This is a genomic window from Sphingomonas sp. 2SG (genome assembly GCF_005503285.1).
In the GTDB taxonomy this organism is placed as follows: Bacteria; Pseudomonadota; Alphaproteobacteria; order Sphingomonadales; family Sphingomonadaceae; genus Sphingomonas; species Sphingomonas taxi.
This window is the reverse complement of the sequence record NZ_SCMZ01000032.1, coordinates 1-45,156: the sequence shown is the minus strand read 5'-3', so window position 1 is coordinate 45,156 and position 45,156 is coordinate 1. Positions and strand designations below refer to the sequence as shown.

Annotated in this window: 43 protein-coding genes and 1 riboswitch; of the genes, 20 read left to right on the top strand and 23 right to left on the bottom strand. The window is 69.0% G+C overall.

What is annotated here, in order from left to right; translation table 11 throughout:
- The 3 genes from FFS23_RS13545 to FFS23_RS13535 all read right to left on the bottom strand — a co-directional run.
- Positions 1 to 2,088: cobaltochelatase subunit CobN (locus FFS23_RS13545; RefSeq protein ID WP_171009488.1), on the bottom strand; the 2,088-nt coding region annotated here is incomplete at its 3' end.
- Positions 2,089 to 2,097: 9 nt separating this feature from the next.
- Positions 2,098 to 3,141, bottom strand: coding sequence for a cobalamin biosynthesis protein CobW (cobW, locus tag FFS23_RS13540; protein WP_249340679.1), 1,044 nt, complete (start codon positions 3,139 to 3,141; stop codon positions 2,098 to 2,100).
- 180 nt (positions 3,142 to 3,321) lie between these two features.
- A riboswitch (cobalamin riboswitch) is annotated at positions 3,322 to 3,549 on the bottom strand.
- A 239-nt stretch (positions 3,550 to 3,788) separates the two neighbouring features.
- The gene (locus tag FFS23_RS13535) at positions 3,789 to 4,160 is read right to left on the bottom strand and encodes a response regulator (protein WP_137899010.1); all 372 of its coding nucleotides are present in this window, start codon (positions 4,158 to 4,160) and stop codon (positions 3,789 to 3,791) included.
- 180 nt (positions 4,161 to 4,340) lie between these two features.
- Between FFS23_RS13535 and FFS23_RS13530 the strand changes: the two genes are divergently transcribed.
- Positions 4,341 to 4,547: a hypothetical protein gene (locus tag FFS23_RS13530; protein WP_137899009.1), complete on the top strand. Its 207-nt coding sequence runs from the start codon at positions 4,341 to 4,343 to the stop codon at positions 4,545 to 4,547.
- A gap of 50 nt (positions 4,548 to 4,597) precedes the next feature.
- Positions 4,598 to 5,731 (top strand): metallophosphoesterase, encoded by a 1,134-nt coding sequence (locus FFS23_RS13525; protein ID WP_137899008.1) that lies wholly within the window; start codon positions 4,598 to 4,600, stop codon positions 5,729 to 5,731.
- A 1-nt stretch (position 5,732) separates the two neighbouring features.
- Here FFS23_RS13525 and FFS23_RS13520 read toward each other — a convergent pair whose 3' ends face one another.
- From FFS23_RS13520 to FFS23_RS13465, 12 genes are all read right to left on the bottom strand, one after another.
- Positions 5,733 to 6,008 carry a hypothetical protein gene (locus FFS23_RS13520; protein ID WP_137899007.1) on the bottom strand — a complete coding sequence of 92 codons (276 nt, stop codon included), beginning with the start codon at positions 6,006 to 6,008 and terminating at the stop codon, positions 5,733 to 5,735.
- The gene (locus tag FFS23_RS13515) at positions 6,005 to 6,208 is read right to left on the bottom strand and encodes a DUF5818 domain-containing protein (RefSeq protein WP_038665404.1); all 204 of its coding nucleotides are present in this window, start codon (positions 6,206 to 6,208) and stop codon (positions 6,005 to 6,007) included. The genes FFS23_RS13520 and FFS23_RS13515 overlap by 4 nt, the downstream gene beginning before the upstream one ends.
- A gap of 333 nt (positions 6,209 to 6,541) precedes the next feature.
- Positions 6,542 to 6,730 (bottom strand): hypothetical protein, encoded by a 189-nt coding sequence (locus FFS23_RS13510; RefSeq protein WP_038665407.1) that lies wholly within the window; start codon positions 6,728 to 6,730, stop codon positions 6,542 to 6,544.
- A gap of 1 nt (position 6,731) precedes the next feature.
- Positions 6,732 to 7,868 carry a tRNA guanosine(34) transglycosylase Tgt gene (gene tgt, locus FFS23_RS13505; protein ID WP_137899006.1) on the bottom strand — a complete coding sequence of 379 codons (1,137 nt, stop codon included), beginning with the start codon at positions 7,866 to 7,868 and terminating at the stop codon, positions 6,732 to 6,734.
- Positions 7,869 to 8,209: 341 nt separating this feature from the next.
- Positions 8,210 to 8,668 carry an EF-hand domain-containing protein gene (locus tag FFS23_RS13500; RefSeq protein ID WP_137899005.1) on the bottom strand — a complete coding sequence of 153 codons (459 nt, stop codon included), beginning with the start codon at positions 8,666 to 8,668 and terminating at the stop codon, positions 8,210 to 8,212.
- Positions 8,668 to 9,702, bottom strand: coding sequence for a tRNA preQ1(34) S-adenosylmethionine ribosyltransferase-isomerase QueA (gene queA / locus FFS23_RS13495; protein ID WP_137899004.1), 1,035 nt, complete (start codon positions 9,700 to 9,702; stop codon positions 8,668 to 8,670). The genes FFS23_RS13500 and queA overlap by 1 nt, the downstream gene beginning before the upstream one ends.
- On the bottom strand, positions 9,699 to 10,418 hold the full coding sequence (locus FFS23_RS13490) for a peptidylprolyl isomerase (protein ID WP_137899003.1): 720 nt from the start codon (positions 10,416 to 10,418) through the stop codon (positions 9,699 to 9,701). The genes queA and FFS23_RS13490 overlap by 4 nt, the downstream gene beginning before the upstream one ends.
- A 326-nt stretch (positions 10,419 to 10,744) precedes the next feature.
- Entirely contained in the window at positions 10,745 to 11,251 is a 507-nt protein-coding gene (coaD, locus tag FFS23_RS13485) for a pantetheine-phosphate adenylyltransferase (RefSeq protein ID WP_038665421.1), read from the bottom strand.
- An 11-nt stretch (positions 11,252 to 11,262) separates the two neighbouring features.
- The gene (locus FFS23_RS13480; RefSeq protein WP_249340680.1) at positions 11,263 to 12,120 is read right to left on the bottom strand and encodes a polyprenyl synthetase family protein; all 858 of its coding nucleotides are present in this window, start codon (positions 12,118 to 12,120) and stop codon (positions 11,263 to 11,265) included.
- A gap of 37 nt (positions 12,121 to 12,157) precedes the next feature.
- Positions 12,158 to 12,397: an exodeoxyribonuclease VII small subunit gene (locus FFS23_RS13475; RefSeq protein ID WP_038665424.1), complete on the bottom strand. Its 240-nt coding sequence runs from the start codon at positions 12,395 to 12,397 to the stop codon at positions 12,158 to 12,160.
- Positions 12,398 to 12,460: 63 nt separating this feature from the next.
- Complete coding sequence (locus FFS23_RS13470) at positions 12,461 to 12,652, bottom strand: hypothetical protein (protein ID WP_038665427.1); 192 nt, start codon at positions 12,650 to 12,652, stop codon at positions 12,461 to 12,463.
- Between the two features lie 58 nt (positions 12,653 to 12,710).
- The gene (locus FFS23_RS13465) at positions 12,711 to 14,396 is read right to left on the bottom strand and encodes a GGDEF domain-containing protein (protein ID WP_137899001.1); all 1,686 of its coding nucleotides are present in this window, start codon (positions 14,394 to 14,396) and stop codon (positions 12,711 to 12,713) included.
- A 421-nt stretch (positions 14,397 to 14,817) separates the two neighbouring features.
- Here FFS23_RS13465 and FFS23_RS13460 point away from each other — a divergent pair, with 421 nt between their 5' ends.
- Positions 14,818 to 15,231: an NUDIX hydrolase gene (locus tag FFS23_RS13460; RefSeq protein WP_137899000.1), complete on the top strand. Its 414-nt coding sequence runs from the start codon at positions 14,818 to 14,820 to the stop codon at positions 15,229 to 15,231.
- A 308-nt stretch (positions 15,232 to 15,539) separates the two neighbouring features.
- Here FFS23_RS13460 and clpA read toward each other — a convergent pair whose 3' ends face one another.
- Together clpA and FFS23_RS13450 are read right to left on the bottom strand one after the other, a co-directional pair.
- Positions 15,540 to 17,855, bottom strand: a complete 2,316-nt coding sequence (clpA, locus tag FFS23_RS13455) for an ATP-dependent Clp protease ATP-binding subunit ClpA (protein WP_137898999.1) — start codon at positions 17,853 to 17,855, stop codon at positions 15,540 to 15,542.
- A 134-nt stretch (positions 17,856 to 17,989) separates the two neighbouring features.
- Positions 17,990 to 18,184, bottom strand: coding sequence for a DUF1192 domain-containing protein (locus FFS23_RS13450; RefSeq protein WP_137898998.1), 195 nt, complete (start codon positions 18,182 to 18,184; stop codon positions 17,990 to 17,992).
- A 95-nt stretch (positions 18,185 to 18,279) separates the two neighbouring features.
- On the opposite strand from FFS23_RS13450, the gene FFS23_RS13445 reads away from it, so the two are divergent.
- The 4 genes from FFS23_RS13445 to FFS23_RS13430 all read left to right on the top strand — a co-directional run bounded on the left by FFS23_RS13445 (position 18,280) and on the right by FFS23_RS13430 (position 24,574).
- Entirely contained in the window at positions 18,280 to 19,278 is a 999-nt protein-coding gene (locus FFS23_RS13445; protein ID WP_171009487.1) for an NAD(P)H-quinone oxidoreductase, read from the top strand.
- A gap of 244 nt (positions 19,279 to 19,522) precedes the next feature.
- A complete protein-coding gene (locus FFS23_RS13440) occupies positions 19,523 to 20,602 on the top strand; it encodes a LacI family DNA-binding transcriptional regulator (protein WP_081974566.1) in 1,080 nt (359 codons plus the stop codon).
- A 284-nt stretch (positions 20,603 to 20,886) separates the two neighbouring features.
- Complete coding sequence (locus FFS23_RS13435) at positions 20,887 to 23,361, top strand: circularly permuted type 2 ATP-grasp protein (protein WP_137898997.1); 2,475 nt, start codon at positions 20,887 to 20,889, stop codon at positions 23,359 to 23,361.
- Positions 23,362 to 23,686: 325 nt separating this feature from the next.
- Positions 23,687 to 24,574, top strand: coding sequence for a transglutaminase family protein (locus FFS23_RS13430; RefSeq protein ID WP_137899013.1), 888 nt, complete (start codon positions 23,687 to 23,689; stop codon positions 24,572 to 24,574).
- 106 nt (positions 24,575 to 24,680) lie between these two features.
- On the opposite strand, the gene ligD is transcribed toward FFS23_RS13430, so the two are convergent.
- The gene (gene ligD, locus FFS23_RS13425; protein ID WP_137898996.1) at positions 24,681 to 27,146 is read right to left on the bottom strand and encodes a DNA ligase D; all 2,466 of its coding nucleotides are present in this window, start codon (positions 27,144 to 27,146) and stop codon (positions 24,681 to 24,683) included.
- On the bottom strand, positions 27,139 to 28,014 hold the full coding sequence (gene ku / locus FFS23_RS13420) for a non-homologous end joining protein Ku (RefSeq protein ID WP_038665448.1): 876 nt from the start codon (positions 28,012 to 28,014) through the stop codon (positions 27,139 to 27,141). Before ku ends, ligD begins: the two co-directional genes overlap by 8 nt.
- Positions 28,015 to 28,378: 364 nt before the next feature.
- Here ku and pdxH point away from each other — a divergent pair, with 364 nt between their 5' ends.
- From pdxH to FFS23_RS13405, 3 genes are read left to right on the top strand one after another with little or no spacing between them, the layout of a single operon-like run.
- Positions 28,379 to 28,957 carry a pyridoxamine 5'-phosphate oxidase gene (gene pdxH / locus FFS23_RS13415; RefSeq protein ID WP_137898995.1) on the top strand — a complete coding sequence of 193 codons (579 nt, stop codon included), beginning with the start codon at positions 28,379 to 28,381 and terminating at the stop codon, positions 28,955 to 28,957.
- Entirely contained in the window at positions 28,954 to 29,901 is a 948-nt protein-coding gene (locus FFS23_RS13410; protein ID WP_038665451.1) for a cation diffusion facilitator family transporter, read from the top strand. The genes pdxH and FFS23_RS13410 overlap by 4 nt, the downstream gene beginning before the upstream one ends.
- A complete protein-coding gene (locus FFS23_RS13405; RefSeq protein WP_137898994.1) occupies positions 29,898 to 30,695 on the top strand; it encodes a PhzF family phenazine biosynthesis protein in 798 nt (265 codons plus the stop codon). Before FFS23_RS13410 ends, FFS23_RS13405 begins: the two co-directional genes overlap by 4 nt.
- Before the next feature lie 370 nt (positions 30,696 to 31,065).
- Here FFS23_RS13405 and FFS23_RS13400 read toward each other — a convergent pair whose 3' ends face one another.
- Positions 31,066 to 31,320 carry a UvrB/UvrC motif-containing protein gene (locus FFS23_RS13400; protein WP_081974480.1) on the bottom strand — a complete coding sequence of 85 codons (255 nt, stop codon included), beginning with the start codon at positions 31,318 to 31,320 and terminating at the stop codon, positions 31,066 to 31,068.
- Positions 31,317 to 32,432, bottom strand: a complete 1,116-nt coding sequence (mnmA, locus tag FFS23_RS13395) for a tRNA 2-thiouridine(34) synthase MnmA (RefSeq protein ID WP_137898993.1) — start codon at positions 32,430 to 32,432, stop codon at positions 31,317 to 31,319. The genes FFS23_RS13400 and mnmA overlap by 4 nt, the downstream gene beginning before the upstream one ends.
- A gap of 154 nt (positions 32,433 to 32,586) precedes the next feature.
- Here mnmA and FFS23_RS13390 point away from each other — a divergent pair, with 154 nt between their 5' ends.
- The 3 genes from FFS23_RS13390 to FFS23_RS13380 all read left to right on the top strand — a co-directional run bounded on the left by FFS23_RS13390 (position 32,587) and on the right by FFS23_RS13380 (position 33,599).
- Positions 32,587 to 32,832, top strand: a complete 246-nt coding sequence (locus FFS23_RS13390) for a hypothetical protein (RefSeq protein WP_038665457.1) — start codon at positions 32,587 to 32,589, stop codon at positions 32,830 to 32,832.
- Between the two features lie 102 nt (positions 32,833 to 32,934).
- Positions 32,935 to 33,234 carry a CtrA inhibitor SciP gene (gene sciP / locus FFS23_RS13385; protein ID WP_037531838.1) on the top strand — a complete coding sequence of 100 codons (300 nt, stop codon included), beginning with the start codon at positions 32,935 to 32,937 and terminating at the stop codon, positions 33,232 to 33,234.
- A gap of 107 nt (positions 33,235 to 33,341) precedes the next feature.
- The gene (locus FFS23_RS13380) at positions 33,342 to 33,599 is read left to right on the top strand and encodes a GlsB/YeaQ/YmgE family stress response membrane protein (protein ID WP_038665458.1); all 258 of its coding nucleotides are present in this window, start codon (positions 33,342 to 33,344) and stop codon (positions 33,597 to 33,599) included.
- A 62-nt stretch (positions 33,600 to 33,661) separates the two neighbouring features.
- Here the strand turns inward: FFS23_RS13380 and FFS23_RS13375 are convergent, their stop codons facing one another.
- Entirely contained in the window at positions 33,662 to 34,360 is a 699-nt protein-coding gene (locus tag FFS23_RS13375; RefSeq protein ID WP_495181275.1) for an SIMPL domain-containing protein, read from the bottom strand.
- Between the two features lie 239 nt (positions 34,361 to 34,599).
- Between FFS23_RS13375 and FFS23_RS13370 the strand changes: the two genes are divergently transcribed.
- From FFS23_RS13370 to FFS23_RS13340, 7 genes are all read left to right on the top strand, one after another.
- A complete protein-coding gene (locus tag FFS23_RS13370) occupies positions 34,600 to 35,787 on the top strand; it encodes an efflux RND transporter periplasmic adaptor subunit (protein WP_038665461.1) in 1,188 nt (395 codons plus the stop codon).
- A 1-nt stretch (position 35,788) separates the two neighbouring features.
- A complete protein-coding gene (locus FFS23_RS13365) occupies positions 35,789 to 39,019 on the top strand; it encodes an efflux RND transporter permease subunit (RefSeq protein ID WP_137898991.1) in 3,231 nt (1,076 codons plus the stop codon).
- A gap of 431 nt (positions 39,020 to 39,450) precedes the next feature.
- A complete protein-coding gene (locus tag FFS23_RS13360) occupies positions 39,451 to 40,716 on the top strand; it encodes a DUF445 domain-containing protein (RefSeq protein WP_249340678.1) in 1,266 nt (421 codons plus the stop codon).
- An 82-nt stretch (positions 40,717 to 40,798) separates the two neighbouring features.
- The gene (locus FFS23_RS13355; protein WP_038665466.1) at positions 40,799 to 41,899 is read left to right on the top strand and encodes an ABC transporter permease; all 1,101 of its coding nucleotides are present in this window, start codon (positions 40,799 to 40,801) and stop codon (positions 41,897 to 41,899) included.
- Positions 41,899 to 42,804, top strand: coding sequence for an ABC transporter ATP-binding protein (locus tag FFS23_RS13350; RefSeq protein ID WP_038665469.1), 906 nt, complete (start codon positions 41,899 to 41,901; stop codon positions 42,802 to 42,804). The genes FFS23_RS13355 and FFS23_RS13350 overlap by 1 nt, the downstream gene beginning before the upstream one ends.
- Positions 42,804 to 43,766: an MlaD family protein gene (locus FFS23_RS13345; protein WP_038665471.1), complete on the top strand. Its 963-nt coding sequence runs from the start codon at positions 42,804 to 42,806 to the stop codon at positions 43,764 to 43,766. The genes FFS23_RS13350 and FFS23_RS13345 overlap by 1 nt, the downstream gene beginning before the upstream one ends.
- A 4-nt stretch (positions 43,767 to 43,770) precedes the next feature.
- Entirely contained in the window at positions 43,771 to 44,358 is a 588-nt protein-coding gene (locus FFS23_RS13340; RefSeq protein ID WP_038665473.1) for an ABC-type transport auxiliary lipoprotein family protein, read from the top strand.
- Between the two features lie 4 nt (positions 44,359 to 44,362).
- Here FFS23_RS13340 and FFS23_RS13335 read toward each other — a convergent pair.
- A partial coding sequence (locus tag FFS23_RS13335) for a peptidylprolyl isomerase (protein WP_137898990.1) occupies positions 44,363 to 45,156 on the bottom strand: 794 nt, incomplete at its 5' end.

Sequence of the window (45,156 nt, the reverse complement as noted above, 5' to 3'; positions counted from 1 at the left end):
GGGGAGCGCGGCGAGCAGGCCGTCGCGCTCCCCCGCGCCGCACGCGCCGCGCCCGAAGACGTGCAGGCCGTCGCCGAAGCGGCTGTCCTTCACGTCGCAGACGAAAGCGTCGATGCGGGTGATCGCCTCGGCGGTGGTGGCCGCGCCGGCGAGATCGAGTTCGGCGGCGAGGCCGATCGCCTGCGCCTCCTCGGCGATGTCGCGCTGCAACCGGTCGCGCCGCGCCGGGTCGAGCCCGTCGGCATTGGAGAATTCGTCGAGCAGCGTCTCGAGCCGGCCGAGACCCGCGCCGCCGTCTGCGGCGATCATCGGCGGCGGCAGATGGCCGAGCGTCACCGCGCCGGTGCGGCGCTTGGCCTGCGCCGCCTCGCCGGGATCGTTGACGATGAACGGATAGAGGATCGGCAAGGACCCGGTCAGTGCCTCCGGCCAGCAGGCGTCGGACAGCGCCACCGCCTTGCCGGGCAGCCATTCGAGCGTGCCGTGCGCACCGATCTGGATCGCCGCATGGCACCCGCGGCTGCGCAGCCAGAGGTAGAAAGCAACATAGCCATGGCGGGGGACCCGCGACAGATCGTGATAGTCGTCGGCGCGGGTCGCGGGCGTGCCACGTTCGGGCTGGAGCGCGACCAGCGTCGCGCCACGCAGCGTCGCGGCGAAGCGGAAGGCGCCGTCGGCGACCGCGGGATCCTGTTCGGGTTCGCCCCAGGCTGCGGCGAGATCGTCGCGCAGCCCCGGCGGCAAGGCGGCGAGCGCGGCGCGATAGGCGACGACCGGCCAGCAGAGCCGCTCCGCCGCCAACGCCGCGGCCAGCGGCGCGCCGGCGGCGGCGGCATGTCCGGCCGTGGCGAGATCGGCGAGCATCGCCTCCGCCGAGGCGAGCGCGTCGAGCCCGACCGCATGCGCCATCTGGTGGCTCTTGCCCGGATAGGTGGAGAGGATCAGCGCCAGCCGCCGCGCCGCCGGTGCGGCTTGGCCGAGCGCGACCCAGGCGGCGACGCGATCGGCGATCGCCGCGATGCGGGCGGGGTCGGCGCGATGTGCGCGGCGGGCGTAATCGAGATCGGGGTCGCGCACCGCATCCTGCTTGCAACTGGCGATCCCGGCGAAGATGCGGCCGTCGACCTCGGGCAGCACCACGTGCATCGCGAGATCGGCGGGCGACAGGCCGCGCGTGCTCTCAGCCCAGGCGGCCTGCGTCGAGGTGGCGAGCGCGACCTGGAAGACCGGCACGTCGGCGCCGTCGAGCGGCGACTCGGCCTCGTCGCGCGCCGAGAAGGCGGTGGCGTTGACGATCGCAACGGGAGCCAGCGCCTTGACCCAGCGGGCGATCCAGCCGCGCGCGTGCGCATCCTTGAGCGACGGCGCGAACAGCGGGACGACGTCGAAGCCGCGCGCCGCCAGCGCCTCGGCGAGCGCCGCGACCGGATCGAGATCGGCGGCGAGCAGATAGGAGCGGTAGAAGGTGAGCAGCACCCGCGGCCGCGCCTCCGGTCGCATCGCTAGCGCCGCGGGGCAAGTGACGCCGTCCGCCTGCGTCCAGCCGCCGACCGGCGGAACCGCACGCACGCCGCGTACCGGTCCCGCCGCCAGTCCCGAGGCGAGCGCGAGCTGCGCCAGAGCCGCCTGCGCCGCGACCGCGCCGCCGGTGTCGCACAAGGCGGCGAGCCGGCCGAGCGTCGAGCCCGGCACCGTCGATGTGGCGGCCAGCGCGGCGTCCTCGCGCCCGTCGGCGGCGAGCACCGCCAGCGCGATCCCCTGCGCCCGCGCCAGCGCCTCGACCTGTTGCAGGCCATAGGACCAATAGGACCGCCCGCCGATCAGCCGGATCAGTATGCCCTTCGCACCCGCCAGCGTCCGCTCGACATAGGTGTCGACCGACAGGGGATGCGCGAGATCGGCGAGGTTGGCGAGCCGCAGCGACGGCAACGGCACGCCGCCGCCGCGCGCGGCATGCCAGCCCGCGGCGAATGCGCCGAGGTCGCTGTCGGAGAAGGACAGGACGACGAGATCCGCCGGCCGCTGGCCGAGATCGCGCGGCGTCGCGGTCTCCTCCAGGCCGTGGCTCTCGCGGAAGACGACGTGCATCGTGGCGGCTCAGCCGTTCAGCACGGGTCCGATCGTCGCGGGATCGATGCGGTCGTGCTCGGCGATGACGACCAGCCGGGTGGCGCGTGCCTCGTCCGACCGCCACGGCCGGTCGTATTGCGTCCGCACCCGCGCGCCGACCGCCTGGACGAGCAGCCGCATCGGCTTGCTGCGCACCGCCGCATAGCCCTTGACCCGCAGCACGTCGGACTCGCGCGCGAGCCGTTCGATCCGCGCGACCAGATCGGCGGGATCGTCGATCTCGCCGGTTTCATGGACGAGGCTGTCGAAATCGTCGTGCTCATGCTCGTCCTCGCCGTCATGATGCGAGGGGCGGGCGGCGATGTCGTCCTCGGCGGCGGCATCGAGGCCGAGGATCACCGCGGGATCGATCACGCCGTCGGTCAGCTCGACCACCGGCACCGGCCGCGGCGCCTCGGCGGCGATCACCGCGCGGGCGGCGGCGACGCCCTCCGGCCCGGCGAGGTCGGCCTTGGTCAGCAGCACCATGTCGGCACAGGCGAGCTGGTCCTCGAACACCTCCGCCAGCGGCGTCTCGTGGTCGATCCCCGGATCGGCGGCGCGCTGCGCGTCGAGCGCGGCGACATCGGTCGCGAAGCGACCGGCGGCGACCGCCTCGGCGTCGGCCAGCGCGATGACGCCGTCGACGGTGATGCGCGAGCGGATCGCCGGCCAGTCGAACGCCTTCAGCAGCGGCTTGGGCAGCGCCAGGCCCGAGGTCTCGATGAGGATATGGTCGGGGCGCGGGTCGAGCGCGAGCAAGGTCTCCACCGTCGGGATGAAATCGTCGGCGACGGTGCAGCAAATGCAGCCGTTGGCCAGCTCGACGACATTCTCCGCCGGGCAATCGGGGATCGCGCAGCCTTTCAGGATGTCGCCGTCGACACCCAAGGTGCCGAATTCGTTGACGACCACCGCGAGCCGGCGGCCGTTGGCGTTGCGGATCAGATGGCTGATCAGCGTCGTCTTGCCGGCGCCGAGGAAGCCGGTGACGATGGTGACGGGAATCTTGGCGAGCTGTGGATCGGCCACGGATGTTCCTTCGCGAGCGCCGCGACGACGAGAACACGGTGGGGCCACATATCGCCGATGCGCGAGCGACGGACGGGCGCTTCGCATGTCGCCCGCGCCACGCACCGATGCGGGCCAACCGCATGGGTCTTCGTCGCTCAGACGGAACACCGTGCCCCGGCCATCCCCTGGACCAAAGCAAGAGCGACCCTATCGCCGGCAGGTTTCCTGGCTCGCGGGTCGTCGCTCGGGGCACGGCCTTCCCGGATCGGGCGAACCCTTGCCAGTGGCCGCCTTCCCGCGGGAAGGCATGTGTCCGTCGCTCGCCGCTTACAGTTGCAGGGACAGCCGCGGCATTGGAGCCGAGGCCCCGCACCGCATTCCCATTTACGCCCTCTTGCGAAGGGCACCGACGCGATCATGGCACCGGGAACCGGCGCCGCCGGTCGACTTAGCCGCTACCGCCGGCTTTGCCAATCGCGCAGGCGGGCGGAGACGGCGATCGCTGTGTACGGTTTCGTACATAGCCCGTTTCCGGTCGACTTGCTGCCGTTAACCATTAGAGCCCGTGCGCAGCAGGAAGGGTTCTCCCGATCCTTCGTGTGCAGTTCTCCAGGACTGTCGGAGCCGTCGCCGCATCATGCCGGCGGCGGCTCCACCCCGCTCCGTCAATGCGCCGCGAGGTGCGCGGCCTCATCCTCGATCAGCCGGCTGATCGAGCGTTGCAGCGTATCGTGCGACACCGGCTTTTCGATCACCGTCGATCCCGGCGGGCATTCGCCGCAGCGTTCGGGATAGCCGGTGACGTAGAGGATCGGGATGCGGCGTCCCTTGGCGATCCGCTCGACCGCACGGACCCCGGAGCCGTGGACGAGCTTGACGTCGGCGATGATCATGCCCGGCATGCAGCGCTGCGCCGCCGCTTCCGCCGCTTCCTGCGTCTCCACGATCTCCGTGCTGCCGGCACCGGCGAGCACCGCGGCGTCGGCGACGAACTGGCCGAACAAATAGGAATCCTCGATGATCAGCACATGGGTCATAACCGCTCCCGGCAGTATCCGGGGGCCGGCAGGCCAGAGGTGGCGACGCCGTCTCCCGAACCGGCCCCTAATGCGTCATGCTGATCTAAGTTCCTGATAGAGGTCATTTTCCCCATGTTCGACGGGCGATGCGTCCGGTCCCCGGCACGGTGCGTTGACGCCGCGCACGAGGAGAGAATGATGACCGACACGACCGATCAGAATGGCCCCGCCGAAAGCTACGGCGACCTGCCGATCCAGCCGACCGGATCGGGTGTCGCCGATCTCGAGATCGCCTATGAGCAGATGAAGCTCGCCGAACAGGCCGAGGCGGATGTCGGCGCGGTCGCGGTGACGCCGACCGATGCCAGCGACGCCGCCGCCGAGAGCGCCGCCCACCCGAGCTGAGCGACGGGACGGCGCTTGCGAGGCAGCGGCGGCACGGTGCCGCAAGGAGAATGACGATCTTCCACCTGATCTTTGCGACGCCGTCCCTGTACGTCATCGTCCGTTGGCTGCTGCCGCTGTCCCTGCCGCTCTGGGCCAAGGGCGGCGTCGCGGCGACGCTGCTCGCCGCCTCGCAATACCATTTATGGAGCCGCCTCTCGTCGGGGTCGGTGTTTGCGCCGGAATTCCCGCGCGCGATCGTCATCCTGTTCAACTGGGCCTTCGGCGCCATCCTGTTGCTCGCGCTGCTGCAGATCGTGCTCGATCTCGGCACGCTCGCTACGATGGTGGTGCGGCGCGAGGTGGTGGGGGCGCCCGATGCGGCCCGCTATGGCATCGCCAGCGTCGCGGCGCTGCTCGCCGCGATCGGCGTCGCCGGGGCGATCCGCGTGCCGCCGGTGCGCGACATCACCGTCGCGGTGCGCGACCTGCCGTCGTCGTTCGACGGCTACCGGCTGGTACAGCTCACTGACCTGCATATCAGCCGTCTGTTTCCGCAACGCTGGACCCGTGCCGTCGTCGATCGCACCAATGCCGCGGGGGCCGACCTGATCGTCGTCACCGGCGACTTCATCGACGGATCGGTCGACATGCGCCGCGCCGACGTCGCCCCGCTCGCCGGATTGCGCGCGCCCGATGGCGTCTACGCCATTCCCGGCAACCACGAATATTTCTTCGATTACGGCGGCTGGATGCGGCACCTCGCCGGGCTCGGCTTTCGCATGCTGCCGAATGCGCATCGCGTGCTGGCGCGTGGCGGCGACGGGCTGGTGCTCGCCGGGGTCACCGACGCCTCCGCGCCGTCGCATGGCGAGCCCGGCCCCGATCTCGACGCCGCATTGTCGCGCCGCCCGCCGGGCGCGCCGGTCCTCCTGCTCGACCATCAGCCGCGCAATGCGCGTCGGGCGGCGGCGCGCGGGGTCGCGCTGCAACTGTCCGGCCACACGCATGGCGGGATGATCGTCGGGCTCGACCGATTGTTCAGGCCCGCGAACGGCGGCTTCGTGTCGGGCCGGTATGCGGTGGACGGCATGACGCTCTACGTCAGCAACGGCACCGGCTTGTGGCCGGGCTTCGCGCTGCGCCTCGGCCGCCCGCCGGAGATCACCCGGATCACGCTCCGCGCCGCACCGGGCGGAGGCTGAGCTACAGACCGAGCTTGTCGAGCGCGGCGGCGAGTTCGGCGTCGATCGCCGCCGCTTCGCCCTTGGGCGTGAGACGGTTGAGCGCGGTTTGCACGCGGGTCTGCGCGACCTGGAGCGTCTTGTAGCGCACCTCGCGCGTCGCATTGGTCCGCCACGACGGGCTCTCGCCGAGCAACGCCGCCCATTTCGCTTCTTCGACGGCGAGGATCGCCAGCGCCAGCCGCAATCCGTCGCGCCGGCCGCGGGCATAATCGTCGGAAGGGGGCGGGGTCTTCAAACCGGGGCCACGCCGTCGGCGTTGACCAGATCCGGCCCGACCAACGTGCCGACCAGCCGCACCCGCTTCTCGACCAGATCGACCGGCGTGCGATGGAGTTCCAGCTCGAACCGTCCGCCCGAATCGCGGCGCAGGTAGAAGGCGCCGCCGTCGCGGATCAACGTGCCGGTTTCATCGACCCGGGTTCCGATTGCGATCATAAGGAATTGGGCCTCGTGCTGGGATGCCGGAACAGGCGGCGGGGGAGAGCCGAAGGCTCGATCCCCCGCCCAACCGGTCGGGCCGTTGCCGGTCTTGCCGGCGGCTCCTCTCCTGCCGTTTCTGTTTCGATCCGCCCGGACACGGTAACTGGAACCTGCCGGAGATCGGGACAAAAAGAAAGGCCGATCGAAACGACCGGCCGTAAAAGTTTTTAGGAGAGGATGCCTGAAAGGCACGCTCTTTGTGCAGCGCAGCACCCGATCTCGCAAGTGCAAATGGTAGCGCTCAACATGCAAAGTTTGCAATCGCACGAAGGCGGCGCTCCGGGACGGTCAGTCGCGCTTCTTGCCTGAGTTGGCGAACAGCACCGCTGCCGCCACCGCCGCGGAGCCGATGCCGACACCGATGATCCGCATCGGCCAATGGCTCTTGGTCGACGGATCGCGCGTGTTCGCGGCGGCATCCTGTTGCGCCTTGGCCGCGGCGGCCGCGGCGAGAATCTCATTGGGCTGATCCGACATATTACTCTCCCTTGCCCCGCTTGTAGCGCGCGCGGAACGCGTTCGCGAACGGGGTCAGTTCCTGGGCTGCAATGGCGCGTCGCAGGTCCGCCATCAAGCATTCGTAGAACCAGATGTTATGCTCGGTCATCAGCATTGCGCCGAGAATCTCGCCGGACCGGACGAGATGATGGATATAGGCCCGGCTCCACGTCGTGCAGGCGGGGCAGGCGCATTCGGCGTCGAGCGGCCCCTGGTCCTCGGCGAATCTGGCGTTGCGCAGGTTGATCGGCCCGTCGCGGGTAAAGGCCTGCCCCGTCCGTCCCGACCGCGTCGGCATGACGCAGTCGAACATGTCGATGCCCCGCTCGACCGCGCCGACGATATCGTCGGGCTTGCCGACCCCCATCAGATAGCGCGGCTGATCCGCCGGCAGCTGCGCGGGCGCGAAGTCGAGGCAGCCGAACATCGCCTCCTGCCCCTCGCCGACCGCGAGGCCGCCGACCGCATAGCCGTCGAAGCCGATGTCGACGAGCGCGTCCGCCGACGCCTTGCGCAGCCCCTCGTCGAGCGCGCCCTGCTGGATGCCGAAGATCGCATTGTTGGCGCCATGATCGCCGCCCGCGTCGAAGGCGGCGCGGCTGCGCTTCGCCCAGCGCATCGAGCGCTCCATCGCCGCGGCCTGCACCTCGCGCGTCGAGGTGGTCGGCACCAGTTCGTCGAAGGCCATGACGATGTTGGAGCCGAGCAGCCGCTGGATCTCGATCGACCGTTCCGGACTGAGCAGATGGCGGGTGCCGTCGAGATGCGACTTGAACGACACGCCCTCTTCGGAGCGTTTGGTGAGATCGGCGAGGCTCATCACCTGATAGCCGCCCGAATCGGTGAGGATCGGCCGCTCCCAGCCCATGAAGGCGTGGAGCCCGCCGAGCCGCGCCACCCGCTCCGCGCCGGGACGCAGCATCAGGTGATAGGTGTTGCCGAGGATGATGTCGGCGCCGCTCGCCGCGACGTCCGCCGGCTTCATCGCCTTTACCGTGGCGGCGGTGCCGACCGGCATGAAGGCGGGGGTGCGGATCGTGCCGCGCTGCATCTGGATGGAGCCGGTGCGGGCACGGCCGTCGGTGGCGGCGATGGTGAAGGCGAAACGCGAGGACATGATCGTCCCGCTTTGGCGAAGCCGGCACGCGGTGTCGAGCGCCGGGGTGCGATAGCAAGGCGATGGAACGATGGCTGGAACGACCTGAGAGATTTCGCGCGTTCGCTCCTTCGTCACTCCGGATCAAACCGATACCTCGCGGAACGTCCGCATCACCGGTTGAGCAGTACTGTGCTCCTGCGAAAGCAGGAGCCTAGGATCAAGCAAAGCAACGTCTTATGGCGCTCGGGACTCCTGGGCTCCTGCTTTCGCAGGAGCACGGGGCGTTTATCAGACGTCTCGAGTCCAGTCCGGTTGACGGATCTCGAGCGAGTCGCAGCCTCAGCGGATGTCGACCGGTCTCAGCGCTTGCGCTTGCCGGGCGGCCCCATCGTCCGGCCGGCCATGGCGCGGATCGTCAGCAGCTCCTTGCGGTTGACGAAGCCGTCCTTGTCGACGTCGAGCCGCGCGAAGATGCGCGCGAACGCCGCCTGCAATTCGGCGAGGGTGATCCGATTGTCGCCGTCGCCGTCGACCTCGAACGGGCTCGGCAGCGCGTTGCGATCGCCGAGCCAGCGCTCCGCCCAGTCGGCGAAGGCGATATAGCCGATCGCGCCGGCCTGCGCGCTGTCGACTGCGGCGAAGCTGCGGCGCACGCCCGCGTCGAGCTCGGCGCGGCTGGTCCGCCCGTCGCCGTCGGCATCGAACCCCGCGATCGCCATGCCGACCGGCTCGACGACGAAGGTCGCCGGCGGCTGGCCCGGCGCGGCGGGCGCGGGCGAGGCCGGAACGGCGGCCTGGAGCAGCAGCGCGAGCAGCATCACGATCGCGCCGGCAGCAACAGCGACGCATCGCCATAGCTATAGAAGCGATAGCCCGCGGCGATCGCATGCGCGTAGGCCGCCTGCATCCGCTCCCGCCCCATCAGTGCCGATACCAGCATGAACAGCGTCGATTTGGGCAGATGGAAGTTGGTTACCAGCCCGTCGATACCGCGGAAGGCGTAACCGGGGGTGATGAAGATCGCGGTGTCGCCCTCGAACGGGGCGATGACGCCATCGGCGCGCGCGGCGCTTTCGATCAGGCGCAGCGATGTGGTGCCGACCGCGATCACCCGGCCGCCGTTCGTACGCACCGCGTTGAGCCGGTCGGCGGTCGCGGCGTCGATCCGGCCCCATTCGGCGTGCATGCGGTGATCGGCGGTGTCCTCCGCCTTGACCGGCAGGAAGGTGCCGGCGCCAACGTGCAGCGTCAGCGTCTCGTGCGCGATCCCCGCCGCGGCGAGCGCGTCGATCAGCGCCGGGGTGAAGTGCAGCGCCGCGGTGGGCGCGGCGACCGCACCGGGTTCGGCGGCGAACATCGTCTGGTAATCGGTCGCATCCTGCGCGTCGGTCGGGCGCTTGGCGGCGATATAGGGGGGCAACGGCATGCGGCCGGCGCGCTCGAGCAGCAGCTCGACCGGCTCGTCGCCGGCGAAGTCGAGCGCGAAGCTGCCGTCCTCGCCGCGATCGGAGGCGCGCGCGCCGACCCCCGCGCCGAAGTCGATCGTATCGCCGTCGCGCAGCCGCTTGGCGTTGCGGATGAAGGCGCGCCAGCGGCGCGGCCCGTCGCGCTTGTGCAGCGTCGCGCCGATCGTCGCATCGCCACGCCGCCCTTCGAGCTGCGCCGGGATGACGCGCGTGTCGTTGAACACTAGGCAATCGCCGGCGCGCAGCTGGCCGGGCAGGGCGCCGACGGTCAGGTCACGCGTCGCCTCGCCGTCGAGGACGAGCAGCCGCGCCGCATCGCGCGGCACCGCCGGACGCAGCGCGATCCGCTCGGCCGGCAGGTCGAAGTCGAAAAGGTCGACCCTCACTTGCGCGCGGGCGTAGCCCCGGCGGGCGCGCGCTTGGGCGCGGCGGTGCCGGCCGGGCCTGCACCGGGCAGCGTCACCGGCGCGCCGAGCGTCACCGGCGCCGGCGCGGCCGCGGCGGTATAGGGCGGAGGATTGTCGGCGGCGATATAGGCGCGGACGATCCGGGTCGGATTGGCGGGCGGCTCGCCGCGTTCGATCGCGTCGACATATTGCATCCCGTCGATCACCCGCCCGAACACGGTATATTTCTTGTCGAGGCTGAGCCGCGGCTGGAAGACGATGAAGAACTGGCTGTTGGCGCTGTTCTCGGCATCGGCACGCGCCGCCGACACCGCGCCGCGGACGTGCGGCAGATAGTTGAACTCGGCCGCGACGTTGGGCAGCGTCGAGCCGCCGGTGCCGTCGCCCTTGGGATCGCCGCCCTGCGCCATGAAGCCGTCGATCACGCGGTGGAACAGCAGGCCGTTGTAGAAGCCCTGCCGGGTCAGTGTCTTGACCCGCTCGACCATCTTCGGCGCGACATCGGGGCGCAGCCAGATCGTCACCCGGCCGCCGTCCGACAGATCGATCAGCCAGAGGTTTTCCTTGTCGGTGGTCGCCGGCGGCGTCGCCCGTTCGGCGACCCCGGGCACCGCCTGCGCCGCGGCGGCGGTCGCCGCGAAGGGCAGCGCGAACAGGCAGAGAAGAAACGCGAACAGACGGGCGAACGGGCGCATGGAATATCCAACCTTGGGTGGTGCCGGCGGCTTAGAACAAAATGCGGATTGCACCAAACTGAACGTGGTCAGACGTTCCTGATACTTGGTCTGCGTCTCGCGCCGCTGCCCCGCTGGTCGATCCGCTATCATACTCACGTCGTCACCCCGGACTCGTTCCGGGGTCCACCCTGCGGCGAGGAGAGAGGCTTGAGGAGCAAGCGCGCAATTGCGGCCCGGTGGACCCCGGAACCAGTCCGGGGTGACGGGCCGTTGGGGAGATCGATCGAGCCTCGTCACGCCACCTTGTCCGATGGCCTTGCCGTGGGGTAACGCGCGGAGCGGCCTCAGCTGCCCTTGCGGCCGATCACCTCGACGCGGGCGACCACTTCGGCGCAGACCGCGGGGGTGACGAACTTGCCGATCGGGCCGCCGAACAAAGCGATTTCCTTGACCAGCCGGCTGGCGATCGGTTGCAGCGCGACGTCGGCCATCAGGAAGACGGTCTCGACCCGCGGATTGATCTGCTGGTTCATCCCCGCCATCTGATATTCATATTCGAAGTCCGCCACCGCGCGCAGCCCGCGGATGATGACCCTGGCGCCCTGACGTTCGGCGAAGTCCATCAGCAGCGAATCGAAGGCGACGACCTCGACCGTGCCGCCGATCCCCGCCACCTCGCGGCGGACGATCGCCATCCGCTCCTCGATCGTGAACATCGGCGACTTGGACGGGTTGGTGGTGACGCCGATCATCAGCCGGTCGACCAGCTTCGCGCCGCGCCGGATGATGTCCATATGCCCCAAAGTGATGGGGTCGAAGGTGCCGGGATAGACGCCGATCCGCTCTGCCATGTCGTTCCCCTTCAGCGATCGCGTTCGACGACGTAGCGCGCGACCTCGCGCAGCACGTCGGCTTCGGCGCCGTACCCGTGGAGGTGCCGTACCGCCTGGTCGACGAGCATGCGGCATTGCTCGCGCGCCCGGTCGACGCCGAGCAGCGACAGGAACGTCTCCTTGCCCGCCTCGCCGTCCTTGCGCAGCGCCTTGCCGACCACCGCCTCGTCGCCCTCGGCATCGAGCAGGTCGTCGGCGATCTGGAAGGCGAGGCCGAGGTCGTGGGCATAGCCGTGCAGGCTGCGCCGCCCCTCCGGCGGCACGCGGCCGAGGATCGCACCCAGCTCGACCGAGACGGAGATCAGCGCGCCGGTCTTCATCTGCTGCAACCGGGTGACGGTGGCGAGATCGAAGCGCGAGCGTTCGGCGACGAGGTCCATCATCTGCCCGCCGGCCATGCCGCCCGGCCCGGAGGCGCGCGCGAGTTCCATCACCAGCTCGGCGCGGACGAAGGGATCGGCGTGCGTCCTGGGGTCGGCGAGGATCTCGAACGCCAGCGCGTGCAGGCAGTCGCCGGCGAGGATCGCGGTCGCCTCGTCAAATGCCTTGTGGACGGTCGGCTTGCCGCGGCGCAGGTCGTCGTCGTCCATCGCCGGCAGATCGTCGTGGATCAGCGAATAGACGTGGATCGCCTCCACCGCGAGCGCGACGTCGCCCGAACAGTCGCGGTCGACGCCGAACAGATCGGCGGTCGCGCCGACCAGCAGCGGCCGCAGCCGCTTGCCGCCGCCGATCGCCGCATGCCGCATCGCGCGATACAGATCGGCGCGGGGATCGTCGGGGATCGCCAGCAGCCGGTCGAACCGCGCGTCGATGTCCGCGGACATGCGCGCCAGTGCCGCATCGAGCGTCGTCGTCACGCGATCAGCCTGCGGCAAAGGGGCGCGTCGCCGTCGCCTTGCCCTCGGCATCGAGGCGGATCGCCTCGATCCGCGCCTGCGCGGCGTCGAGCCGCTCGGCGCAGCGCTGGCGCAGACGGTCGCCGCGCTCGTAGAGCTGGATCGATTCGTCCAGCGTCGCCTCGCCGCTTTCGAGCCGGCCGACGATCCGTTCCAGCTCCTTGAGCGCGTCTTCGAACGACAGGCTTTCGATAGGATTATCCATGACCTCGCTATGCGGCAGCGTCGCAGCAGGCGCAAGCACGGGCGGCGGCATCGCCGCGTCGGCTCAGCGGCGGGCGGTCCAGGTGTAGAGCACCGACACACCGACCAGCCCGAGGTCGATCGCCGCCTGGACGCGATGCGGGCGCGGATCGCCGATGTCGTGGGTGAGCAACCGGATGTCCGGCGTCGGGTGGCGCAGCGCGAGCAGCGAGGCGAGCGCGATGCCTGCCACGGCCAGTTTCCGACGGTCCCTCATCGCGCAATCCTCCCGATGGGTGAATTCGTACCAGAAAGCCGGCCCCGCTGCCAGCGGGTCATGCCACCTGGGCGAGGGGGGCGCCGTGGCGGACGCGGTCGCGTCCGGCCGCCTTGGCGGCGAACAGGGCACGGTCGGCGCAGCGGTACAGCGCCTTCCAGTCGGTTTCGCGGCGCAGCGTGCCGGTGCAGGTGCCGATGCTGGCGGTGACGACCAAGTCGAACGGCATCCGCTCCATGCGCAGCCGGTCGAGCACCGCACGCGCGTCGAGCGGCGTATCGGCGCGCACCAGCAGCGCGAATTCCTCGCCGCCGATGCGCGCGACCAGCGCTTCGGGCGTGGCGGCGGCGCGCAGCGAGCGGGCGATGAGGCGCAGCACCTCGTCGCCGCCGTCATGGCCGATCGTCTCGTTGATCCGCTTGAAATGGTCGATGTCGACGAGGATCAGCTGATGCGCGTCCTCGCGGCCGATCGCGCCGTCGAGGAAGGCGCGGCGGTTGAGCAGGCCGGTGAGCGGGTCGGTCGCGGCGAGCAGGCGGGCGGCGATCTCCTGCTCGCGCGCCGCGTCCCGCTCCAGGCTGAGCAGGCGGATGCGATAGGCGACGCCGAGCGACGACAGCGCCGCCTCCAGCGCCATTGCCAGCAGCGTCGAATTGTCGATCCACAATTGCCAGGCGAAGACGTTGAACGCCGCCAGGATGCGGACGCTGCCCAGCACCACCGGCGCGCCCCAGGCGAGGCCGAAGACCCACAGATAGTTGCTGCGCCGGCGATAGGCGCGGATCAGGATCGGGGCGAGCAGGGTGATGACGAACAGATAGCTCGAGGTGCTGATCAGATCGGTGATCGCGGCGAAGCGCGGGGTCAGCCCCGCATAAGCGGCGGCGGCGAGCAGGACGAAGGCGATGACCGCGCTGCTGTACGGCCGCAGCCAGCCGTCGAACACGCGGCGTTCGAAGAAGGCGCGCGCGAAGACCAGTGCCGCGGCGGCGGAGCCGGCGAGCAGCACGTAATTGATCCGCTGGCGATCGTTGTTGTCGATGCCGGTAATCTGGCCGAGCAGCCCCGACGAGGTGAAGGCATAACCGAGCAAACACAGCACCATCAGGCAATAGGCCGGCTGGAACGCCTGGCGCAGCGCCGCCCAGAGCGCGAGATTGTAGACGAGCAGCGCGAGGCACATGCCGGCGAACGCCGCATAGAGCGCGGCCATCGTCATGTCGGCGGCGGCGGCGGCGTCGCGGTCGATCAGCGTCGGCCCGATCACCACGCCGCGGCGGTTGAGCGCCCCCTCGACGTGCCACAGCAACCGCACCGGCGGCGCGGCGTGACGCGGCAGCGCGAGTTCGATGATCGCGCCGAGGCGCAGGTGCCGGCCGGCATTGGCGCTGGTGAAGCCGGTCCGGCGGATCGCGCCATCGGCATAGAGCACGAAGAGCGTCGCGCGTGTCTGCCACAGGCTCGCCTGGCGCACGCGCAGCGGCGCGTCGCCGGTGGCGGGCAGCGGCTGCGACAGCACCCAATAGTCGCCCGCGCCATAGGCGGTCTGCTTGCCCGCGCAGTCGAAGCGCTGCGGCTGCGTGAACAGCATCGCGGCGGTGCGGCCGTCCGCCTGACCGGTGGCGGGGAGGATGCAGGCGCGCAGCGGGACGTGGACGGCGGCGTGGGCCGGATCGGCGGCGAACGCGGTCAGGACCAGCAACAGGACGGTGAGGATCCATCGTATTGCGGGCGCGCTCGACATGAGCCGCGGGCTAGCAGTCGAGTGCAAACCATTGGTTAACAACAGGGTAAGCCGATTTGCCCGGTGGCGGCGATCGGGCACACCGGTGCCCGGGGAAAGATCGACGCTCAGCTCGTGGACTATCGCAATGCCGCCCCCCCCTTGCGGGCAGGGCAATCGCATATGGACGCGCGTTCGAGCCTGTCGTCTTCCAAGCTTACCCCGTCACCCCGGACTTGTTCCGGGGTCCACCCTGCGGCGAGGAGAAAGGTTGATTCGATTCCATTCCCTCACGGCCCGGTGGACCCCGGAACGAGTCCGGGGTGACGATCCTGCTAAGGAAACCGATCGAACCTCATCGCCGCAGCCATATGCGATAGCTCTGCCTTGGCGGGCGAGGAATTTGTGACCAAGATCATCGATTCCACCCAGGGAGGGACGCATGCAATCCATGACCGAACCGCGCGTCGGCTGCGGCGCGGCGATCGTCGTCGATGGCCAGATCCTGCTGCTGCGCCGGCTCAAGCCGCCCGAGGCGGGCTGCTGGGGCCTGTCCGGCGGCAAGATCGACCTGTTCGAAACCGCCGAAGCGGCGATGCGCCGCGAGGTTTCGGAGGAGCTCGGCATCACCGTCGGTGCTGCGGAGTGGCTGTGCTGGGTCGACCAGATCGATGCCGACGCCGGCACGCATTGGGTCGCGCCGGTCTATCGCGTCCGCGACTTCACCGGCACGCCGCGCAATTGCGAGCCGACCAAGCATGAGGGACCGCGATGGTTCGCGCTCGACGCGCTGCCCGAGCAACTGACCACGCCGACGCGGGTCGCCGTGGCGGCGCTGCGGGTGATCGGGGAATAGGGTAGCCTGCGCGCGTCCGGGGGCTGTCCCTGCAAAGCGCCGTGATATCGACGGATCAGCATTGTGTTCCTGCGAAAGCAGGAACCCAGGGCCAAGCAGACAATACCTTACGGTGCTCGGGACCCCTGGGCTCCTGCGTTCGCAGGAGCACTGGTCGGGTATCGCCCTTGCCGGGGTAAATCGAGCAAACCACCACCCGCGCGAGGACGTCCGCGTGACGCACAGTCTGTCGACCGTACGCCGCACTCCCCAACCAAAACGGACCGGACTGTCGCCAGTCCGGCCCGCTCGGCATCATCATCCAAACCCTATTTGGCGTCGACCGCTTCGGCCTTGCCCTTCTTCTTGGGCTTCTTCGGTGCCGCGGGCTCGATGCCGAACGACAGCGCCCCGTCCTTCATCCGCACCGTGACCTCGCCGCCATGGACGAGCTTGCCGAACAGCAGTTCCTCGGCGAGCGGCTGCTTGATCTTCTCCTGGATCAGGCGACCCATCGGACGCGCGCCGTACAGCTTGTCATAGCCCTTCTCGGTCAGCCAGCTCTTGGCGGCATCGTCCAGATTGATGTGGACGTTGCGGTCGGCGAGCTGGAGTTCGAGCTGGAGGATGAACTTGTCCACCACCCGCGCGACCACCTCGGTCGGCAGGTAACCGAACGGCACGATCGCATCGAGCCGGTTGCGGAATTCCGGCGTGAACATCTTCTGCACCGCCTGCTCGTCCTCGCCCTCGCGGGTGAGATTGCCGAAGCCGACCGTCTCGCGCGCCATGTCCGACGCACCGGCATTGGTGGTCATGATCAGGATGACGTTCCTGAAATCGACCGACTTGCCGTGCTGGTCGGTGAGGCGGCCGTTGTCCATCACCTGCAACAGGATGTTGAACAGATCGGGATGCGCCTTCTCGATCTCGTCGAGCAGCAGCACGCAATGCGGATTCTGGTCAACCGCATCGGTGAGCAGCCCGCCCTGGTCGAAGCCGACATAGCCCGGCGGCGCACCGATCAGCCGGCTGACCGAATGCCGCTCCATATATTCGCTCATGTCGAAGCGCTGGAGCGGAATGCCCAGGATCGACGACAATTGCTTGGCGACCTCGGTCTTGCCGACGCCGGTCGGGCCGGTGAACAGATAGTTGCCGATCGGCTTCTCGGGTTCGCGCAGGCCGGCGCGGGCGAGCTTGATCGCCGAGGCGAGCTTCTCGATCGCGCTGTTCTGGCCGAAGACGACGCGCTTGAGATCGGTTTCGAGGCTTTCCAGCGCCGCCTTGTCGTCGGTGCTGACCGACTTCTGCGGGATGCGCGCCATCGTCGCGATCACCTGTTCGATCTCCTTGGCGGTGATCGTCTTCTTGCGCTTGTTGAGCGGCACCAGCATCTGCATCGCGCCGACCTCGTCGATCACGTCGATCGCCTTGTCGGGCAATTTGCGATCGTTGATGTAGCGCGCAGACAGTTCGACCGCCGATTTGATCGCATCGGGGGTGTATTTGACGTTGTGATGGTCCTCGAACGCCGAGCGCAGGCCGGCGAGGATCTTGATCGTATCCTCGATCGTCGGCTCGTTGACGTCGATCTTCTGGAAGCGCCGCAGCAGCGCGCGGTCCTTCTCGAAGTGGTTGCGGAACTCCTTGTAGGTGGTCGAACCGATGCAGCGGATCGTGCCGCCCGACAGTGCGGGTTTCAGCAGGTTGGACGCGTCCATCGCGCCGCCGCTGGTCGCGCCGGCACCGATCACGGTGTGGATCTCGTCGATGAACAGCACCGCGTGCGGCAGCTTCTCCAGCTCGTTGACGACCGCCTTCAGCCGCTCCTCGAAATCACCGCGATAGCGGGTGCCGGCGAGCAAGGCGCCCATGTCGAGGCTGTAGATCACCGCTTCGAGCAGCACGTCGGGCACCTCGCCCTCGACGATCTTGCGCGCGAGCCCTTCCGCGATCGCGGTCTTGCCGACGCCGGGATCGCCGACATAGAGCGGGTTGTTCTTCGACCGGCGGCACAGGATCTGGATCGTGCGATCCACCTCCGGCCCGCGCCCGATCAGCGGATCGACCTTGCCGATCTTCGCCTTCTCGTTGAGGTCGACGGTGAATTGCTTAAGTGCGCTTTCCGTCTTGCCCTTCTCCTGTCCCTTGGCGGGCTTGTCGTCCTCGGCGCCCTTCGGCGTCGTGGCTTCGGTCGCGGCGCCGCCCTTGCCGACGCCGTGGCTGATGAAGCTCACGGCATCGAGGCGGCTCATGTCCTGCTGCTGCAGGAAATAGACGGCATAGCTCTCGCGCTCGCTGAACAAGGCGACGAGCACGTTGGCGCCGGTCACCTCGTCGCGACCCGACGATTGCACGTGCAGGATCGCGCGCTGGACGACGCGCTGGAAGCCGCTGGTCGGCGACGGATCGGTCGCGGCATCGACCTTGAGCGCGTCGAGCTCGGTATCGAGATAATGGGCGACGGTGGTCTTGAGATCGCCGAGCTCGACGTGGCACGCCTCCATCACCTTGGAGGCATGTTCGTCGCCGATCAGCGCGAGCAGCAGATGTTCGAGCGTCGCATATTCGTGCCGACGCGAGGACGCGGCTTCGAGCGCCTTGTGCAGCGTGGTCTCGAGCGCGGGGGCGAAGGATGGCATTCAGATTACTCCAGTCGGGCCGCGGTGGGTCGCCGCGCCCTTTCCAACCATGTCGGTATCGCGGGCGTCCGCATCAAGCACTTGACGTCGCACCGTCGGCATCCTGCACGCGGCCGGTCGAGTGCCCTGCCGGTTCATCGCCGGAATAACGCGTCGGCGGTTGCGCGGTGGTTAACGGATCGCTCGCGCGCCAGCCGGGTCCGGACGATCTCGCCCTCCAGCGCGACGAGCCGCGCGTCGAGCTCGGCGACCGACAGCGGATCGAGATCCTGCCGCAGCAGCTCGGTCAATGCGTCATTGGGACGCGACGGGGCGTCGTCCGATTCCATCGTCGCATAACGTTGACCCCCGCCCGCACGATGTCAATAAGGCCGTCATGCCCGTATCTCCGCGGTCGGGCGAGCTACGGACAGGATGCGACCGGATGAGCGAAGTGCCCGAGACGATGCAGGCGATCGATCCGGAGGCGCCCGGCGGCCCCGAAGTGCTGACGCTGGTCGAACGGCCGGTGCCGCGCCCCGGCGCGGGCGAGGTGCTGATCCGCGTCGCCGCCGCTGGGGTCAACCGCCCCGACGTGCTCCAGCGCAAGGGCGGCTATCCGCCGCCGCCGGGCGCGCCGTCGATCCCCGGGCTGGAGATCGCCGGTACCGTCGTCGCGCTCGGTGCCGATGTCGATGACGCGCTGCTCGGCCAGCGCGTCTGCGCGCTGCTCGCCGGCGGCGGCTATGCCCAATATGCGGTCGCGCCCGCCGGCCAGTGCCTGCCGGTGCCCGCCGGGCTCGACATGATCGAGGCGGCGGCGATCCCCGAGACGCTGTTCACCGTGTGGACCAATCTGTTCGAGCGCGCCTTCGCCACCGAGGGCGACAGCGTGCTGCTGCACGGCGGCACCAGCGGCATCGGCACGATGGCGATCGCGCTCGCCAACATCTTCGGCCTGACGATCATCGTCACCGCCGGCTCGGACGCGAAATGCGCACGCGCCCGCGAACTCGGCGCGACGCATGCGATCAACTACAAGACCGAGGATTTCGTCGAGCGGGTCAAGGCGATCACCGACGGCAAGGGCGTCACCGCGGTCATCGACATGGTCGGCGGCGACTACGTGCCGCGCAACCTGCAATGCCTCGCCGACGACGGCCGCCACGTCTCGATCGCGGTGCAGGGCGGCGCGCAGGCGACGATCCCGCTGTTCGAGATCATGCGCCGCCGCTTGACGCTGACCGGATCGACGCTGCGCCCGCGCGACACCGCGTTCAAGTCGCTGGTCGCCGACGAGATCGGCCGCACCGTCTGGCCGCATGTCGAGGCCGGCCGGCTGCGCCCGATCATCGATCGCGTCTTCCCGCTCGCCGAGGCGGCCGCGGCGCACGCCCGGATGGAAGAGGGCGATCACGTCGGCAAGATCGTGCTCACCGTCTGATCCGCGCCGGGCATAGATATTAGGTTGTTAACTCCCTTGTCTTTAAACGGTAACTTATTGAAATCTATCCGACGGACATGCGCCGCGGTTTGTGTTCGGAGGTCCTTTCCGATGCAAGTGGAATCTTGACCCGCGGCAGGTGCGGTTCCGTACCGCGCGCGTCCTTACTGGCGAAACTCTTGCTCCCCTCGCCGCTTGCGTCCATGCCTGCGGTTCATCCCCAATGGATTGTCCCGCGCGCGTCATGACTCTTCCTCCCGCTTCTCCGCCCCGCTCCTCCCGCCGGGCGGGTTCCGCGCCGACGATCAGCGACGTCGCCAAGCGCGCCGGCGTCTCGCCGATGACCGTCTCGCGCGTCATCAACGGCGAAAGCAACGTCCGCCCCGCCACCCGCGACCGGGTCAACGACGCGATCTCCGCGCTCAATTACGCCCCCAATCCCGCCGCACGCAGCCTGGCGGGGGCGGGGCCGTCGCGCGTCGGGCTGCTCTACAGCAATCCCAGCGCCGGCTTCCTCAGCGAATTCCTGCTCGGCAGCCTCGACCAGGCGAGCCGCAGCGACGTCCAGATCATCGTCGAGAAATGCGACCTCGGCGATCACGAGCTGGAGGTCGCACAGCATCTGATCGACGGCGGCATCGACGGCATCATCCTGCCGCCGCCGCTGTGCGAGGCGCCGGCGCTGCTCGCGCTGCTCGACGCGGCGAATATCCCGAGCGTCGCGGTCGCCACCGCGCTGCCCGCGGCGAGCCAGATGGCGATCCGCATCGACGACCGCGCCGCCGCGGCGACGATGACCCGGCATATCATGGACCTCGGCCATCGCCGCATCGGTTTCATCGCCGGCAATCCCAATCTCTCCGCCAGCGACCAGCGGCTGGAAGGCTATCGCGAGGCGCTGGCCGAGGCCGGGATCGCGATCGACCCGGACCTGATCGTCGACGGCCTGTTCACCTATCTGTCCGGCCTCGACGCCGCCGAGCAACTGCTCGGCCTGACAGACCCGCCGACCGCGATCTTCTCGTCCAACGACGATATGGCGGCGGCGACGGTGGCGGTGGCGCATCGCCGCGGGCTCGACGTGCCCGGCGACCTCACCGTCTGCGGCTTCGACGACACGACGCTGTCGACCGCGATCTGGCCCGAGCTCACCACCATCCACCAGCCGATCGCCGACATGGCGCGCGCCGCGGTCGCGCTGCTCGTCGGCACCATCCGCCGCCAGCGCGGCGGCGACGCCCCGCGTCATCAGGTGCTCGACTATACGCTGATCCGCCGCCAGTCCGACGCCCCGCCGCGGCGGCGGCCGCGCGCCAGCCTTTAGGTTGGATCGACGGTCCCGAAGGGCCTAGAAGAAGAGGAATGTTCGCGCGGAGGCGCGGAGATGGACCGGGGAGGCGATGTGGTCCTGTCATCGCCGTCGTTCGATAGGAAGGAACGCGGATCGGGCGAGCGCAACACCTCCGCGCCTCCGCGTGAACGTCACCTCGGCTCGTGCGAACCGGGGGCGCAACCCTCGATTGGTCGCGGCGGCCGGTTATGGGTTGCGTCGCGGCGCGCAAGCGTAGACGGTGCCGGGCAGGGCGGATGAAGGTGACACGCTAGGCTATGGCGACGCAGGCAGCGCCTCTCTCGGACGCCGCGACGCATGCGCGGCGCTGGATCACGGATTATTGCGCGCGCACCATCGCGGGCGACGTGCTGTGCGGCAGCGACGACGCCGCCTGGGCGGCGATGTTCGAGGAACTCGCCACCGTCGCCTCCGACGACCTCGACCACGTCCGCGAACGCGTCCGCCGTCACGCCGCCGACATCGGCATGGGCTTCCGCATCATCGGCGAGGCGGACGAGCGGCCGTGGCCCGTCTCCCCCGTGCCGCTGCTGATCGCGGCGGACGAATGGGCGCAGATCGTCCGCGGCGTCACCCAGCGCGCCGCGTTGATGGAAACGGTGATCGCCGATCTCTACGGCCCCGGGCGGCTGGTCGAGCGCGGGCTGATCCCCGCCGCTCTGGTCACCGGCAGCCCCTATTTCCTGCGGCCGATGGTCGGGCTGGAGCCGCCCGGCGGCCGCCACCTGCATTTCATCGCGATCGACCTCGGCCGTGGCCCGACCGGCGAATGGCGCGTGCTCGCCGATCACCTGCGCGCCCCCGCCGGCGCCGGCTATGCGCTGGAGAACCGGCTCGCGGTCAGCCGCACGCTGGGGGGCCTGCAGGCGCGGATCAACGTCCAGCGCCACGCGCCCTTCTTCGCCGCCTTCCGCGCCGGCATCGCCGCGATGTGCCGCCGCACCGACCCGCGTATCGGCCTGCTGACGCCGGGCCGGTTCAACCCGAGCTATCCCGAACAGGCGCATCTCGCGCGCTATCTCGGGCTGCTGCTGGTCGAGGGCGCCGATCTCGCCGCGCTGGAAAACCAGCTCTACGTCCGCACCATCGCTGGCCTCAAGCGCGTCGACGCTCTGTGGCGGCGCGTCGATCCGCGCATGCTCGATCCGCTGGCGTTCGATTCGCATTCGCAGATCGGCGTACCGGGGCTGATCGATGCCTATGCCGCGGGCAATGTCGTACTCTCCAACGCCCCCGGCGCGGGTGTGCTCGAGGCGCCGGCGTTCGGCGCCTTCCTGCCGCAGCTCGCGACGCGACTGTGCGGCGAGAGCCTGCACCTGCCCAATATCGCGACCTGGTGGTGCGGCCAGCCGTCCGAGCGTGCGCGCGTCGAGGAAGACCTCGACCGGATGCTGATCGGGTCCGCGTTCGGCCCCGTGCCGCTCGGCCTGCCCGGCGGCCGCAAGATGCCGGGCGCCGAACTCGACGCCGGCCAGCGCGCCGCGCTGCTCGCCGATATGGAACGCCGGCCACAGGATTATGTCGGGCAGGAGATCGTCCGCCTGTCGACCATGCCGGTGGTGATCGACGACCGATTGGTGCCGCGGCCGTTCACGCTGCGCGTCTTCGCCGCGCGCGACGGCAACGGCGAATGGACGGTGCTGCCCGGCGGCTTCGCGCGGATCGGCGAGGCGACCGACCCGCGCGCCAGCGTGCTGGGGGAGGGCACCTGGTCCGCCGACGTCTGCATCCACGGCGCCGACACGGTCGAGCCGGTGTCGCTGCTCCCCGCGCCCGATTCGCATCAGGTCCGCCGCAATCCCGGCACGCTGCCGAGCCGCGTCGCCGATAATTTCTACTGGCTCGGCCGCTATCTGGAGCGCGGCGAGGCGCTGCTCGCGGCGATCCGCGTCATGCTCGGCAATTCGATCGATGCCGATGGCGGCGCGGCCTTGTCCTCGGCGACGGTCGGCAAGCTCGTCGGGCTGATCGCCGGCGGCGGCGCGGCGCCGCATCCCGCCTCGCTGCGCCGCGCCGACCTCACCGGCTTCGCCAGGACCGCGATGGAGGACGAGGGCTGGCATTCGGTCGCGACGATCAACCGGCTCGCGCGCGGCATCGGCGAAGGCTCGCGCGACCGGCTGTCGGCGGACATGGTGCGGCTGCTCGAAGCACCGTTCCCGACGCATCGCGGCATGCTCGATCGCGCCGGCTCGCTCCAGCGCCGCTATGTCGCGATCGCCGGCCTTTCGGCGGAGCATATGGGGCGGACCGCGGCGTGGCGGTTCCACGATCTCGGCCGCCGCGTCGAGCGGGCGATGGCGATGACGCGCGCGCTGCGGCTGTTCGGCATGCCGGGGGCGACCGCCGACGATCTGTCGACGCTGCTCGACCTCGCCGACAGCCAGATCAGCTATCGCCAGCGCTATCTGACGGGAATCGCGCGCGTCCCCGTCGTCGATCTCGTCGCGCTCGATCCGGGCAATCCGCGCAGCCTCGCCTATCAGGCGGAGCGGATCGGCGAGCGGCTGCGCGACCTGCCGGTGCTCAGCGACGACGGCATGCCCGAACCGCAACAGGCGCACGGCCGCAGCCTCGCCGCCGCGCTGGCGATGACGACCGCGGCGACGCTCGATGCCGACGTGCTCGGTGACCTCGAACGGCGGCTGGCGCAACTGTCGGAAAGCGTCGCCCGCCGCTATTTCCTGCAGGGCGCCGAGCCGCTGCGCGAAGGCGGGCTGACGCTGGCATGACGGCGATGCAGTACGGCGGATGGGGTTCACGGCCCTCCCACCTCCACACCGTCCCCCCGGACTTCTTCGAGATCTCCGCGGGAGTCCGCATCACCAGTGAAGCAACACAGTGCTCCTGCGAACGCAGGAGCCTAGGGCCAAGCAGAGCAACGTCTCCTTACGCTCGGAACTCCTGGGCTCCTGCTTTCGCAGGAGCACTGGGACAGTTTTACAGAGGTTTCGAACAACTCCGCGGTGACGAGGGGTTTGGGGCGAAGGATCGCCCCAAGCGAGCCGCCACAAGCCCGTATTCCGCGCACCGGACAGAAACGGCATGATTGGTGAAATGCTCTACGATATCCGCCACATCACGCGCTTCGACTATGGCGGCAACGTCAAGTTCGCGCGCTGCAACCTGCGGCTGAAACCGATCGACTGGCCGGGGCAGAGTCTCGAGGATTATGCGCTTACCGTCGAACCGGTCGGCCGGCTCAGCCCGGCGCGTGCCGAGGCGGGACTCGCCAACGTCACCCGGCTGGTGATCGATACGCCGGTGCGCAGCCTGACGATCGAGAGCCGCTCGCGGATGCGCGTCGACCGGCTGGTGCCGGTGGCCTCGCCCGACGACCCGACGCTGGGCGAGGTCGCCGCGCTGGCGCGTGCCAGCCGTGACCTGTCCGCGGCAAGCCCGGCCAACTACCTGTTCCCGTCGCCGCTGATCCCGCTCGACCATGCCATCGCCGCTTATTGCGCCCCCGATCTCGACCCGGCGCGCGGCGCGCTGGAGGCGGGGATCGCGCTGGCGCGGCGCATCCAGGACGATTTCACCTTCGATGCGACCGCGACTCTGGTCGACACGCCGCCGCACGAGGCGTTCCTCAAGCGCAAGGGCGTCTGCCAGGATTTCGCGCAGATCATGATCACCGGCCTGCGCGCCGCCGGCCTGCCCGCCGCTTATGCCAGCGGCTATATCCGCACCATCCCGCCCGCGGGCCAGCCGCGGCTGGTCGGTGCGGATGCGACGCACGCCTGGGTGCTGTTATGGTGCGGGCCGGTGCACGGCTGGGTCGGGCTCGACCCCACCAACGGCATCTGGATGGCGGGCGATCACATCGTCATGGCGGTCGGCCGCGACTATGCCGAGATCGCGCCGGTCGACGGCGTGGTGCTCGGGTCGCAGGCGCAGAACATGGCGGTGAGCGTCGACGTCGCGCCGCTGGCCTCCGACGTCTGATACACTTCCCTCCCGTTCGCCCTGAGCCTGTCGAAGGGCAGGTGGGTCTCACCGTGCTTCGACAAGCTCAGCACCAACGGGGGGGTATCGTGCAAGGCAGTGTTGCTCACAAATCCGGCAACACCTGCTCCGCCACGCCCCAGCCCGCCAGCGCCCGCGACGTCGCGCGCTGCAACAGTTCCTCGGCATCGCGTACGCCCCAGCGCGCCGCGGTGTCGATATCGCGCAGCTCGGTCCACGACACCGGCGCCGCGACCGGCGCGCCGGCCCGCGCACGCGCCGAATAGGGCATGATCGCGGTGCTGCCGCGCTGGTTGCGCAGGTAGTCGATGAAGATCTTCCCCTTGCGCTTCGCCTTGGTCATCACCGCGACGTAACGGTCGGGCTCGGCCGCCGCCAACGCCCGCGCGAAGCGATCCGCAAAGTCCTTCACCGCCGGCCATGCCGCCTGCGGCGTCAGCGGCACGACGACGTGCACGCCCTTGCCGCCCGACAATAATGGAAAGCTGACCAGCCCCAGTTCGGCGAGCTGCGCGCTGACATGCTCCGCCGCGCGCTTGGTGTCGGCGAAGTCGAGCCCCTCGTCGGGGTCGAGATCGATCACCAGCCGGTCGGGCTTTTCCAGATCGTCGATCCGCGATCCCCAGCCGTGGAATTCGATCGTCCCCATCTGCACGCAGGCGACTAGCCCGTCGGCATCGTCGACATAGAGATAGGGCTGCACCGAGCCGTCCTTCTCCTTGACGTCGACATGATGCACCGTGTCGCCGAAACTGCCCGCGTCATGCTTCTGGAAGAAGCATTGCTTGGCCCGCCCCTGCGGACAGCGCACCAGGCTGACCGGCCGCCGCCCCGCCCAGGGCAGCATGATCGGCGAAAGTTGCGCATAATAATCGGCGAGCTCGCCCTTGGTGACGTCGCTTTCCGGAAAGATCACGCGGTCGCGGCTGCTGACCTTGATATGCACCTCGGGCGCGGCAGGCGCGGGTTCGGCGACCTCCGCCACCACGTCCGCCGCCGCCTTGTCGCCGCGCAGGCCGAGGAAGCTCGAATGGCGCAGCACTTTGTCCGGCGTCACCTCGGCGAAAGCGATTTCGGCGACGAGTTCGGGCTTCACCCATTTCGCGCCGCGCAGCGCCGCCTTGAACGGCGTGAGGCTCTCCGCATCGACCGGCGGCGTCTTGACCGCGAGCCCCGCCAGCCGTTCGGCGAGGTCATCCATCATCGCCTGATCGAAGCCGGTGCCGACCTTGCCGGCATAGCGGAAGCCGCCATCCTCGTGCAGCCCGAGCAGCAGCGACTTGAAGCCGCGCTTCTTGTCCGACGGCGTCCAGCCGATGATGACGAACTCCTGCCGCCGCGTGCATTTTGCCTTGAGCCACGTCCGGTTGCGCTTGCCGGCATAAGGCGCGTCGGCGCGTTTCGAGACGACGCCCTCCAGCCCCTCCTTGCACATCGCCTCGAACAGCGCCTCGCCCGAGCCGAGCACGTGCTCGGCGAACTGGAGGCGCGGCCCGTCGGTCAGCATCGCACGCAGCCGGTCCTTGCGCTCGACGGTGGTCAGCGCGGCCAGGTCCTCGCCATCCAGTTCGAGCAGGTCGAAGGCGAACAGCGTCATGTCGCCGCCGGCCGAAATGGCGTCCTTGAGCGTCGAGAAATCGGGCCGTCCATCCTTGAACGCGACGATCTCGCCATCGATCAGCGCGCTGTCGACGGGCAGCGCAGCGGCCGCCTCGGCGATCGCAGCGAATTTGTCGGTCCAGTCGAGCCCGCTGCGCGTGAAGACCTTCGCCTTGCCCCCGGCGACCGCGACCAGCGCGCGATAGCCGTCATATTTCACCTCGTGCAGCCAGCCGGTGCCCGCGGGGACGGCGTCGACCAGGGTGCAGAGCTGCGGTTCGCGGAAGGCGGACATCGCCTGCGGCTTGGCGGCGCGGCGCTTCGCCGGTTTGACGGCTTTCGCGGGTTTCGCCGCCTTGGCAGGCGCGGTCTTGCGCGCCGGCTTGCCCTCGGCGATCTCCGCCATCGTCCGGCCCGTATCGACGCTGGTCAGCGCCTCCTCGACCAGCGTATCGGTGCCGCCGGCATAGGCGTCGTCGAGCTTGCGCAGCAGCCAGTTCTCGCGCTTCTCCTTGGCGCGTGGCTTCAGCCGGATCAGCAGCCATTCGCCCTTCATCCGCTCGCCGTCGAGCGTGAAGTGGAGATGCCCCTTGTCGATATCCTTGGCCGATTTGCCCGCCACCGGCGCCCAGGTGCCGCGATCCCACAGCATCACCGTGCCGCCGCCATATTCGCCTTTGGGAATCGTCCCCTCGAACGTCGCATAAGACAGGGGATGGTCCTCGGTGCGCACCGCGAGCCGTTTCTCGTCGGGATCGAGGCTCGGCCCGCGCGTCACCGCCCAGCTCTTGAGCACCCCGTCGACCTCCAGCCGGAAGTCCCAGTGCAGCCGCGTCGCATCATGCTTCTGCACCATGAAGCCGTTGCCGTGGCCCGGCGCCAGCGTACCCGCCGGCTCGGCAGTCTTCGCGAAGTCGCGCTTGGCGTTATAGCGTTCGAGCGGATCAGGCACGTTTCTTCGCCGGCGCCTTCTTGGCCGGTGCCTTCTTCGCGGGCGCCCCCGTCTCCGCCTTGGTCTCCGCCTTGGCCGCGCCCGATTTCTCCATCGACTTCTTGAGCGCCGCCATCAGGTCGACGACGTTGCTCGACGTCTTGCCGCCGTCGTCTTTCTCCTCGATCACCTTGGCGCCCTTCGCCTTGCGCTTGCGCTCGACGAGGTCCTTCAGCGCATCGACATAGCGGTCGTGGAATTCCTGCGGATCGAACGCCGAGGTCTTCTTGTCGATCAGCGCCTCGGCGAGGTCGAGCAATTCGGCGTCGGGCTTGCCCTCGGGGATCTCGCGGAAATAGCTCTGCGCCTTGTTGACCTCGTCGGCATAGCGCAGCGTCTCGAGCACCAGCCCGCGACCGCAGGGTTTCAGGCTGACGACATATTCGCGCCCGCGCATCGCCAACTGCCCCAGGCCCACTTTCTTGGTCCGCCGCAGCGCCTCGCGCAGCACGATGAACGCTTCCTCGGCGAGATCGTCCGCCGGCACGACGAAATAGGGTTTCTCGTAATAGAGCACGTCGATCTCGCTCGCATCGACGAACTGGGTCAGCTCCAGCGTCTTCTTCGATTCGAGCTTCACCGCGTCGATCTCGTCCTGCTCGAGCAGCACGAACTCGCCCTTCGACACCTCATAGCCCTTCATGATCTCGTCGGTGTCGACCGGGCCGACGCCGGTGACGATCTTCTCGTAATGGATCGGCTGGCCGGTCGGCTCGTGGATCTGCTTGAACGCGACCGACGCGCCGCTCTTGGTGGCGGCATAGATCTCGACCGGGATCGACACCAAAGCGAGCCGGATCTGTCCTTGCCAATAGGCGCGTGCGGGCATGTGTGGGTCTTTCCGTTGCGGAAGCGATTCAATCCGCGGGCGCGGGAGTCGTTCCGCCGAGGTCAATCCCTCCTCCTGCGGGCAGGGCCATCGCATACGGGCGTTCGAGTGGGTCTATCGCTTTCCAAGCCTACCCCCGTCACCCCGGACTTGTTCCGGGGTCCACTCCGCGGCGAGGAGAGCGGCTTGATTCGAGGCCGTTTCCCTGCGGGCCGGTGGACCCCGGAACGAGTCCGGGGTGCCGAATCTGATGAGGAAATCGATCAAACCTCATGACCGCAACCATAGGCGATAGCCCTTCCCGGGCGGGGGAGGAATTGATGGCTGCATTTCCCGTTGCATCAACATGCGCTAAGGGCGGCGCATGGCTGACGACCCCTTTGCGCTGTTCGACTCCTGGTACGCCGAGGCGCGCGACAGCGAGATCAACGATTCCAACGCGATGGCCTTGGCCACCGTCGATGCGACGGGGCAGCCGTCGGTGCGCATGGTGCTGCTCAAGGGCCATGGCCCGGACGGCTTCGTCTTCTACACCAACCGCGAAGGGCGCAAGGCCGCCGATCTCGCCGCGGTGCCCAAGACGGCGCTGCTGTTCCACTGGAAGTCGCTGCGCCGCCAGATCCGCATCGAGGGGCCGGTAAGCCTCGCCAGCGACGCCGAATCGGACGCCTATTTTGCCAGCCGCGGCCGCGATTCGCAGCTCGGCGCCTGGGCCTCCGACCAGTCGCGCCCCCTCGACTCGCGCGAGACGTTCGAGGCGCGGGTCGACGCCGCCAAGGCGCAGTTCGAAGGCCGCGACGTGCCGCGCCCGCTGCATTGGGGCGGCTATCGCGTCACCCCGCATGTCATCGAGTTCTGGCAGGACCGCGCGCATCGCCTGCACGAACGCCGCTTGTTCACCCGCGACGGCGACGGCTGGCGCGAAGGGTTGCTGTTCCCATGACGCGCGACGAACAGCGCCGGCTTCTGCCGCTGGCGACGCGCGCCGCGCTCGCCAGCGTGGCGATGGCGTGCTTCCTGCTCGCGCTCAAGGGCTTCGCCGCCTGGCATACCGGGTCGGTGGCGATGCTCGGCAGCCTCGCCGATACCGCGCTCGACCTGCTCGCCAGTCTAGTCACGCTGTATGGCGTCCGCCTCGCCGCGACGCCGGCGGATCACGACCACCGCTTCGGCCACGGCAAGGCGGAGGCGCTCGCCGCGCTGTTCCAGGTCGCGCTGATCACCGCCTCGGCGGCGGGCATCGCGTGGCGCGCGATCACCGCATTGTCGGAAAACGGCCCGACCGCCGACGCCGAATTCGGCATCGGCGTGTCGATCGTCGCGATCGGCGCGACCATCGTGCTGCTCTGGTACCAGCGCCAGATCATCCGCCAGACCGGCTCGGTCGCGATCATGGCGGACAACGTCCATTACCAGTCCGACGTGCTGCTCAACGGTTCGGTCATCATCGCTTTGGTGCTCGATCAATATTTCGGCTGGCACAAGGCCGATCCGATCCTCGGCATCGTCATCGCCCTGTGGCTGGCCTGGGGCGCGTTCCAGGCGTCGTCCAACGCCATCGACCAGCTGATGGACAAGGAATGGCCCGACGACGAGCGCGCCGCCTTCCTCGACGTCGCCGCGCGCCAGCCGGGGCTGAAGGGCATCCACGACTTCCGCACGCGCCGCTCGGGCAGCCACGATTTCGCGCAATTCCACATGGAGGTCGACCGCGACCTCACCGTCGGCGCGGCGCATGACATCGTCGAATCGGTCGAGCGTAACCTCCGCCGCACCTTCCCCAAGGTCGAGGTGCTGATCCACCTCGATCCCGAGGGCCATGTCGACACCGACAATCCGCTGGTCGAGGCGGACGTCACCCCCCATTGGTTCGGGAAACGCCTGTGAGAATACCGTTCGCGCAGATCGACGCCTTCGCCGACGCGCCGTTCGGCGGCAACCCCGCCGCGGTGATGCCGCTGTCGCAATGGCTCGCCGACGACGTGCTGCAGGCGATCGCGGCGGAGAACAATCTGTCGGAAACCGCCTTCCTGATCCCCGATGCGACCGGCGAGGCGGATTTCGAGCTGCGCTGGTTCACGCCGGGGCATGAGGTGCGGCTGTGCGGTCATGCCACGCTGGCGAGCGGCCATTTCGTGCTGTCGTCGGATACCGACCGCACGCAGGTCCGCTTCCGCACCCGCCGGGCGGGCGTGCTGACCGTCATGCGGGAAGGCGCGGGCTATACGCTGGCGCTGCCGGCGTGGAAGCCCGAACCCCGGCCGCTGCCCGAGGTCGTCGCGGCGCTGGGCGTCACCGATGTGGTCGAGACCTTGTGGCGCGAGGGGGGGTACGGCGTGATCGTGCTGGAGTCGGAAGCCGCCGTCCGTGCCGTCCGCCCCGACCTGCGCGCCCTGGCGGCGACCGGCGACCATCAGGCGATCGTCACCGCGCGCGGCGAGACCGCCGCGGTGGTCAGCCGCATGTTCGCGCCCGGCGCGGGCGTCGACGAGGACCCGGTGACGGGCTCGGCGCATGCGGTGATCGTGCCCTATTGGGCGGAAAAGCTCGGCACCGACCGGTTCGGCGCCTATCAGGCGAGCGCGCGCGGCGGCGCTTTGTCCTGCCGGCTGGAGGGCGACCGCGTGGTGCTCGGCGGCGCCTGCGTGACGGTGATCGAGGGAACGTTCCTGCTGCCGTGACGGTGCTGCCGCGGCATCGCCCCGCTTTGTCATCCCCGCGAAGGCGGGGATCCAGACGCGCAGGTCCCCGACTGAGCCAGAACGTCAGCGTCTATGGATCCCCGCCTCCGCGGGGATGACAGACATGGGGTGGACGCGTAGGCCCGCACCGGTGGGTCTGCTGATCGTGCGGCGAGTTCGTCGCCGCCGGCATCTGTCACCACCCCTCCTGTCGTCATCCCGGCGAACGCCGGGACCCATGGATACGATGACGTAGGCGGTAGTGTTCCCCGCCAGCCGCCCGCAACCATGGGTCCCGGCGTTCGCCGGGATGACGATCGGGCGCGCGCGCGTGAGGTGAGGCGACGGTTGCCCCTCCACCCCTCGCGCGCTACCGCCCCCGCCGCTTGGTCATCGGATCGGGCTTGACCGGCTTCACCCAGCCTTCGGGCGGCACCACCCGCGACTGGCTCGTGCCGAGCCCCATCGCGCCCGGCCGCTGCCGCTCCAGCCCGGCAGGATCGACATCCTCGCCACCGGCGCGCAGCAGGCTGATCCGGTCGCGCAGCCGCCCCGCCGTCTCGAAGTCGAGCGCCGCCGCGGCCGCCTCCATCTCCAGCCGCAGCGCCTCGATCGAGACGGTCACGCCGCCGCCGCCGCCGCCAGCGCCGGCTCGGTCGCCGCGATCCAGCCGCCGCCGAGCACCCGCTCGCCCGCATAGAGCACCGCCGCCTGGCCCGGCGCGACGCCATATTCGGGCGCGGCGAAGCGCAGCCGGTCGCCATCGAGCCGCGCCGGCACCGGCTTGGCCATCGAGCGCACCTTGGCGGTGATCGCGCCGTCATGGTCGCCGCCGATCCAGTTGAGCCCCGTCACCTGCGCCGCCGCCACCGCCAGCGCGGCGCGCGGGCCGACCACCACCTGCCGCGTCGCCGCATCGACCCGCACGACGTAGAGCGGCTCGGGCGTGCCGCCGATCTCGAGCCCGCGGCGCTGGCCGACGGTGAAATGGATGATGCCGCGATGGCTGCCCAGCCGCCGGCCGGCGAGGTCGACGATGTCGCCCGCGGTATCCGCCTCGGGGCGCAGCTTGCGCACCAGCCCGGCGTAATCGCCGTCGGGGACGAAGCAGATGTCCTGGCTGTCGGGCTTGGCGGCGACGCCGAGACCGAGTTCGGCGGCGATCTCGCGCACCCGCGCCTTGGGCAGCGCGCCGAGCGGGAAGCGCAGATAGTCGAGCTGCGCCTGCGTCGTCGCGAACAGGAAATAGCTCTGGTCGCGCGCCGGATCGGCACCGCGATGCAGTTCCGCCCCCGCCGGACCGACGACGCGGCGGACATAATGGCCGGTCGCGAGGCAATCCGCACCGAGGTCGCGCGACAGGCTCAGCAGGTCGGTGAACTTCGGCCCGGTGTTGCACTGGACGCAGGGGATCGGCGTCTGCCCCGCCAGATAGGCGTCGGCGAAGGTGTCGACCACCGTCTCGCGGAACCGCGTCTCGTGGTCGAAGACGTAATGCGCGATGCCGAGCCGGTCGCACACCGCGCGCGCGTCGCGGATGTCGCGCCCGGCGCAGCAGCTGCCGGCACGGCCCGTCGCCTCGCCATGGTCGTACAGCTGCAGCGTGACGCCGATCGTCTCGGCGCCGGTCTGCGCCGCCAGCGCCGCGACCACCGAACTGTCGACCCCGCCCGACATCGCCACGACGATCCTCTTGCCGGTAAGCGTGTCGCCGAGCTGGAAATCCACATCGTCCATCCGGCCATCATACCCGGTCCGGCGGCGAACCGCAAAACAGCTACGGTTAACATCGGCTCACATAGGTTCGCACAAAAGTGACGGCGGCTTTACCCCGCCTTCATTGCTCGCCGCTACAAGGGAGGTTCGAACAGGCAACACGAGTGGATCAGCGTTGGACCTCAGCTTTCCAGGCTTCGACAGAAATACGGAGGTCACCAAGCTTCCGGGCGATCTGGCGGTGCTCATGGTCGGGATCGCCGCACGGCAGACGGCGTCGCCGACCGCCGTCGCGCAGGCGCGCTTCGGCCGGATCGGTCATCCCTCGCGTTTGCTGCAGCCGCTCGACGGCGCCTTCAACGGTCCGACCGCGGCGCTGCTTGCCCAATGGAGGGACGGAATTCCGCGCCCGGAAGAATGAAACTGCCGTTAACCTTGGCGTGCAAGGCGATCTTCAAGACCGTTCGCTAAGGTTCAGTATCGCGTTTGAGAGGGGGCCCCCAGCCCCGATCGAGGTTGAGTGATGATCGAGAACCAGAAAATCCGTCCTGCCAAAGTGATAGGCCCGCTCGGCGAGTCGCTCACGCTGGATTCGCTGCCGCCGCCGTCGACGACGCGCTGGGTGGTGCGGCGCAAGGCGGAAGTGGTCGCGGCGGTCAACGGCGGTCTGCTGACCGTCGACGAGGTCTGCGCGCGCTACGGTCTGACGGTCGAGGAATTCGCCAGCTGGCAGCGCGCGATCGACCGTTCCGGCATGCCCGGACTGCGCGTCACCCGCATCCAGCACTATAAATCGCTATACGAGCGCCAGCAGAAATATTGAGCGATCCGACGCCTCTGGCCCTCGAAAAACGAAACGCGTGCGGAACATTGTTACGGGGTTGAGAGTCTTTCCGAGCGGAGCCCACGGCGGGCACAACGGAGGGACCTATGGGTATCATTCTTTGGCTTATCATCGGCGGTGTCATCGGCTGGCTCGCCAGCATCATCATGCGCACCGACGCCCAGCAGGGCATCTTCCTGAACATCGTCGTCGGCATCGTCGGCGCGTTCATTGGTGGCCTGATCCTGTCGGGCGGTTCGATCAACAATCAGCCGCTCAACATCACTTCGTTCCTGGTATCGCTGCTCGGTGCGGTGATCCTGCTTGCGATCGTGAACCTCGTGCGTCGCGGTAGCGTTCGCTAAGACGTTCGCTTCGTCACGCGAAACGAAAGGGCCGTCCGGGCGACCGGGCGGCCCTTTTCGCGTCATTGCAGCAGGAAGCGCACCGACAAAGTGACGGTGACGTCCTTCTCGCCCGGCGCGATCTCGGTCGATGCGGCATCCGCCTTCATCGCGCGCGCCATGAACATCGGCTGCGGCCCCGGTCCGCCGGCATCCTGCCCCGCCTCGGCGATCGAGATCACCCGCGCCACCTTCATCCCCGCCGCCGCCGCATATAGATCGGCCCGCGCGCGCGCCCGCTTGACCGCATCGGTCCGCGCCTCGTCCAGCGCCGTCTCGGGCGTGTCGATCGACAGGTTGGGGCCGTCGATCTGGTTCGCGCCCTGCGCCACCAGCGCATCGAGCACGCTGCCCGCCTTGGTCACGTCGCGGAAGCGGACGCTGACCGTGTTGGTCGCCTGATAGCCGGTGATCGCCGGCGGCTGGCCGTCGGTATAGCGATATTGCGGGCTCAGTCCGACGTTCGACGTGGCGAGGTCGCGCGGCGCGATGCCGGCGCGCTTCAGCGCCGCGAGCACGCGCTGCATCCGCTGCGCATTGTCGGCGAGCGCGGCGGCGGCGGTCGGTGCCTGCGACACCACGCCGGCACGGATCGTCGCCAGATCGGGCACCCGCGTCGTGCGTCCCTCCGCGCTGACGTCGAGGATCGTCCCCTGCGCCGGCACCAGCGGCTCGACGCTGGTCGCCGCGCTCTGCGCCAGCGCCGCCGTCGGAACCATCATTAGCGCCATTGCTGACAGATATTTCACTTAGTCTCTCCCGTGTTGGTGAACGCCAGGCCGAGCATTTGCCCTGATCGAGGTCAACCCTAGCTGAACGGGCGATCATGTTGCGGACACTGTGCATTTCGGGCATGGCAGCGCCATCGCGCCAGCGGGGGCTTGAGCGCGGTGATTTATTCAGATAACACAGTCGCGACGGACGATGGCCCGGCAGTGGCCGGCACGGGGATGGGACAGGCATGAACGACTATCAGGGTTCGATCGGTCACGAGGAACGGCTGGCTCTGCCGGGTGAATCCGCACCGTCGGGCCGCCGCCGCAAGATCGTCGTCGTCGCCGTCATCGTGCTGCTGCTCGCCATCGTCACCTGGGCGATGTTCGGCCGCAAGAAGGCCGATCCCGCCGCCGGCCAGAAGACCGAGCAGATGCCGACCGTCACCGTCGTCGTCCCCGGCCGCAAGACCGTCGACCGCACGCTCACCGCCACCGGCACGCTCGCCGCGCGCCGCGAGATGCCGGTCGGCGTCGCCGGCGAGGGCGGGATGATCACCCGCGTCCTCGTCGAGCCCGGCCAGTGGGTCAATGCGGGGCAGGTGCTCGCCACCGTCGACCGCTCGGTGCAGACGCAGACCGCCGCCTCGCTCGCCGCGCAGGTCGCGGTCGCGCGCTCCGACCAGACGATCGCGCAGGCCGAGCTCGACCGCGCGCAGCAGCTCGTCGACCGCGGCTTCATCTCCAAGGCCGATCTGCAGCGCAAGGCCGCGACCCGCGACGCCGCCGCCGCGCGCGTGCAGGTCGCCGCCGCCAGCCTGCGCGAGGCCAATGCCCGCAACGGCCGGCTCGACATCCGCGCGCCCGAAGCCGGCCTCGTCCTCACCCGCGGCGTCGAGCCCGGCCAGATCGTCAGCTCGGGCAGCGGCGTGCTGTTCCGCATGGCGCAGGGCGGCCAGATCGAGATGCGCGCGCAGCTCGCCGAGGCCGATCTCGCCAGCCTGCACGCCGGCGCGCGTGCGCAGGTGACGCCGGTCGGCAGCGACCGGACCTTCGCCGGCGAGGTGTGGCAGGTCTCGCCGATCATCGATGCGAACACGCGGCAGGGCATCGCGCGGATCGCGCTGCGCTACGATCCCGCATTGCGCCCGGGCGGCTTCGCCTCGGCGACGATCGTCGGCGGCGCCGCGGTCGCGCCGTTGCTCCCCGATGCGGCGTTGCAGAGCGACGACAAGGGCAGTTTCGTGTATATCGTCGGCAAGGACGACAAGGTCGAGCGCCGCAACATCAAGATCGGCCAGGTCTCCGACGCCGGCGTGACCGTGGTGGCGGGCCTCGACGGCAGCGAACGCGTCGTCCGCTCGGCGGGCGGGTTCCTGGCCCCCGGCCAGAAGGTGAAACCGGTCGTCGCGACCGCCCAGCCAAAGGCGAGCTGACATGAGCTTCCGCAACATCTCCGCCTGGGCGATCCGCAACCCGGTCCCGCCGATCGTGCTGTTCCTCGCACTGACGCTGGCGGGGATCGTCAGCTTCATGCGGATGGACGTCAACAACGACCCCGACATCGACTTCCCCGTCGTCATCGTCGTCATCAGCCAGCCCGGCGCCGCGCCGACCGAGCTGGAAAACCAGGTCACCAACCGCGTCGAATCGGCGGTCCGCTCGCTCCAGGGCATCGACGAGATCACCTCGACCGTCACCGAGGGCCAGTCGACCACCGTCGTCCAGCTCGCGATCGGCACGCCGATCGACCGCGCGGTCAACGACACCCGCGACAAGATCGCGCAGATCCGCAGCAATCTGCCCGAGGGCATCCTCGAACCGCAGATCTTCCGCGCCGACACCACCGACAACGACCTCGCCAGTTATTCGGCGATCGCCAGCGACATGACCGTCGAGCAATTGAGCTGGTACATCGACAATACGGTGACCAAGGAACTGCTGTCGGTGCCCGGCATGGCCGCGGTCAACCGCAACGGCGGCGTCAGCCGCGAGATCCGCGTCATCCTCGATCCGCTGCGTCTGCAGAGCCAGGGCCTCACCGCCAGCCAGGTCAACGCGCAGCTGCGCCAGATCAACCTCAACGCCGCCGGCGGCCGTGCCGAGATCGCGGGGTCCGAACAATCGGTGCGCGTGCTCGGCAACGCCCGCAACGCCAACGACCTCGCGCAGACGCAGATCAACGTCGGCAACGGCCGCACCATCCGCTTGGGCGACATCGCCACCGTCCGCGACCTCTATGCGGAACAGCGCAGCCGCGCCGCGGTCGACGGCCGACAGGCGATCAGCTTCGACTTCCAGCGCGCCAAGGGCGCCTCCGACGTCACCGTCTTCAACGAGGCGGTGAAGAAGCTCGCCGACCTCGAGAAGCGCAACCCCAACGTCCATTTCATCCTGCGCTCGAACAGCGTCAAATACACCGAGGCGCAATACGAATCCGCGATCCATGCGATGATCGAGGGCGCGGTGCTCGCGGTGCTCGTCGTGCTGCTGTTCCTGCGCGACTGGCGCGCGACGATGATCTCGGCGCTGGCGATTCCGCTGTCGGCGATCCCGACCTTCTGGTTCATGGAGCTGCTCGGCTTCAACCTCAACCAGATGACGTTGCTCGGCCTCAGCCTCGTCGCCGGCGTGCTCGTCGATGACGCGATCGTCGAGATCGAGAATATCGTCCGCCACATGCGGATGGGCAAATCCGCCTATCAGGCGTCGATCGACGCCGCCGACGAGATCGGCCTCGCGGTGCTCGCCACCACCATGTCGATTGTCGCGGTGTTCATGCCGGTCAGCCTGATGCCCGGCATCTCGGGCCAGTATTTCCAGAATTTCGGCCTTACCGTCGTCGTCTCGGTGCTGATGAGCCTCGCCGTCGCGCGTCTCATCACGCCGATGATCGCCGCCTATTTCCTCAAGAGCTTCGGTCACGCCAGCCACGGCGAGGGCCGGCTGATGGACGTCTATATGGCGGTGCTGCGCTGGACGCTCGACAGCAGCCGGCAAAAGGCGAGCGCGGCGCGCGGCGGCTTCCACCGCTTCACCAGCCGTTGGCGCGATCACCGCATGTGGGTGATGGGTTTCGGTTTCCTCACCTTCATCGCGACGATCCTGATGTTCGGCGCGGTCCCGATGCAATTCTCGCCCGCTGAGAACAGCGACAATTCGACCGCGACGATCGAGATGGTGCCGGGCGCGACGCTCGCCCAGACCGACGAGGTCGTGACGCGGGTCGGCGAGCTGCTGCGGCGCCAGCCCGAGGTCGCCTCGGTCTATACCCGCACCGGCTCGAACGGCGCGGTCAACACCGGCCGCGTCACCGCGACGCTCAAGGAAGACCGCACCGTCACCAGCACCGAATTCGAGCGTAACCTCGCGCCCGAACTCGCCAAGATCGCCGATGCGCGCGTCGGCTTCCGCTCGCAGTTCGGCTGGGGCTCGTCGGGCCGCGACATGACCGTCGTGCTCGGCGGCGACGATCCCGTGCTGTTGCAGAAGACCGCGAACACGCTGGTCGACCAGATGGCGACGCTGCCGACGCTCACCCAGCCGCGCATTTCGGGCAACCTCCAGCGGCCCGAGATCGTCATCAAGCCGCGCTTCGACCTCGCCGCCAATCTCGGCGTGACGACGCAGGCGCTGTCCAGCGCGATCCGCATCGCGACGCTCGGCGACATCGACCAGAATTCGGCGCGCTTCTCGCTGTCGGACCGGCAGGTGCCGATCCGCGTCGCGCTCGATCAGGGCGCACGCACCGAATTGTCGACGATCCAGAACCTGCCCGTCTCCACCGCGAGCGGCGGGTCGGTGCCGCTGTCGCTGATCGCCGACATCAGCCTGGGCTCCGGCCCGACGCAGATCGACCGCGTCAACCAGCAGCGCCGCATCGCCGTCGGCGCCGATCTCGCCCCCGGCATCGTCTCGGGCACCGCGCAGAAGCAGATCGACAATCTGCCGATCATGAAGAACCTGCCATTGGGCGTGAACAAGCTGACGCTCGGCCAGGCCAAGTGGCAGCAGGAGATGCTCAACAATTTCGTCGTCGCGGTGATCGCGGGCACCTTCCTCGTCTTCGCGGTGCTGGTGCTGCTCTACCGCCGCGCGCTGCCGCCGTTCGTCAACATGGCCTCGCTGCTGCTCGCGCCGCTGGGCGGGCTGATCGCCTTGTGGGCGACGGGCAATCCGCTGTCGCTGCCGGTGTTCATCGGGCTGCTGATGCTGCTCGGCATCGTCGCCAAGAATTCGATCCTGCTGATCGACTTCGCGCTGGAGGAGATGAACAAGGGCGTCGACACGCTCACCGCGATCATCGACGCCGGCCACAAGCGCGCGCAGCCGATCGTGATGACGACGGTCGCGATGGTCGCCGGCATGGTGCCGACCGCCGCGTCGATCGGCAGCGACGGGTCGTGGCGCGCGCCGATGGGCATCGTCGTGATCGGCGGCCTGCTGCTCTCGACGCTGCTGACGCTGGTAATCGTGCCGGCGGCGTTCAGCCTCGCGGTCGGCATCGAACGCTACATCGGCCCCCGCCTCGGCAGCCGCCTGCTCACCTACCGCCCCGGCGACGACGGCAGCACCGTGGTCGGCATCGCCGGTCCCGACCAGCCGAGCATCGCGCCGGTCCCGGGCCGCATCGGCCGCGACGATCCGGGCGCGCAGCCGGCGGAATGACGGGACGGGCGTAGCGTACGTCCCGGATGATCGTCATCCCGGCGCAGGCTTGGGCAATCGCATATGGACGCTCGTGCGAGCCTGTCGCCTTCCCAGCCCACCCCGTCACCCCGGACTTGTTCCGGGGTCCACCCTGCGGCGAGGAGAAAGGCTTGAGTCGACACCCTTCTCTCGCGGCCCGGTGGACCCCGGAACGAGTCCGGGGTGACGAATTTGGTAAGGAAACCGATCGATCCTCATCACGCAGCAATATGCGATAGTCCCGCCGCGCAGGTCGGGCTTGGGCCGCAACCTCAGCGTATATGGATCGCCACCTGCGCGGGGATGACATAGGAATAAGCGGTATCGATCGACACCGCCCGACCGACGCCGCGCCACCCCAATCGCCCGATCCACTTGAACTTCCCCCGCGCTCGGGGATTGTTTCGCATATGATAGCCTTCCCCCGCGCCAGCACCACCGAGGCGGCACCGCCCGCGCTGGTCCGGATGCGGCGTATCGCCGTCGGCCTTCTCGTCGCGATGGCGGCGCTGTTCCTCGTCAGCCGCCAGCTTGCCCCGACGCACCCCGGCTGGGGGTTCGCGCAGGCGTTCGGCGAGGCGGCGATGGTCGGCGGGCTCGCCGACTGGTTCGCGGTCACCGCTTTGTTCCGCCACCCGCTCGGCCTGCCGATCCCGCACACCGCGATCATCCCGCGCAACAAGGACCGGATTGGCGACACGCTCGCCGCATTCCTGCGCACCAATTTCCTCCAGCCCGCGGTGATCGGCCGGCGCATGCGCCGCGTCGATGTCGCCACCGCGATCGCGCGCTGGCTCACCGATCCGCCCGAGGGGGCAGGGGGCCGTTTCCGTCAGGGCGCGTCGAAGCTCGTCGCGCAGGTGCTCGAAGGGCTCGATCCGCAGCGGCTCGGCGGCATGGTCAAGGCCGGCATCGCCGCCCGGCTGCGCGAGACGGAGGTCGCGCCGATCCTCGGCCGGGTGATGCAGGCCGCGCTCGCCGAACAGCGCCATGCGCCGCTTCTCGACGGCGCGATCCGCTGGGGAGCGAAGGCGCTCGCCGCCAACGAGCATCTCATCCGCCAGATGGTCCACGACCGCGCCGGATCGATCCTGCGCTGGACCGGGCTCGACGAGACGGTGGCGGACAAGCTCATCGCCGGGCTCGACAAACTGGTCGCCGACATGGCCGACGATCCGCAGCATCCGCTGCGCCTCAAGGCCGAGGAGGGGCTCGACCGACTCGCCTGGGACCTGCAATTCGATCCCGCCACCCGCGCCCGCGTCGAGGCGATGAAGGTCGAACTGATCGCCAATCCGGCGATGCAGCGCTGGCTCGACGGGCTGTGGGAGTCGGCACGCGCCGGCCTGCTCCGCATCGCGCGCGATCCCGAGGGGGCGATGCAGGGCCAGCTCGGCGACATGCTGCGCCAGCTCGGCCAGACGCTGACGCAGGACCCGCGGCTGTCGCATACGATCAACCGCTTCGTCCGCCGCGCCGTGGTCGGCATCGCCGCGGATTATGGCGACGGCATCGTCCGTTTGGTCTCGGAGACGGTGCGCGGCTGGGATGCCGATACGATCACCAGCCGGCTGGAGAATGCGGTCGGTCGCGACCTGCAATATATCCGCATCAACGGCACGCTGGTCGGCGGGCTGGTCGGCCTCGCCATCCATGCCGTCGACGTGCTGTTGTGAACCCGCGCTGTCTGGTCAACCCAACCGTCCCGTATGATAAACGCCTTGCCGTGGATCGGAACTTGCCGCACAAGCGCAAGCGATGAGCGCCACAGCCGAATTCGAGCAGGACAGCGGCGGAACCCTTCGCTTTTCCGGTGATCTGCTGTTGCGGACGCTCGGCACGCTGCCCGACCGGCTCGACGCGATCAGCGGCCCGGTCGAGCGGATCGATCTCAGCGGCATCGGCCGGATCGACACCGTCGGCGCCTGGGTCGTCCATCGCCTCGCGACCCGCCACGAGGCGGCGATCGAGGGGCTCGACGAGGACGGCCGCTATCTGCTCGATTCGGTGGTCGCCGCCGACCGGCCGGTGGCGCTGGCCCCGCACGCGCGCAACGCCTTCAGCAAGATGCTCGGCGAGATCGGCGATGCGGTCATCATCACGCTGCGCACGCTCTATGGACTGCTCGGCTTCATGGGCGCGACGACGATCGCCTTCGTCAACGTCGTGCGTCATCCCAGCCGTTTCCGCTTCAACGCGACGGTGCACCGGTTCGAGGTGGTCGGCGTCCAGGCGCTCGCCATCGTCGGCCTGATGAGCTTCCTGATCGGCATCGTCATCGCCCAGCAGGGCGCGGTCCAGCTCCGCCAATTTGGGGCAGAAGTATTTACCATTAATCTGGTCGGCCGGCTCACTTTGCGTGAACTTGGTGTACTTATGACCGCGATCATGGTCGCCGGCCGCTCCGGCTCGGCCTTCGCCGCGCAGCTCGGCACGATGAAGCTGACCGAGGAGATCGACGCGATGCGCACCATCGGCGTCTCCCCGATGGAGGCGCTGGTGCTGCCGCGGACGATCGCCGCGGTGCTGCTGATGCCGCTGCTCGGCTTCTATTCCTCGCTGATCGCGATCATCGGCGGTGGCCTGCTCGCCTGGGTGTCGCTCGACATCCCGCCGGTCACCTTCATCCAGCGCATCCGCGAGGTGGTGCCGATCACCGACCTCTACATCGGCCTCATCAAGGCGCCGGTGTTCGGTGCGATCATCGCCATCGCCGGCTGTTTCCAGGGCATGCTGGTCGAATCGGACGCCGAACAGGTCGGCCTGCGCACCACGTCGGCGGTGGTGCAGGCGATCTTCCTCGTCATCGTGCTCGACGCCTTCTTCGCGGTGTTCTTCACCTGGGTGGGGTGGAACTGATGGCGCAGCGCGAGCCGCAGGACGACGCACCGATCATCCAGGTGCGCGGCCTCAAGAACGCCTTCGGCGACGCGGTCGTCCACGACAATCTCGACCTCGACGTGCGTCGCGGCGAGATCCTCGGCGTGGTCGGCGGCTCGGGCACCGGCAAGTCGGTGCTGATGCGCTCGATCATCGGCCTGCAAACCCCGGTCGAGGGCGACATCACCGTCTTCGGCGAACCGACGATCGGCCGCGAGGAGACCGAGGCGACCGACATCCGCAAGCGCTGGGGCGTGCTGTTCCAGGGCGGCGCATTGTTCTCGACGCTGACCGTCGCCGAGAATGTGCAGGTGCCGCTGCGCGAGTTCTACGGCGACCTCAACCCCGCGCTGATGGCGGAGATCGCCGCCTACAAGGTGGTGATGACCGGCCTGTCGCCCGACGCCGGCCCCAAATATCCCGCCGAACTGTCGGGCGGCATGAAGAAGCGTGCCGGCCTCGCCCGCGCGCTCGCGCTCGATCCCGAATTGCTGTTCCTCGACGAGCCGACCGCGGGGCTCGACCCGATCGGCGCGGCGGCGTTCGACGGCCTCACCAAATCGTTGCAGAAGACGCTGGGGCTCACCGTCTTCCTGATCACCCACGATCTCGACACGCTCTATGCGATCTGCGACCGCGTCGCGGTGCTCGCCGACAAGAAGGTGATCGCGGTCGGCACGATCGACGAACTGCTCGCCCTCGACCACCCGTGGATCGAGGAATATTTCAAGGGGCCGCGCGGCCGCGCCGCGATCGCGACCCAGGAAGCGCATGCGGACGCGTCGCAGCATCCGACCGAAGTGAAGACGCAGCAGATCGCGGCAAGTCCGGCCGCCGCCACCGAACCGGCCGAACCGGCCCGACCCCCTGTAGGGACCGACTGATGGAAACCCGTTCCAACCATGTGATCGTCGGCGCGGTGGTGCTGATCCTGCTCGCCGCGCTCGCGATCTTCACGATCTGGATCGCCCGGCTCGGCGGTGCCACCGAGCGCGAATACGACATCTTCTTCAAACAGTCGGTCGACGGTCTGGCGAAGGGGTCGACGGTCACCTATTCCGGCGTTCCCACCGGCCAGGTCAAGACGATCGCGCTGTGGAAGCCCGATCCGCAGTTCGTCCGCGTCCGCGTCACCGTCAACGAGGAGACGCCGATCCTGCTCGGCACCACCGCGACGATCCAGGGCAGCTTCACCGGCACCAGCACCGTCGCGCTCGACGGCGCCCGCAAGGGCGCGCCGCCGATCGTCTGCCCCGAGCGTGCCGATGCGACGCAATGCCCCTATGGCGTGCCGGTCATCCCGACCAAGCAGGGCGGCATCGGCGCGATCCTCAATTCGGCGCCGCAGCTGCTCGAGCGGCTGTCGACGCTGACCGAGCGGCTGACCGGGCTGCTGACCGACCGCAACCAGGCGTCGATCGCCGGCATCCTCGAAAATACGAACCGTCTGTCGGGCGCGCTCGCCGATCGCGGGCCGGAGATCGCGGCGACGCTGGCGCAGACGCGCATCGCGATCCAGCAGGCGGGCGACGCCTCGCAGCAGATCGGCAAGCTCGCCGAGACGACCAACGGCCTGCTCGCCGAGGACGTCAAGCCGACGATGCAGAACCTCAACAAGGCGATCGCCTCGGCGCAGCAGAGCGCCGAGACGCTCAACTCGGCGATCCAGGACGCGCGGCCGGGCCTCCAGACCTTCTCCAAGCAGACGATACCGGAGGCGAACCGGCTGGTCCGCGACCTGCGCGTCACCGCGACGGCGCTGTCGTCGATCGCCGACAAAGTCGATCAGGGCGGCGCCAGTTCGCTGATCGGCCAGCAGAAGCTCCCCGATTACAAGGGCAAGTGAGATCATGAAGACCAAGCTTCTCCTCCTCGCCGCGGCGCTGCCGCTCGCCGGCTGCATCAGCTTCGGCGCCAAGCCGCCGCCCTCGCTGCTGACGCTCGACGCGACCTCGGCACCAGCGGTCGGTGCCGACCAGAATTCGGCGAAGACGCGCTCGATCACCATCCAGGTGCCGTCGACGCCGACCGCGATCGCCGGCGGGCGGGTGCCGGTGCAGGCGACCCCGACGACGATCGCCTACGTCAAGGACGCGTTATGGGCCGAGCCGCCGGCGCGGCTGTTCGCGCGGCTGCTGTCAGACACGGTGTCGGCGCGCAGCAACATGGTGGTGCTCTCGACCGTCCAGTCGATCGCCGACCCGAGCGCGACGCTCGCCGGTGAATTGCGCCGCTTCGGCCTCGACGCGACGACGCGCGAGGCGGTGGTGACCTATGACGCGTCGCTGACCCGTGCCGGCAAGGAGACGGTCGAGAAGCGCCGGTTCGAGGCACGCGTACCGGTGACCGCGATCGACGCGGCGAGCGCCGGCCCGGCGATCAGCCAGGCGGCCAATCAGGTCGCGGTCGAGGTCGCCGCCTGGGTCGCTGCGAGCTGATCGGCTAGCGCGGCGTGCGCCGGACCGCCGGCAGCACGTCGCACACCGCCGCGCTGCCCAGCCCGACCGTCGGCGCGTCGGGGGTTTCGCGCTTGGCCACCGCGGCGGCGAACCGTGGATTGTCGGCGCTGCGATACTGGAAATGCGGCCGGTCGCCCGCGGCCATGTCGCTGGCCAGCCGCACCGAGACGATCGGCAGCCGCTCCGCCGCGCTCGCATAGACGCCCATCGCCGCATCGCTGCGCGGCAGGCCCGACAGATACCCCATCCCCTCGACGATCCGCCCGACGACGGTATAGTTGCGATCGAGCCGCCGCGCCGACTGGCCGATCGGCGTGAACAGCTCGGCGCCCGAGCCGGTGCTCGGCAAGGCGTCGCGCGCGACGCCGACCATGCCGTAGCAATGCGTCAGCCACGCCTGCCGCCCGTTGGTCGCGACCGGCCAGCCATCCGCGGTGACGCCGCTCGCGGTCGAATAGCTGTCCGCCTTCGTCATCCGTACCGCGGGCCGGAAGGCGGCGATCTCGAACTCGGCGGCGGGATGATCGGTGATGCCGGCGGGCAGCGGCTTCTTCTCGGTGGCGTCGCCCCATTGCGCCACCCAATTCTCCTGCACCCGATAGACGCTGGCATCGTCCCACCAACGCGCCCGGGCGAGCGTGCGGATGTTGGCGACGTGCGCGGGGGCGAAGCCCGGCGCGAGCCGGATGACGACCTGCTTGCCGGTGGCGAGCGTCATCACCAGCAATTCGTCGTCGGGCACCGCGCGCCAGTCGGCCTCGACCGGGTCGGCGGGGG

What these genes read in the sequence shown, in the direction of transcription:
- FFS23_RS13500 (WP_137899005.1), bottom strand. Translation starts at nt 8,668, where the DNA reads ATGCTGCTCGCGCTGCTGCTCCAGGCCGCCGTTCCGGCCTCGCCCGCG.
- FFS23_RS13480 (WP_249340680.1), bottom strand. Translation starts at nt 12,120, where the DNA reads ATGTCCGCGGACATCGACGCGCGGTTCGACCGGCTGCTGGCGATCCCC.
- FFS23_RS13340 (WP_038665473.1), top strand. Translation starts at nt 43,771, where the DNA reads ATGAAGACCAAGCTTCTCCTCCTCGCCGCGGCGCTGCCGCTCGCCGGC.
- FFS23_RS13530 (WP_137899009.1), top strand. Translation starts at nt 4,341, where the DNA reads ATGACCGACACGACCGATCAGAATGGCCCCGCCGAAAGCTACGGCGAC.
- FFS23_RS13535 (WP_137899010.1), bottom strand. Translation starts at nt 4,160, where the DNA reads ATGACCCATGTGCTGATCATCGAGGATTCCTATTTGTTCGGCCAGTTC.
- FFS23_RS13440 (WP_081974566.1), top strand. Translation starts at nt 19,523, where the DNA reads ATGACTCTTCCTCCCGCTTCTCCGCCCCGCTCCTCCCGCCGGGCGGGT.
- mnmA (WP_137898993.1), bottom strand. Translation starts at nt 32,432, where the DNA reads ATGGACGATGTGGATTTCCAGCTCGGCGACACGCTTACCGGCAAGAGG.
- FFS23_RS13370 (WP_038665461.1), top strand. Translation starts at nt 34,600, where the DNA reads ATGAACGACTATCAGGGTTCGATCGGTCACGAGGAACGGCTGGCTCTG.
- FFS23_RS13465 (WP_137899001.1), bottom strand. Translation starts at nt 14,396, where the DNA reads ATGTCGAGCGCGCCCGCAATACGATGGATCCTCACCGTCCTGTTGCTG.
- FFS23_RS13490 (WP_137899003.1), bottom strand. Translation starts at nt 10,418, where the DNA reads ATGCGCCCGTTCGCCCGTCTGTTCGCGTTTCTTCTCTGCCTGTTCGCG.
- FFS23_RS13375 (WP_495181275.1), bottom strand. Translation starts at nt 34,360, where the DNA reads ATGATGGTTCCGACGGCGGCGCTGGCGCAGAGCGCGGCGACCAGCGTC.
- FFS23_RS13515 (WP_038665404.1), bottom strand. Translation starts at nt 6,208, where the DNA reads ATGATCGCAATCGGAACCCGGGTCGATGAAACCGGCACGTTGATCCGC.
- FFS23_RS13365 (WP_137898991.1), top strand. Translation starts at nt 35,789, where the DNA reads ATGAGCTTCCGCAACATCTCCGCCTGGGCGATCCGCAACCCGGTCCCG.
- FFS23_RS13460 (WP_137899000.1), top strand. Translation starts at nt 14,818, where the DNA reads ATGCAATCCATGACCGAACCGCGCGTCGGCTGCGGCGCGGCGATCGTC.
- clpA (WP_137898999.1), bottom strand. Translation starts at nt 17,855, where the DNA reads ATGCCATCCTTCGCCCCCGCGCTCGAGACCACGCTGCACAAGGCGCTC.
- FFS23_RS13510 (WP_038665407.1), bottom strand. Translation starts at nt 6,730, where the DNA reads ATGTCGGATCAGCCCAATGAGATTCTCGCCGCGGCCGCCGCGGCCAAG.
- FFS23_RS13475 (WP_038665424.1), bottom strand. Translation starts at nt 12,397, where the DNA reads ATGGATAATCCTATCGAAAGCCTGTCGTTCGAAGACGCGCTCAAGGAG.
- FFS23_RS13435 (WP_137898997.1), top strand. Translation starts at nt 20,887, where the DNA reads ATGGCGACGCAGGCAGCGCCTCTCTCGGACGCCGCGACGCATGCGCGG.
- FFS23_RS13355 (WP_038665466.1), top strand. Translation starts at nt 40,799, where the DNA reads ATGAGCGCCACAGCCGAATTCGAGCAGGACAGCGGCGGAACCCTTCGC.
- ku (WP_038665448.1), bottom strand. Translation starts at nt 28,014, where the DNA reads ATGCCCGCACGCGCCTATTGGCAAGGACAGATCCGGCTCGCTTTGGTG.
- sciP (WP_037531838.1), top strand. Translation starts at nt 32,935, where the DNA reads ATGATCGAGAACCAGAAAATCCGTCCTGCCAAAGTGATAGGCCCGCTC.
- FFS23_RS13410 (WP_038665451.1), top strand. Translation starts at nt 28,954, where the DNA reads ATGACGCGCGACGAACAGCGCCGGCTTCTGCCGCTGGCGACGCGCGCC.
- FFS23_RS13450 (WP_137898998.1), bottom strand. Translation starts at nt 18,184, where the DNA reads ATGGAATCGGACGACGCCCCGTCGCGTCCCAATGACGCATTGACCGAG.
- FFS23_RS13445 (WP_171009487.1), top strand. Translation starts at nt 18,280, where the DNA reads ATGAGCGAAGTGCCCGAGACGATGCAGGCGATCGATCCGGAGGCGCCC.
- FFS23_RS13345 (WP_038665471.1), top strand. Translation starts at nt 42,804, where the DNA reads ATGGAAACCCGTTCCAACCATGTGATCGTCGGCGCGGTGGTGCTGATC.
- FFS23_RS13525 (WP_137899008.1), top strand. Translation starts at nt 4,598, where the DNA reads ATGACGATCTTCCACCTGATCTTTGCGACGCCGTCCCTGTACGTCATC.
- tgt (WP_137899006.1), bottom strand. Translation starts at nt 7,868, where the DNA reads ATGTCCTCGCGTTTCGCCTTCACCATCGCCGCCACCGACGGCCGTGCC.
- FFS23_RS13360 (WP_249340678.1), top strand. Translation starts at nt 39,451, where the DNA reads ATGATAGCCTTCCCCCGCGCCAGCACCACCGAGGCGGCACCGCCCGCG.
- coaD (WP_038665421.1), bottom strand. Translation starts at nt 11,251, where the DNA reads ATGGCAGAGCGGATCGGCGTCTATCCCGGCACCTTCGACCCCATCACT.
- FFS23_RS13350 (WP_038665469.1), top strand. Translation starts at nt 41,899, where the DNA reads ATGGCGCAGCGCGAGCCGCAGGACGACGCACCGATCATCCAGGTGCGC.
- pdxH (WP_137898995.1), top strand. Translation starts at nt 28,379, where the DNA reads ATGGCTGACGACCCCTTTGCGCTGTTCGACTCCTGGTACGCCGAGGCG.
- FFS23_RS13470 (WP_038665427.1), bottom strand. Translation starts at nt 12,652, where the DNA reads ATGAGGGACCGTCGGAAACTGGCCGTGGCAGGCATCGCGCTCGCCTCG.
- FFS23_RS13380 (WP_038665458.1), top strand. Translation starts at nt 33,342, where the DNA reads ATGGGTATCATTCTTTGGCTTATCATCGGCGGTGTCATCGGCTGGCTC.
- FFS23_RS13430 (WP_137899013.1), top strand. Translation starts at nt 23,687, where the DNA reads ATGCTCTACGATATCCGCCACATCACGCGCTTCGACTATGGCGGCAAC.